Origin of the sequence: Methanosarcina sp. UBA5 (assembly GCF_002505485.1) — an archaeon.
Taxonomy (GTDB): domain Archaea; phylum Halobacteriota; class Methanosarcinia; order Methanosarcinales; family Methanosarcinaceae; genus Methanosarcina.
Map to the genome: position 1 here is coordinate 535 of NZ_DAVG01000076.1, position 57,671 is coordinate 58,205.

55 protein-coding genes and 1 pseudogene are annotated in these 57,671 nt (G+C 38.4%); 33 read left to right on the top strand and 23 right to left on the bottom strand.

Annotated elements, in window-relative coordinates; all coding sequences use genetic code 11:
• The first annotated feature begins 586 nt into the window (after positions 1-586).
• From BP621_RS07280 to BP621_RS07300, 5 genes are all read left to right on the top strand, one after another.
• Positions 587-1,390 (top strand): hypothetical protein, encoded by an 804-nt coding sequence (locus BP621_RS07280; RefSeq protein WP_292388826.1) that lies wholly within the window; start codon positions 587-589, stop codon positions 1,388-1,390.
• A gap of 1,060 nt (positions 1,391-2,450) precedes the next feature.
• A complete protein-coding gene (locus BP621_RS07285; protein WP_292388960.1) occupies positions 2,451-4,496 on the top strand; it encodes a glycosyltransferase in 2,046 nt (681 codons plus the stop codon).
• Positions 4,496-5,329, top strand: coding sequence for a hypothetical protein (locus BP621_RS07290; protein WP_292388827.1), 834 nt, complete (start codon positions 4,496-4,498; stop codon positions 5,327-5,329). Before BP621_RS07285 ends, BP621_RS07290 begins: the two co-directional genes overlap by 1 nt.
• 893 nt (positions 5,330-6,222) lie before the next feature.
• On the top strand, positions 6,223-6,444 hold the full coding sequence (locus tag BP621_RS17305) for a hypothetical protein (RefSeq protein WP_292388829.1): 222 nt from the start codon (positions 6,223-6,225) through the stop codon (positions 6,442-6,444).
• Positions 6,445-6,593: 149 nt separating this feature from the next.
• Positions 6,594-7,172 (top strand): HPP family protein, encoded by a 579-nt coding sequence (locus tag BP621_RS07300; RefSeq protein ID WP_422656671.1) that lies wholly within the window; start codon positions 6,594-6,596, stop codon positions 7,170-7,172.
• 1,329 nt (positions 7,173-8,501) lie between these two features.
• On the opposite strand, the gene BP621_RS07305 is transcribed toward BP621_RS07300, so the two are convergent.
• Entirely contained in the window at positions 8,502-8,759 is a 258-nt protein-coding gene (locus BP621_RS07305; RefSeq protein WP_292388832.1) for a hypothetical protein, read from the bottom strand.
• Between the two features lie 279 nt (positions 8,760-9,038).
• Between BP621_RS07305 and BP621_RS07310 the strand changes: the two genes are divergently transcribed.
• Together BP621_RS07310 and BP621_RS07315 are read left to right on the top strand one after the other, a co-directional pair.
• Positions 9,039-9,203, top strand: coding sequence for a hypothetical protein (locus tag BP621_RS07310; protein ID WP_292388833.1), 165 nt, complete (start codon positions 9,039-9,041; stop codon positions 9,201-9,203).
• A gap of 153 nt (positions 9,204-9,356) precedes the next feature.
• A complete protein-coding gene (locus tag BP621_RS07315) occupies positions 9,357-9,494 on the top strand; it encodes a hypothetical protein (RefSeq protein WP_292388834.1) in 138 nt (45 codons plus the stop codon).
• Between the two features lie 1,301 nt (positions 9,495-10,795).
• On the opposite strand, the gene BP621_RS07320 is transcribed toward BP621_RS07315, so the two are convergent.
• The 6 genes from BP621_RS07320 to BP621_RS07345 form a co-directional block, all read right to left on the bottom strand.
• On the bottom strand, positions 10,796-10,945 hold the full coding sequence (locus BP621_RS07320; RefSeq protein ID WP_292388835.1) for a hypothetical protein: 150 nt from the start codon (positions 10,943-10,945) through the stop codon (positions 10,796-10,798).
• A 799-nt stretch (positions 10,946-11,744) separates the two neighbouring features.
• Positions 11,745-12,620, bottom strand: a complete 876-nt coding sequence (gene frhB, locus BP621_RS07325) for a coenzyme F420 hydrogenase subunit beta (RefSeq protein WP_292388836.1) — start codon at positions 12,618-12,620, stop codon at positions 11,745-11,747.
• Positions 12,613-13,494, bottom strand: coding sequence for a coenzyme F420 hydrogenase subunit gamma (gene frhG, locus BP621_RS07330; protein ID WP_292388837.1), 882 nt, complete (start codon positions 13,492-13,494; stop codon positions 12,613-12,615). The genes frhB and frhG overlap by 8 nt, the downstream gene beginning before the upstream one ends.
• Positions 13,481-13,960 (bottom strand): coenzyme F420-reducing hydrogenase, FrhD protein, encoded by a 480-nt coding sequence (frhD, locus tag BP621_RS07335; protein WP_292388839.1) that lies wholly within the window; start codon positions 13,958-13,960, stop codon positions 13,481-13,483. The genes frhG and frhD overlap by 14 nt, the downstream gene beginning before the upstream one ends.
• Before the next feature lie 5 nt (positions 13,961-13,965).
• Positions 13,966-15,336, bottom strand: a complete 1,371-nt coding sequence (gene frhA / locus BP621_RS07340; protein ID WP_292388840.1) for a coenzyme F420 hydrogenase subunit alpha — start codon at positions 15,334-15,336, stop codon at positions 13,966-13,968.
• A gap of 846 nt (positions 15,337-16,182) precedes the next feature.
• Positions 16,183-16,602, bottom strand: a complete 420-nt coding sequence (locus BP621_RS07345) for a PKD domain-containing protein (protein ID WP_292388841.1) — start codon at positions 16,600-16,602, stop codon at positions 16,183-16,185.
• Positions 16,603-16,683: 81 nt separating this feature from the next.
• Between BP621_RS07345 and BP621_RS07350 the strand changes: the two genes are divergently transcribed.
• Positions 16,684-17,604, top strand: a complete 921-nt coding sequence (locus tag BP621_RS07350) for a hypothetical protein (protein WP_292388842.1) — start codon at positions 16,684-16,686, stop codon at positions 17,602-17,604.
• A gap of 123 nt (positions 17,605-17,727) precedes the next feature.
• Here the strand turns inward: BP621_RS07350 and BP621_RS07355 are convergent, their stop codons facing one another.
• Positions 17,728-18,258, bottom strand: coding sequence for a RimK/LysX family protein (locus tag BP621_RS07355; RefSeq protein WP_292388844.1), 531 nt, complete (start codon positions 18,256-18,258; stop codon positions 17,728-17,730).
• 295 nt (positions 18,259-18,553) lie between these two features.
• On the opposite strand from BP621_RS07355, the gene BP621_RS07360 reads away from it, so the two are divergent.
• Positions 18,554-19,273 carry an alpha/beta hydrolase gene (locus BP621_RS07360; protein WP_292388845.1) on the top strand — a complete coding sequence of 240 codons (720 nt, stop codon included), beginning with the start codon at positions 18,554-18,556 and terminating at the stop codon, positions 19,271-19,273.
• A 145-nt stretch (positions 19,274-19,418) separates the two neighbouring features.
• Entirely contained in the window at positions 19,419-20,240 is an 822-nt protein-coding gene (locus BP621_RS07365) for a nitroreductase family protein (protein ID WP_292388847.1), read from the top strand.
• Positions 20,241-20,461: 221 nt separating this feature from the next.
• On the opposite strand, the gene BP621_RS07370 is transcribed toward BP621_RS07365, so the two are convergent.
• Together BP621_RS07370 and BP621_RS07375 are read right to left on the bottom strand one after the other, a co-directional pair.
• Positions 20,462-20,911: a GNAT family N-acetyltransferase gene (locus BP621_RS07370; protein ID WP_292388848.1), complete on the bottom strand. Its 450-nt coding sequence runs from the start codon at positions 20,909-20,911 to the stop codon at positions 20,462-20,464.
• Between the two features lie 2 nt (positions 20,912-20,913).
• Entirely contained in the window at positions 20,914-21,528 is a 615-nt protein-coding gene (locus tag BP621_RS07375) for a DJ-1/PfpI family protein (RefSeq protein ID WP_292388849.1), read from the bottom strand.
• Between the two features lie 53 nt (positions 21,529-21,581).
• On the opposite strand from BP621_RS07375, the gene BP621_RS07380 reads away from it, so the two are divergent.
• Together BP621_RS07380 and BP621_RS07385 are read left to right on the top strand one after the other, a co-directional pair.
• Positions 21,582-21,749, top strand: a complete 168-nt coding sequence (locus BP621_RS07380; protein WP_292388850.1) for a hypothetical protein — start codon at positions 21,582-21,584, stop codon at positions 21,747-21,749.
• A gap of 295 nt (positions 21,750-22,044) precedes the next feature.
• Entirely contained in the window at positions 22,045-22,473 is a 429-nt protein-coding gene (locus tag BP621_RS07385; RefSeq protein ID WP_292388851.1) for a PKD domain-containing protein, read from the top strand.
• A 1,840-nt stretch (positions 22,474-24,313) separates the two neighbouring features.
• Here the strand turns inward: BP621_RS07385 and BP621_RS07390 are convergent.
• The 3 genes from BP621_RS07390 to BP621_RS07400 all read right to left on the bottom strand — a co-directional run bounded on the left by BP621_RS07390 (position 24,314) and on the right by BP621_RS07400 (position 26,691).
• Positions 24,314-24,832, bottom strand: coding sequence for an NUDIX domain-containing protein (locus BP621_RS07390; protein ID WP_292388852.1), 519 nt, complete (start codon positions 24,830-24,832; stop codon positions 24,314-24,316).
• 62 nt (positions 24,833-24,894) lie between these two features.
• On the bottom strand, positions 24,895-25,719 hold the full coding sequence (locus BP621_RS07395) for a hypothetical protein (protein WP_292388854.1): 825 nt from the start codon (positions 25,717-25,719) through the stop codon (positions 24,895-24,897).
• A 174-nt stretch (positions 25,720-25,893) separates the two neighbouring features.
• Positions 25,894-26,691, bottom strand: coding sequence for a class I SAM-dependent methyltransferase (locus BP621_RS07400; protein WP_292388855.1), 798 nt, complete (start codon positions 26,689-26,691; stop codon positions 25,894-25,896).
• 319 nt (positions 26,692-27,010) lie between these two features.
• On the opposite strand from BP621_RS07400, the gene BP621_RS07405 reads away from it, so the two are divergent.
• On the top strand, positions 27,011-27,511 hold the full coding sequence (locus tag BP621_RS07405; protein ID WP_349682055.1) for a class I SAM-dependent methyltransferase: 501 nt from the start codon (positions 27,011-27,013) through the stop codon (positions 27,509-27,511).
• Between the two features lie 618 nt (positions 27,512-28,129).
• Positions 28,130-29,314, top strand: coding sequence for a hypothetical protein (locus BP621_RS07410; RefSeq protein WP_292388857.1), 1,185 nt, complete (start codon positions 28,130-28,132; stop codon positions 29,312-29,314).
• A 28-nt stretch (positions 29,315-29,342) separates the two neighbouring features.
• On the opposite strand, the gene BP621_RS07415 is transcribed toward BP621_RS07410, so the two are convergent.
• On the bottom strand, positions 29,343-29,504 hold the full coding sequence (locus BP621_RS07415; RefSeq protein ID WP_292388858.1) for a hypothetical protein: 162 nt from the start codon (positions 29,502-29,504) through the stop codon (positions 29,343-29,345).
• Between the two features lie 284 nt (positions 29,505-29,788).
• Here BP621_RS07415 and nikR point away from each other — a divergent pair, with 284 nt between their 5' ends.
• On the top strand, positions 29,789-30,205 hold the full coding sequence (nikR, locus tag BP621_RS07420) for a nickel-responsive transcriptional regulator NikR (RefSeq protein WP_292388963.1): 417 nt from the start codon (positions 29,789-29,791) through the stop codon (positions 30,203-30,205).
• Between the two features lie 1,068 nt (positions 30,206-31,273).
• A complete protein-coding gene (locus tag BP621_RS07425; protein ID WP_292388861.1) occupies positions 31,274-31,561 on the top strand; it encodes a DUF1330 domain-containing protein in 288 nt (95 codons plus the stop codon).
• A 475-nt stretch (positions 31,562-32,036) separates the two neighbouring features.
• On the opposite strand, the gene BP621_RS07430 is transcribed toward BP621_RS07425, so the two are convergent.
• A complete protein-coding gene (locus tag BP621_RS07430) occupies positions 32,037-32,186 on the bottom strand; it encodes a hypothetical protein (protein WP_292388863.1) in 150 nt (49 codons plus the stop codon).
• 278 nt (positions 32,187-32,464) lie between these two features.
• Here BP621_RS07430 and galU point away from each other — a divergent pair, with 278 nt between their 5' ends.
• Positions 32,465-33,397, top strand: coding sequence for a UTP--glucose-1-phosphate uridylyltransferase GalU (galU, locus tag BP621_RS07435; protein ID WP_292388864.1), 933 nt, complete (start codon positions 32,465-32,467; stop codon positions 33,395-33,397).
• A gap of 377 nt (positions 33,398-33,774) precedes the next feature.
• Here the strand turns inward: galU and mch are convergent, their stop codons facing one another.
• On the bottom strand, positions 33,775-34,740 hold the full coding sequence (mch, locus tag BP621_RS07440; RefSeq protein WP_292388866.1) for a methenyltetrahydromethanopterin cyclohydrolase: 966 nt from the start codon (positions 34,738-34,740) through the stop codon (positions 33,775-33,777).
• Between the two features lie 672 nt (positions 34,741-35,412).
• On the bottom strand, positions 35,413-36,618 hold the full coding sequence (locus BP621_RS07445) for a U32 family peptidase (RefSeq protein WP_292388867.1): 1,206 nt from the start codon (positions 36,616-36,618) through the stop codon (positions 35,413-35,415).
• A gap of 649 nt (positions 36,619-37,267) precedes the next feature.
• Between BP621_RS07445 and BP621_RS07450 the strand changes: the two are divergent.
• The 4 genes and pseudogenes from BP621_RS07450 to hisE form a co-directional block, all read left to right on the top strand.
• Positions 37,268-37,642: pseudogene (locus BP621_RS07450) on the top strand (transposase); the annotation flags it as partial.
• A gap of 331 nt (positions 37,643-37,973) precedes the next feature.
• A complete protein-coding gene (locus BP621_RS07455; protein ID WP_292388868.1) occupies positions 37,974-38,780 on the top strand; it encodes a YkgJ family cysteine cluster protein in 807 nt (268 codons plus the stop codon).
• 160 nt (positions 38,781-38,940) lie between these two features.
• Complete coding sequence (locus tag BP621_RS07460; RefSeq protein WP_292388965.1) at positions 38,941-40,227, top strand: 3-isopropylmalate dehydratase large subunit; 1,287 nt, start codon at positions 38,941-38,943, stop codon at positions 40,225-40,227.
• Positions 40,228-40,313: 86 nt separating this feature from the next.
• Positions 40,314-40,628, top strand: a complete 315-nt coding sequence (gene hisE, locus BP621_RS07465; RefSeq protein ID WP_292388870.1) for a phosphoribosyl-ATP diphosphatase — start codon at positions 40,314-40,316, stop codon at positions 40,626-40,628.
• Positions 40,629-40,758: 130 nt separating this feature from the next.
• On the opposite strand, the gene BP621_RS07470 is transcribed toward hisE, so the two are convergent.
• Positions 40,759-41,634: a CBS domain-containing protein gene (locus BP621_RS07470; protein WP_292388872.1), complete on the bottom strand. Its 876-nt coding sequence runs from the start codon at positions 41,632-41,634 to the stop codon at positions 40,759-40,761.
• A 359-nt stretch (positions 41,635-41,993) separates the two neighbouring features.
• On the opposite strand from BP621_RS07470, the gene BP621_RS07475 reads away from it, so the two are divergent.
• Positions 41,994-42,992 (top strand): NOG1 family protein, encoded by a 999-nt coding sequence (locus tag BP621_RS07475; protein ID WP_292388873.1) that lies wholly within the window; start codon positions 41,994-41,996, stop codon positions 42,990-42,992.
• A gap of 1,027 nt (positions 42,993-44,019) precedes the next feature.
• Here BP621_RS07475 and BP621_RS07480 read toward each other — a convergent pair.
• Both BP621_RS07480 and BP621_RS07485 read right to left on the bottom strand, forming a co-directional pair.
• The gene (locus BP621_RS07480) at positions 44,020-45,129 is read right to left on the bottom strand and encodes a hypothetical protein (protein ID WP_292388875.1); all 1,110 of its coding nucleotides are present in this window, start codon (positions 45,127-45,129) and stop codon (positions 44,020-44,022) included.
• 184 nt (positions 45,130-45,313) lie between these two features.
• A complete protein-coding gene (locus BP621_RS07485) occupies positions 45,314-45,538 on the bottom strand; it encodes a hypothetical protein (protein WP_292388876.1) in 225 nt (74 codons plus the stop codon).
• A gap of 254 nt (positions 45,539-45,792) precedes the next feature.
• Between BP621_RS07485 and BP621_RS07490 the strand changes: the two genes are divergently transcribed.
• Both BP621_RS07490 and BP621_RS07495 read left to right on the top strand, forming a co-directional pair.
• Positions 45,793-46,152, top strand: a complete 360-nt coding sequence (locus BP621_RS07490; RefSeq protein ID WP_292388877.1) for a P-II family nitrogen regulator — start codon at positions 45,793-45,795, stop codon at positions 46,150-46,152.
• Positions 46,153-46,620: 468 nt separating this feature from the next.
• Entirely contained in the window at positions 46,621-47,115 is a 495-nt protein-coding gene (locus BP621_RS07495) for a hypothetical protein (protein ID WP_292388878.1), read from the top strand.
• A 468-nt stretch (positions 47,116-47,583) separates the two neighbouring features.
• On the opposite strand, the gene BP621_RS07500 is transcribed toward BP621_RS07495, so the two are convergent.
• Both BP621_RS07500 and BP621_RS07505 read right to left on the bottom strand, forming a co-directional pair.
• Entirely contained in the window at positions 47,584-48,168 is a 585-nt protein-coding gene (locus tag BP621_RS07500; protein ID WP_292388879.1) for a class I SAM-dependent methyltransferase, read from the bottom strand.
• Positions 48,169-49,190: 1,022 nt separating this feature from the next.
• A complete protein-coding gene (locus BP621_RS07505; RefSeq protein ID WP_292388880.1) occupies positions 49,191-50,252 on the bottom strand; it encodes an NAD(P)-dependent alcohol dehydrogenase in 1,062 nt (353 codons plus the stop codon).
• Between the two features lie 509 nt (positions 50,253-50,761).
• Here BP621_RS07505 and BP621_RS07510 point away from each other — a divergent pair.
• From BP621_RS07510 to BP621_RS07550, 9 genes are all read left to right on the top strand, one after another.
• Positions 50,762-50,944, top strand: coding sequence for a CxxC-x17-CxxC domain-containing protein (locus BP621_RS07510; protein WP_048134822.1), 183 nt, complete (start codon positions 50,762-50,764; stop codon positions 50,942-50,944).
• Positions 50,945-51,227: 283 nt separating this feature from the next.
• Positions 51,228-51,560, top strand: coding sequence for a translation initiation factor eIF-1A (gene eif1A / locus BP621_RS07515; RefSeq protein ID WP_292388966.1), 333 nt, complete (start codon positions 51,228-51,230; stop codon positions 51,558-51,560).
• 328 nt (positions 51,561-51,888) lie between these two features.
• Positions 51,889-52,080 carry a CxxC-x17-CxxC domain-containing protein gene (locus tag BP621_RS07520; protein ID WP_292388885.1) on the top strand — a complete coding sequence of 64 codons (192 nt, stop codon included), beginning with the start codon at positions 51,889-51,891 and terminating at the stop codon, positions 52,078-52,080.
• A gap of 471 nt (positions 52,081-52,551) precedes the next feature.
• Positions 52,552-52,734, top strand: a complete 183-nt coding sequence (locus BP621_RS07525; RefSeq protein ID WP_048134822.1) for a CxxC-x17-CxxC domain-containing protein — start codon at positions 52,552-52,554, stop codon at positions 52,732-52,734.
• Between the two features lie 246 nt (positions 52,735-52,980).
• Positions 52,981-53,313 carry a translation initiation factor eIF-1A gene (gene eif1A, locus BP621_RS07530; protein WP_292388967.1) on the top strand — a complete coding sequence of 111 codons (333 nt, stop codon included), beginning with the start codon at positions 52,981-52,983 and terminating at the stop codon, positions 53,311-53,313.
• 690 nt (positions 53,314-54,003) lie between these two features.
• Positions 54,004-54,192 (top strand): CxxC-x17-CxxC domain-containing protein, encoded by a 189-nt coding sequence (locus tag BP621_RS07535; protein ID WP_015410801.1) that lies wholly within the window; start codon positions 54,004-54,006, stop codon positions 54,190-54,192.
• Between the two features lie 668 nt (positions 54,193-54,860).
• Positions 54,861-55,064 (top strand): CxxC-x17-CxxC domain-containing protein, encoded by a 204-nt coding sequence (locus tag BP621_RS07540; RefSeq protein ID WP_292388892.1) that lies wholly within the window; start codon positions 54,861-54,863, stop codon positions 55,062-55,064.
• 382 nt (positions 55,065-55,446) lie between these two features.
• Positions 55,447-55,698: a type II toxin-antitoxin system HicB family antitoxin gene (locus BP621_RS07545; RefSeq protein ID WP_292388893.1), complete on the top strand. Its 252-nt coding sequence runs from the start codon at positions 55,447-55,449 to the stop codon at positions 55,696-55,698.
• Positions 55,691-55,918, top strand: coding sequence for a type II toxin-antitoxin system HicA family toxin (locus tag BP621_RS07550; protein WP_048153768.1), 228 nt, complete (start codon positions 55,691-55,693; stop codon positions 55,916-55,918). Before BP621_RS07545 ends, BP621_RS07550 begins: the two co-directional genes overlap by 8 nt.
• Positions 55,919-57,296: 1,378 nt before the next feature.
• On the opposite strand, the gene BP621_RS07555 is transcribed toward BP621_RS07550, so the two are convergent.
• Positions 57,297-57,644: a hypothetical protein gene (locus BP621_RS07555; RefSeq protein WP_292388894.1), complete on the bottom strand. Its 348-nt coding sequence runs from the start codon at positions 57,642-57,644 to the stop codon at positions 57,297-57,299.
• Between the last annotated feature and the right edge of the window lie 27 nt (positions 57,645-57,671).

Genomic DNA, 57,671 nt, shown 5'->3' on the forward strand with positions numbered 1-57,671 from the left:
TGCAACTTCGCAAAAATACTCATAGAAAAATATCAACTATGTACTAATGCACAACCCATTTTTATAATTTTAAAAAATACGCTTTTTTTTGGCACGATTTTTTTCATTTTATGTTTTGGTCTTATCTTCCTTAATTTTTTGTTTAAAACGTACCAGCAGATCTTATGAATTTTTATAATTATATAGCCTAATTATATCACATAATATAAAAATTTATATAGGTAGATATCGTATTTATTAAATGTTTATCAAGGGTAGTTCGTTTGAATAGGGGAAATTGATTTAAAAATAGAAAAATTTGTTTTAAATTTTATGCTCATAACAGCTTCGTATTCGGGAGTTTTTAACACAAAAATTAAATTCAAAACTTCTATAGTATTGAAAGTTAGAGTGTAAATGAAATTTTTCAAAGCATTGCTCAGAGTATTAAAACAGAGTAATAAAATTATGGAAATCTTTAACAAAAAATCCGTATTTTTATAGAGGTATATAATTGTTACTGTACGAATTTTACTCTAAACATCATTCTACTAAATTTTATTCTCATCATAGGGTAAGAACGATAAAAAGAGGACTGGAAATTTTTTTGTTAGTATGTTGCCTTATTCTTGCAAACGTTTCTACTGCTTTGTGCAAGAGTCCTGCACCAACTGTTTACCTTAACAGTAATAATCATACTGATCAAGTAAAGACAAATCTTAATAAATACGAAGGTATCTGGAATAACTGTGAGTTTGACAATCCTGCTAAAAAGTGGTCTAATATGGCCAAGAAATTAGGGGGAAAGTATGCAGTAATTGATCTAGTTGTGGCACAGGCTCAGGAGAAGAAGCTCGCTTATGTTCCGTTCCCAATCAGACAGGATGGGTATATTTACAGTTACAGTAAAATCGATCAGGCAGAGCCTTACCTGAAAAAGTTCGATAAAGATGGGGTAAAAGTTATTCTTTCTCTTCAGCCAAACGGAGCCAATGTATCTGATCTAATTGATATAATCCTAAAGAGATATGGCAACCATAAAAGTGTTATTGGTATAAATGTTGATCTGGAATGGAAATTGACAGGGACTCCATACCATGTTAGTAATAAAGAGCGTGACATCTGGTTAAAGAAAATTCAAAGTTATAATCCAGGATTTAAACTTTTCCTGACATATTATAAAGATCATAGCTACTTCCCCGATGATAAAAAAGACATTGTTATTCTTTACGATGGCCAAAGCAGTACTCAGAAGGAACTCATGGAAGAGTATAAAGAACTTGCTAGCCATTACAAATCTGTAGGGATATACACAGGCTATAATTCAAGCACTCCACCAACGGCTTCTCATGACAGCATTATGACTGCAGCTCCGAACACAAAGTATATCCTGCACGTAATAGACGATTGATAAAATGGATCGAAAACGTACCGATAACGATTCTTATTTATCTCTGAATTTTTCTTTGCAAGGATTCCCAGATTTTTCCCATTACTTCCATGTTTTAATTTTAACGTTTGCCGTGGCATAAACAATACTTTTGAGAAAACTTCGAAATACGCGAATTTTTGGCTGGTTGTTTATATAAGATATATACCAATTTGTTAAAATTAGAAGTTCATCGGCATTCTTTTAAAGCTCTCTTGTTATTAAAGGAACTTCTTACCGTTTCAAGATCTCAAATTTACGATGAGATAACTGATCATAATCCTAAAATCTAACTTTCTAGTGACTATATAAATTCAGTTTAAATTATTAAATACTCACCCAGCAAGCTTATATTTATGTCCGTGAGTTAACGCACATTCGTATTTAGATATAAAACGATTATTTCGATGTTCAAGAAAGTAAAATACAGATATTAATATGAAGAATTTCTATAGATCTCAATATTTGGCTGACTGCTTCAATTAGTATATAAACAGTTTATTGAACTCTAAGGTTTATCGGAATTCTCAATGGTTTATTGGTACAATAATATAAATTTCCCAAATATGTGCATGTACAAAAACTAGATTAATGAATCTCAACAGATGACTAATTTATAGAAAAACAATTAGAACTTAGGGTCTTTAGTGCTTGATTTTGATCTTTAAATGTATAAGAGTTCTAGGAGAAATTCGAAAAGTTCATACTTAATAAATTTGACGCATTTCAATATTGAAAATAAATACAAAGAGGCGTATGATTCCGATTTTGTAATTGGGTTTCTCAAAATCTACCATAACTTTTCGATTGGGGAAACAGAGTTTAGCTACGTTTAGATTTCGTAATTGGTTTTTCTGGAACTATATGAAATCAATTTCTCTTTTCCCTCAAATTTTAGGGACACTACTTTTTCGGTATTTTCCCTGTATTGAATATTAGTTAGTTTCATTAATTTGAGAAGTAAAAAACATTTTATTTGGTTAAGGTGTTGTAGGTGAAAGAAAAACAGACTTCCTCTTTTTTGAAATTTCCAGCAAAGCAAATGATAACTCTAGTAACTTTACCATATACTAAATTAGCTAAAATAAATGTTCATAAGAGCAAAAGAGAATTTCTGAACTTATTCAGTAACCAATCTCAAAATAAACGTATATTTATTATCTCACTAATTTTAGCTATATCAGTTGCTCTTTCCACCGTTTTTCTTTGCGCGGAAGTTAATCAGTTAAATGATGATGCTTTTGGGCATGTCACCATTCTGGATGAGCCGGAACTCCTCAATGCACTGAGAGATGCACAGGCAAAAGGAGTCATTATGGGAATTCATGGATGGGAACATGAAAACTATTCCACTATGGGGCCAATCCAGGCAAAAGAAAATGTTGAGAAAGGGAAATTGGTCTTTGAAAAGGCCGGCCTTTTTCCTAAAGTGTTTATCTCCCCTTTTGAAATCTATGGAGTACCAACAAATCCATCTGTGAAACAGGCAATAGAGAGTACAGGCGTCGCGACAGAATTACCTCCTCTGAAAACTAGTAATAGTCATGTTGATATAAATGAATATACATGGGACTGGCGTACAATGCAAAGCTTTGATGATCCCCGGTTCAAGACATCTTCGGAGATAATCAGAGAAGAAAAGCCGCAGACTATTGTTCTCCATGCAATGGATTGGAACCCATATGTGAATCGATTTCTCATTAATTACTTGGCATCAACAGACGAAACGAATATTACCGTCAGAATGGACGACGTTGAGGTGAACACTCCAAAAGAAGTAGTCAACGGCATGGCCAAGATGACTCAATATAAATCGGTAGGAAGAGTTGTACTTGCAGTTATTCCTTCGGGAATCTGGAAAGGCGGTAATCCTAGCATCAGAGGTATTAAAGTAAACAACATTCTGGGAGTGTACTACTGGTTCTTTATTGTAACTGCATTGCTCCCATTTTCATTCTTTATTATTTGGAAGTGGTTGTCTGGCTGGAACTTGAGAAGAACTCATAATAACTATCTACCTCCAGATAAGCGAGGTTCTGAATCAGGTCTAGTTTCAATCATTGTTCCAGCGTATAATGAAGAAAAAACGATAGGTAAGTGCCTTGAGTCTATCCTTAATCAAGACTATAAAGGCAAAACGGAAATAATCGTTGTCAATGATGGATCCAGTGATCGAACTGCAGAGATTATTTCTAAGTATCCTGTGAAATTTATTGATCTCAAGGTAAACGAAGGAAAGGCAAATGCTCTCAATAGGGCTATTGAAGACGCAAAAGGAGATATCCTAGTCTTTACGGATTCAGATTCTTATATGTCAGCGAATGCGGTGAGTTCATTAGTGGGATGCCTCAATGAGAACAGAGATGCACAGATGGTTGCAGGGGACGTTTTTATCCATGACAATCATGGAAAAAAACGAGTAATGAAATACTTCCAGATGATTGAATACCTTTTAGAACAGGAGATGACTCGATATCTTCAAGGTTTGAATGGTCACGTTCTCGTATGCCCGGGCCCGCTCACTGCTGTCAGGCGCAAAGTATGTGATACTGTTAGATTCAGCGACGAGACAATTGTTGAAGATGCAGATTTTACTATCAAGGTTCTTAAAAATTCTATGAAGGTTATTCGCGAACCAAATGCAAAAGTTTACACGAATGCTCCCGAGACGCTTCGAGCCTGGTACAAACAAAGGAAAAGATGGTGGTATGGCAACTTACAGGTATGGCGGCTACATAAAAAATGGGCAATAAGAAATGCATGGATGGTTTTCAATTACTCAGGTTATATCATTGGAGTTTTTTCTATCATTCTGTTCATATTGCTGCCGTATTTCCTCCTTCAGTATGATGATATACTGCGAATATCAGTACGCGGATTCTTGTTTATGATCGTCTTTCTAATACCCTATACTCTAGCAATTGCTTCGTTTTTTACCAAGAATAAAAAACTATTGCCAATGCTGGTCCCTTATGTGCTTGTTTACTCGACAATTAAAGTTGTAATTCTCAGTTACCTTTACTTGTGTTATATAACAGGCAGGGGATTGAAAGTTCAATTCGGTTCACGGATTCTTAAGGTGAGATGATGAAGAAAAGTAACAAATATTATATTTTATTTGGATCAATGATTCTATTTGTTCTTATAATTCTATTTTATTTAGCCTTCGTTAAATCACCTCCGCAATCAAATTCATCAGAAAGTATCTCTAAAAGTCTTCCAGAATCAAAGTATTCAGAAGGTGTCTGGAATAACTGCGAGTTTGACAAACCTGCTAAAGAGTGGTCTGACCTAGCTAGGAAATTCGGAAGTGAACATGGAGTGATTGACCTAGTTGTCGTTCAGGCACATGAAAATAAGCTCGCATATGTGCCGTTTCCTTTCGAAAATATAGGGTATATTTACAGTTACGATGAGACTGATAAAGTGGAACCCTACCTGGAAAAGTTCGATAAAGATGGATTGAAAGTGATCCTTTCAATTCAACCTAATGGGGCTGATGTATCAGATCTAATTGATATAATCCTAAAAAGATATGGCAACCATAAAAGTGTTATTGGCATAAATGTTGATATGGAATGGAAATTAACAGGGACTCCATACCATGTCAGCAATAAAGAGCGTGATATCTGGTTAAAGAAAATTCAAAGCTATAATCCCGGATTTAAGCTTTTCCTGACATATTTTGAGGATTATACCTACTTTCCCAATGATACAAAGGACTTTGTGATTCTTTACGATGGTGAAGGAGAAACTCAGAATCGACTTATGAGAGAGTACAAAGAACTTGCGAGCCATTATAAATCTGTAGGAATATACACAGGCTATAACTCAAGCACTCCACCAACAGCGTCTTATGACAGCATTATGACTGCAGCTCCGAATACAAAGTATATCCTGCACGTAATAGAGGAACAATGAAGTGGATTGAAAATATACTGATATGGGTTTCGATTTATTCTTAAAATTTCTTTGAGAGAATCCGGCCTAAATTTTTTCCATCAACTCTTCTGTTTGATTTATTACTTTCTTTTCTTTGAGCTTATTTCAAAACCATATTCAATCCCTCTGAACCAATATTTTAAATTGGAAATAAAAATCAATAGAACTAAACGGTATGTCGCCTGTCACAAGTAAAGTTCCAGGGCAGACAGGCTGTATATGACGGTATACATCCCTATTGCAGTGATGACTATATTGCCGCTTGTAATACTGCCCTACAAAAAATTGGGACAGATTCTCTACAGAACACCTTCTCCCTGGCGCTGGTTGACGGTTGGCAGGCATTTAGTTGCTGCGATCATTTGAGGTTGAAATGATCAGCCTCATTAAAAAATTCAACATCAACTGCTATATCTACACGATTGAAATTTAATTCAAGTTAATTATATATCACTTGCTGGTAATGATCACAATTTATAGCATAGCGAACATATTGTGTATGAATTCTCATCAACTGATCACTGTATGAGAATTCGATTTTACTATTTTTTCAATTTTGTATTGGTACTGTGAACCTTATTATAAATTCAGTCCCAGAACCTCTTTTTAGTTCAACTTCGCCCCCAAACTAGTCTACCAGGACTTTCCTTTGCTTGCATGTTCTGCAGAGTCTTCTCTGTGAAGTTTGATTTTAATTTTCCCGTTATCTCTGCCTAAAACGCGTACTTTAGAGAATTTGAAACAAGTTATTTATCAACGATTTTGAAAAGGACAATATAAATATAATGGGAGGAGAAAAGCGCATGAATTATAAATCTCGGGATCATTAAAAATATATGGGGGAAACCGAAAGCCATACCGTGGGAAATGGCTTGTCCGTTAGGACATCAGGGTCGAGGAAGAGTCCGACCACTGGGTACAATCGTGCTGCGTGCTCTGTTCCAGCGATTGTGGAATGGACATCGGTGTTAAGAATGGACGCATATTCGGAGTTCGAGGCCGTGAAGTGGACCGGATCAATCACTTGCGGCTCAGCCCCAAGGGAATGCACTGGAGATTATGAAGCCTACTGCCGCATTTTACGGGATAAGTAACTCCTCGACACATAAGACAAATCGATGAGTATAAAAAACAGATAGGCTGGATAAGGACACAGTTACATCTGAAGTCACTTAATGATCTGGTAGTACTGACATAACACAGCTTTCCAATAGAGTATAGTGGAATAGAGGAATTGTAACATATGAGTCCAACCAGTGACCGACATGAAGCTAAAAGCGCTCCCTCCAGGAAAGGAGTACGTCGAGCTCTCTACATCTTATTGAGATCAGTGTTGGGTGACTTGCTTGTGCTTTTAGCCGGGGGGCTAGGCTATATTACCGGAAACTTGTGGCTCTTCCCTAGCCTGGGCCCATCCATTTTCATGCTGGTTGAATCGCCTCATCTAAAGTCATCCAGTTTATACAATATGACTGTAGGCCACCTGGTTGGCATCATTAGCGGCTACATCCTTGCTATTATAACCGGCGCTGCTTACGTTCAATCTCCATTCGTGATCGGCCATCTACAACTATCGCATGTTGTGGCATCATGCATTGCCATAGCACTTGTAATACTAATTCATATACCTCTTAAGGTATCACACCCGCCGGCTGTTGCCACTACCTTTCTGATTACCCCTGGTAGTTTTAAGGCAACGTGGGCCGATCTGTCTACGATCCTGATAGGCATAGTGATAATAGCCGTCGCCGGTGAAATTGCGAGGAATATAATACTCTCCATGGAACACCGCGGTCTTATAAAAGTAATAGAGAATGGGTAGGAGAGAATGAGTAGGGATGGTGTCAATGGATTCTGTAGAATCTTCGATTGATACCTAAATTCATGACATTACATCAATGACGGAGCATGTGTGGTATTTGTAGCATCTCGCAAAGAGCCCTGATAGGCTCTTAGTTTTCAATTTCTATTTAATCAACTCCTCAACTTTCCTCCACGCCCGCATGCTCACAAAGTGAACAGATATCGGGCAGTCACTGGTAAATAAGAAGAAAAGAAGAATCGGCACCTGCCATAAAAAGCATTTTATTATTAGAAATTAGGCTTGTACAAATTATTAATCAAAGGAAAACTTTCAAAAAAGCTGAGAGAGTTAAACAAAAGAATCATGTACTATTTAAGGCAGTATTCAATAAAGCTGATGAAATTTGCATTAATCCTCAGCATTACAAAAATCTCAACTATCCTTTGAATAAGTACAAGTGAGTATACATTAATTCTAACTTTGTACTATGTTTTTATGTTCATTTTTTATGTTCATGAAAAAGGACAAAATGCAACGTTAGTAAATTGGTTCATCATAAAGATGCTTATTAATCAAAATATAAGTTCGCGTAAATTGTTAAATTTTAGTAGTACTTCAATTTAAAATCAGATACTTTATTCATTTTAATATCTTTTTCCACAACAAAAAAGGATAGCAGCACTTTACTAGAAAACGTTGCCAAGTAATTCCGGAAAATAAAAAATGACAAACGGCCTGTGGCTACACTTCGAGAGACAAAAAAATATCCTGATGTGTAGGTTAACAATGACCTTCTGTGCAACAACTATTTCTATCCCTAGCATCACTACGCGCAATTAAAAGCAAAAGACCGAGAAAAATAAAGATGATAACCACGGCACAGAGAAAGTACAAAAAAGCCATATCCGGAGGAATGTTAGCCCCATAATCCACAGTCACTAGTCCCATAATTATCTATATGGCAAATAAAGATAAAAAGGTTTGTAGAAATCCTCTAAAATAATTAATTTTCACGAATTTTAATCGAATTACCTGATTATTATAGCTCTGATACCTTGAGTCAAGACAGCCTATCGAGTAATTTTGAGGTAAAAGTACTGTATTTGCGAGATATGCCTTCAATGACCCTATAAATAGGTTTTCATAAAAAATATACATTTTAGCATGTTCTACGTCAATTCCAGGGCAAATTGTAGGGAATATCTGGGCATAGCAGAGTTATCTGGGCATAGCAGAGTTTCTACTTCAAAAGTTATACACCACAAATTTGTAAAAATTACGGATACGTTTTTGGAGTATTTGTTTTCCTCTTTTCACAGTTATTGGGTTTCGATGTCCTTTACACATTTAGTACTCGTCAGTTTCTTCGGGGTATATAGTGAAAGGGAACGCTTCAGCCCATCCAAACCCGCCTGGAATAAGAATATGGAAAGTTTCCCTCCTTTCCCCTTTCTCTACTTCCAGCTTTTCAATATGATTCAGATTTATTTCAAAACCCTCTTTAGGTTCCTCGAAATCCTTGAGATCTTCAAGGTCAAATGTTCCATTGGAACAATACAACGTTTGAACATTATCTAAAATCCATCTCTTACTCACTGTTACCATAATCCCACCACTCTACTATTTAACTTTTGAACCGTTAAAACATCCCTTGATTTTTTCCTCAAATACCGAGCATGATGCACTTCGGTAATGATAAATCGTTTCTCCAGCTCTCTATTTAACGTTTAAGGATCTAAAAATATAATGGAATTCAACTCTTGCATATACGCATAGTTACCAGACTTTTCAGATAAAACCCAGCCATTTAATCTGATTTCCTTGCAAAAATAATCCCGCAGTTTTTCCCAATCACAAAAGAAAGTAGGCAAACATCTGATCTGTGTGGCAAACGCCCTAGTAGAGGAAAAATCTACTAGAGACAGACCAGATCCGCCTGATAACTATTACATCTGCACCCAGAATAATCCTGTAGAAAATCAGATCAGGAGTTACCAGAAAGTAGCAAGAAAATGCAATAATTTTCCGAAAACAACTGGATTTATTTGAATATCAAAGCTTTCAGCCATTGATATAAATCATATTAAGGCAAAAATGTAGTAATTTTCAGGAAACTACTGTATTGTGAGCTATTAAACAGATGATCTGAAAGCTCAGACCAGGCCCTTCACGAACAGCTGCACACAAAGGACGAGCAGCTTCGTGCAGGACAATCAAATTAAAGACCAGAATGAGAATATGCACAGGCAGGTGGTCCACATTCAAACACTAATTCAGGAAAACAGTAGGCTAAACATCGAACTGCTTCCGGAAACTACGGAAGGCAAAAAGTCATGGTGAACACTATGGTGACCTTCAGGAATTATGCTCTTTTAATGGCTTTTTTACTGAGTAGATCATAAAGTTTTTTATATTTGTGAAAGTATTTTTCTTTTATCGGTTGGCTATATAAATGATTTGATCAGGGAATATTTTCACTCTGCTTTCCTTACCTTTATGTATAGTGGTTTTCATTATAAGTTAGCTCTGAAAAATGAAAGTATTGTCCGAGGATACATAGTGTGAGTGTATTCCTCGATTAAGTGTCTTGACAGTACTGAAAAACAGTGTGTAATTTTCAGGGAATCTAAAGGCTTAACACATATGATTTTGTATTAAATCAAGCTCATATCAATGTCTCAAAAATAATGAAAAGTAGTTTTAAGGAGAAGATCAAAAAAGAATAATGATAGTATGTGTAGCTATCAAAACTGGCTAGGTGGTAGCTGGCAAGCAATGATAGCTACTTTCAAGAACCGTGACAAAAGAAGCAGATCTTTTGTTACTATGTTCCTATCTAGTAACTTAATAAGCTCTTTTTGTTCGTACAATTGTACGTACAATACTACATACACGTAGTTCTTAAGAGTTTCCTTTCTCATTTGGAACATAGGTATATTAGTTCTGTTCTTTCTTTTTTGAGTTCTTGACGAATAGATATAGTAAAGACTCTTGAAATAGGAGAACTCAAAAATATGATTGATGGAATATTCAATCTCGAAACACTGATTATTCAAATGACTATATTGTTTTTGACAATTTTCCATTGTGTTGAGATTATACTGAAAACCATTTAGGAGAAAGGTAAAATCTTTTGGGTGAAGAGTAAAAGACCGAAGATTAGAAGTAGGAGTAACATTTTTTCCTCTTTTCCCGATCTCGGTATCATTTTTCCCTTTTTCCTTTCCCTTTCGCTCGGCGCGCAGCGAAGGGGAAGCCAGCGTTCCGTTGAAAGGTATCCTTCCATCTTTCCTTGGAAAGGTTGTTTTTCTTTTTCTGGTATATTTTCAATATGCGCCGCATTTACTAATCGGATATTCTTGACTCAGGGTGATATGGAAGATTTTAAACTCTTTTTTACAGGGTACTTGAAAAAATCCGGTGTTGAATATTTATAATTTTAAAGGTTCTTGATGTTGATTTTAAAAGTTATTGCTGGCCGGCTCTTTTCCGCCTTCTTTCTGTTCCCCTGTATGCCCTGGGAAATGTCGTTTGTTAATGTCTTTGCTAAGTTGGCGAATTTTTGAAAAGTTTGATGTGTCTCATACCTTTCTTGTGAATTCTGATGAAAAAAAGAAGAAATACAGTCGAAGCTGTAGACCTTAAGCGATATTTTGCAATGGTTGTCCAAAGATTCCGAGGGGATTCTTCATCTCAATGCCTGTTTCGAATGAAACAGTTGTGCTCTCTTCAACCGGCTTTTCAGCAGGTTTTTTATACTTGTCGTATGTTATTTTAATCTTAAGGAACATGTTTTGTTTTTCTTCGGTCAGACCCTGGCAGGGGTCTTTTCCGATTTTTACTTTATTTTGTTTTTTGATTATACCTTAAACGATTTTTTTGTATTTATGTCTACCGATGCTGGTTTTGGTTGCAACCAACACCAATGACTTTTTCTACATTTAGAACTAATGTAAGCAATTGTATTTAAAATCTTTTGTCGGAGCATTTAGAAGCCTTTTTTTGCTTATTATGGTTATGTCGACATAATTATAACGAAAAAAAGCTCTAAAAATCTCCAGATAAATATATAGGCTTTGGAGATTGTTTTAAAGATGTTTCGCCTATTGAAGCTTCAATGATTTTGCTTGTATGAATCTATAAGCAGGTTAATAATTCGATTTTATTCGATTGGTTCTTATGAAAGCCGTTTCTCCAACTATTCTGGTAACTATAGAAGCATGCAGGTTATGACCGATAACTGCAACATTAAACACAAAAATAGTGTAAAACACATAGGTACTTTTTTTCAGTGCCTATTGATGTTGGCTTTCAGCTTAAAAGAACAAGCTCTTTATTTTTTTGTGTGGATATCCTCATAATATTTTTATAAAAACCAATGCAGTCTTGAATTGAAAATCATCTTATCCATACGGAACGGCAAAGAGCCAAAGAATAATATTAAAAATAAAAAGACTACAGAATCAATCTAAACTTTACAGAAAATTCGCCACACTTTCATTGAAATCATTTTGGGGATGAGAACCAATCCCATCCCCGTATTCAGCATAGCTAACACAATAGTTTTCGCTAACGAAAAAAAGAGGAGTTTTAGGCGTAAGGGTTCCGTAGCCCCTTGTTGACTCCGAAAGTCTTGCGCTCCTCAACTGTCTTCTGGTTCTTGTCGATCTTCTCTTTCGCGAGCTTCCTGAGGAGATCGAGACCGGGTTTGACTTCCTCAATAGGTTTTGTCTCAAACAGACCTGCAGCAACCGCTTTGGACCAAATCTCATTCCCTACCTTGGTGCGGATGAAAACCGTAGACCAGCCGTCTGGGCTTCCGACCGAGCCGGTTGAGATGTCTGCGAGATTAGAGACATAATCGAGGCAGACATGGCAGCCGGGCTGCTCGTATTTGTGGGTTGCCTTGAGCGGCACAGTTGCAACGTTCCCGCGTTCGGTGTAGACCCAGAACTTGCCCTTCGTGATCTCCATCTTCTTCACGGAGCCGAGGCTCTGAGCCGCGTGGTCCTCGACAATGCTCTGCATAGATTTGTAGGGGAAGTTTTCCATGCAGAAAAGCCCTACTGTGAAGGCAACCTTGCCCGGGACGTCCCGCATATTGATAGGATAGAGCTGAGCCTTCCTCACTGCTTGCATCTGGCAGCAGACGCCGGTGATCCCAACCTTATCGAGGCCAAATGACCGGGTTGCTTCCTTGAGCCAGGAGATCTGGGGGCTGATACTGTATCTTGTTCCTCGTGCCTTGAGGATGTCCTCGCGGGTCATCGCGACTTCCGGCTTTGGCTGCCAGGGTTTATCGCCCTCGCCTGCCACAATAGTCCCGTCGATGATTCCCTGCTCGAGGGCATAGACCATGAGGGTGGTAGCAATGCCGCCGTCCTGTGCCTTCTTGAGGATCTCTTTGTCCGTGCTCCGTGCCGAAACGCAAGTCACGTATTTGCCGAGATATGGATCTTCAATCATCACTCTCACCTTCCTTAAGCGCTCCAGCAATTATCTCGTTGATGTTCTCGAATTCAGGAATCACGTCCAAGTTGAAGAACGACCTCGGACAGGCGCCATAGCAGGAGCCGCACTTAATGCAGAGGTCACGCTCACCCTGGGGCTTCCCGAACTCAAGAGTAATCGCACGCACGGGGCAGGATGCAGCGCAGGTACCACAGCCCATACAGAGACCCTGGTTGATTACATCGTTCATCAGGTCGCAGAAACATCCGGTCGTGCCGCGCTTCGCAAGATCCATAAGGGGCTTTAAATACTTGCCCGCAAGGGCCTTCTGATCCTCGTTCCCCTTCAGGAGCAGGTACGCCATGACAGCAACGTTCCTTATGAGCTCCGGGCTTGGGGGACACCCTGGGATGTAGACATCCACATTGATGAGATCCCCGATTGGGAGGAAGGATTCGTGCTGTGGCTGGTTGTGCTGCCCACCGCGGCTAAACCGGGTGATGTTCCCGTAGCTCGCGCAGGAGCCAAGGGCCACCACAATCTTTGACTTCTTTCGCGTCTCCTTGATGTCCTCCACTGATTCATGGTCCTGGATGCAGACCGATCCCTCCACGAGCGCCACGTCCATCTCTGGGATATGCCGAACGTCAGCAAGCGTGAGGCAGTAGACGAGGTCGGCATAGTCGTCCAGGATCTTGATGAGTCCCAAGTTGTTATCGGCCAGGGACACGAGGCAGCCGGTACAGCCGCTCATGTGTACATGCCCGATTTTGATCTTATTTGTCACTGGTTTAATCTCCTTTGTAGCTTCCACCTTCTTCTCCGTCGCAACCTGAGCGTGCTTTACTTCCCCGCCCATGGTTTTCTTGACGAAGTTAAGCAGTCCCATAGTTCATCCCGATTTCCTTCAGTATCTCGGATATAGCTCCGGGAATGGCTCTCTTTACCTCGTCTGTAATCCCGATGACCATTTCAGGGGTAGAAACATATTTCTTCTGGCACGCAAGGACCCGGATTCGGATATCGTCCTTGATATATTGGAGCGGCTCGGTAAGATCCCATGAATGGGCATCCCGGTAGCTTCCCACAGGGAGCTCATCAACGTCGAGCCACCTGAGCTCGCCGGGTTTCCCCCCAAAGTCAGCGATGTCCACGATGATAAGAGTCTTTGTGGACTCGGGATTGAGGAGGGTAAAGACGAAATGGGGTCCTCCGAGCCCCGCGTCAATGACCGTAACGTTCTCAGGGAGTTCAAGCTCCTTGAGACTCTCCACGACTGCGGGTCCGAACCCATCGTCCGCATAGAGCGGATTGCCGCAGCCTGCCACCACGATCTCGGAGTACAGCGTTTCCATTCCCTTCACCACTGCATGAGCTTCTGGGCGACTATCTTGTCCTCCTCATTCAACACGATCATGTGAGTTGCGCACGAGACGCATGGGTCATAACCCCGAACAACCATCTCGGCGATCTGCCAGGGCGCTCCCGTCAGAGCACGGCTGCAGGTAGGGAAATTCCAGGTTGTGGGCACAAGCATCTCATACCACAGCACCCGTCCGTCCTTCACCCGTGCAAGATGGACATTGGTCCCACGCGGGGCCTCGTTCGCGGCCCAGCCCATAGACCCGTCTCCCTGGGGGATATGATCGGCAAGGACCTTGCCCGAGGTATCCAGGTTGTCAAGGCACTTGAGGATGGTGTAACAGCAGTCTGGGTATTCCATCTGCCTGGCGATGTGCTGGGCGAAGGTACCCTTTTCGTCGAAGTTCTTGAAGGTAGTAAGCCTTGCCCTTGGGCCGACCTCAACCGGCTGACCGTCGTAGGTAGGAACACCAGTGCAGGCTTCCATCTGGGGGTTGGCCTTAGTGCCGACCTTCGTTGTACCTCCGAATGGGTAGCTTGGGTCCTCAAGATCGATGGTTACCTCACCCATGTACCAGTCCCATGGCCGAGTCTCTTTCCACCGAGCGAAATCCCACGTAGGCTTCTCGTCCAGACTGGATGAGCCGTACATCGGGGATGTGGCCATGACCCCCTGGTTGTGGTAACCAAGCGTCTTGGGAAGCGGGATCTGCTTGCCTGCGACCTCGACAAACTCCCGGTTCTGCATGTTCCTGATAACATCGAGCATAAACTCCATCTGCTCGTGGGCAAGAACGAGACCTTCCTTCGCTAGGTCGGCCATTTTCTGCTTTGCTCGGGGGCTCACGTTGTGGTACATTCCGCCGATCCTCGGGTTGGAGGGGTGAATTGCCTCGCCACCTGCGATGGCTCCAATGGTCTGTCCGATCTCGCGGATGCGGACGATCCTTGCCATAACGCTCCTGGCAGGCTGCTCGTTAGCGAACAGGTTGAACTTTGTCTCCGTTCCTGGAATGTAAAAGTCCGGGAGGATCAGGATGTTGTGCAGGGCGATGCTGTGAAGGCGGTTCGCGGCATGGAGAATGATCCGCAGGAGCTTTGCGTCCGTGGGAATCTCGCAGCCGATGGAAGCTTCCATGGCTTCGGTGCTTGCCAGGGTGTGGGCGATGGGACAGATACCGCAGACCCGAGAAGCAATCTTCGGGACCTGTTCCATTGTTTTACCTATGGCGAGCTTCTCAATACCCCTGACAGGGGTGATGGAGAGCCAGTCTCCTCGCTCGACAATACCCTGATCATCCACCTTCAGGGTGAGCTTGGAGTGACCTTCAAGTCTCGTGGTTGGAGAGATTTCTATAACTTTCGTCAATGGTATGCCTCGTTTTCGATTCGGTGTTATTTAGGCTGTACCGTGGTTAAGGCACTTTCTGTGTGATTATTCTAAGATAGTTACTCGTACATTGAAGTACGTTAACCTCTTAATTTCTCCAGCGCGTAGTACCTCAGTATATTAAATATTTGATTTATAACGATAAATGGTTGAAAACGCGATATTACATAAATCCTTCTATCAATATAAAGAAAGATAATAAAATAATAAGCATATTTTTTCCAATTTATAAACTAAATTATATATTAATACATATTCTATAATTATAAAGAAAAACTTGAAATTAAAGAAATATAACGCCCATAAATATAGGTAAAGATTACATATTGTAGTTCATAGTGTGATTAACCAGAAAGCCACTAAGACTCCAAAAATAAAAAATTGTATAAATTTTGGGAACTTCGTCTTTATAGATTTAATAAATCACCCACTACCTTTTGGCCCTGAACTTTGCATCATTTTTTCAATTTGAAGGATTATTTGCTTTTAGAGTATAAAATCCAGTCTTGTTCAATCGTCACTTTTATGTAGTTTGTTTTAGTTACAGTACCACTCTCCGCATCATTTAATACAGTAAATTTGACGGTATAACTCCTGTTTTGGAATATTTATGCGTTGGTTCTTGGTTGTTGAAGTGGCTCTTTTTCCAAAAGTCTAGTTCCATGAAGTTGGAGATCCGGTACTTTTGTTATAAATTGTACCTTTAGTGGGAGCATTTTCTGAAGTAGGAGACGCAGAAAATGCAGCACCCGGTTTTTCAATCAATTTTAATAACCTCCACTGCTCTTTAGCCTTGACCTTTTATCATTTTTTCAATTTAAGGAGTTATTTGCTTTTAGAGTATAGGCCCGGTCTTGTATTCGTTGTCACTTTTATGTAATTTGTTTTTGTTTTCGTACTGCTGCCTGCCGCATTTGATACTGTCAGCTTTACCGTATAGTTTCCTTCCTGTAAATACTGATGTTTTGGACTTTGCTCTGTGGAATTTATCCCGTCTCCAAAAGTCCATTTCCATTCAGTAGGAATTCCTGTACTTTTATCAGTAAAGGTAACAGTTAATGGAGCTTTTCCTGAGGTTGGAGATGCTGAAAAAGCAGCAACGTGAGCGTTTAATTCCTTTGCGACAATGTAGTCCTTTATTGTTCTCGTGTTTGTTCCAGCTGCATTCTTCACTGTTAAGCTGAAAGTATATTTTCCTTCTTTATTGTGTGTGTGCAGGGCTCTTTGCTGTTGAAGATTTCCCATCCCAGCAGCAAGCTAACAGGGTATTCGAATGAAATGAAACAAAGAGGGAACTATATAAATATGGAAATTTCATTATAAAGTATGACTTTTTTTCTTGAAAAGCAATGTGAAACAAGAAGTGGACTAGCGCCTGAATACTTAATTCCCTGGTACATAATTGGAATAACTGCAATTATCTGCGCAGCGACTCTGGTTTTGATCGCTTTTCTTGGACCCATTGGTCAGGAAACAATACAGTATAGAACCTCTCAATCTTGCGTATGGCAGATCGCAGGGCAGGATCTTACAAACCTGGTACTGATCGCACCGATACTGCTAATTGGTGGAATTCTATGTCTGGCCAGAAGGGCCAGCTCGAAATACTTGTTAATACTTACACCGATAACATTAATGTACACAGGGCTTTCTATGGGAATCGGCCAGGAATGGAGCAATTTGGCCTACAGCGGCAATGTTGAGGACTACTGGTGGCTTTTCGGAATCCTTGTAATAGGCGGGCTCATCCTGCTTATAGGTAGCCTATCCATGTTTACCGAAGCAGATGTTCCTGACTTCAAACCCAGAGGGCTGCGAATCTACGTATGTCTAATGACCGTATTTTTCCTGCTCTTTGCAGCGATGTGGATATTTGAAATCCAGCAAGTTACAGATACTGGAGATACTCCCAACGGTTCATACAAATCGGCTCCAACTGCATTCTGGGCCATCAGGTATCTTGACCTTGGAATCAGTATTCCTTTAGGTTTTCTAGCGCTATTCCTGATGCTATCAAAGCCAAAAAAGGCATATTCAATACTGCTTCTGTTCTTTGGGTTCTTCATTACCATTGGAACCTCTGTAGACATGATAGGAATAGTCCAAGTCTTGAATGGGGATACGGAGGTGGCAAAAGAGGGACTCTTTATATTCCCAATAATCACATTATTCTCCTATGGAGGCCTCTTCTATCTTGTTAAAGATAAAATTCATAGAGGTATTGTTAAAAGCTCAGATAACCAATAAGGACTCATGAAAAAGTAATAAGTCTCGAATATAGTAACGATAATATTTTTAATATAATTTTAGAAAGAATTCAATGAATAAGTCCTATACTTTTGACATTTACTTAATCTTCTTCTGTTATTTTCACTGGTTTTTAACATATTCAAAGGTCCAGAGCGGAGTTCCTTCTATTTCTCCCTTTTCAAGATGTTCGATCTCATGAGCTGCGCTATATGCCGGCGTACCTTTCAGCTGTATGTGTTTTTTCTTTAACTCCCTGAGTGTTATTTTCCTGATATTTGGATTTACCTCTGCAAATATTATCTTTTTTGCATGCAGGGTTATTATGTAGGGTCTTTCAACCAGTTCTCTTTCTTCTTTTGTCCCGCACTTTTCCAGCCTTCGTATGATTCCTTCTTCAGCTATGACTTTGGGGTCGATAAAGAAGTATATCTTTTCCAGAGTATAGCCTGTTTTGCTTTCTTCGCCGTAATAAGTAATCACATCTTTTACTGCCATACTTTTTGTATCTTCTGAAGCATAACTCCAAGAGCCTCCCGACTTCAATGAAAGCAGAAAAGGAAGAAAGAGATCTTCTTGAATTCCAAAACTGGAAATTATATGCCTTTCCAAGGCTGAAAACTTGAAGATTGCTCGAATTTCTTCAACATCCATACTCGCATCCCCACTATCATTTATATCTAAAATTGGTTAAATTCCTTTTTGCTTTTTACTTCATAATTTATGTTTAACGACTAAAAATCTCTAGAGAGCAGAGGGCTCTAAAAAGTCATTACAAGTAAATTTCTAGTTACCGTTATATGTATCACAAAATTAGTACATATAACTATAAATTTATATAATCTACAAATTTATGTAATGATGTTACACTGACTTTTATCATGGATTTTGGAACTGAATCGAATGAATGCGAATAAAACTTATGCTTTGCTCATAGATAAGTGAGAGAATGAATAAAAGACATATTTATATCTCAAATAATAAAATTCGTATTCCTGCTATCCTGTGGGGAAAGCAGAGTGAAAAGCTCTTGATTGAAGTTCATGGTAATCTTTCTAATAAAGAGGACACTGTAATTTCCATGATGGCACAAAAGGCCGTTGAAAAAGGTTACCAAGCGTTAAGCTTTGACCTGCCTATGCACGGTGAACGTGTAGATGAGGAATATGCTTGTGTTCCCGAAAATTGTGTAAGTGATTTGACCGCTGTTTACGAATATGCAAAGTCGCTTGCGCCTGAAATTCATTTGTTTGCATGTAGTATTGGAGCCTATTTCAGTCTGCTTTCCTATCATGACTTTAACATAAAACAAAGTTTATTTCTCTCGCCCATCGTCAATATGGAGTGCATTATAAGCAACATGATGGAAGGTTTCCAAGTAAGTGAAGAAAGGCTAAAAGCAGAGCATGAAATCCGGTTGCCGATTGGACAGACATTGGAATGGAACTATTATTGCTATGTGAGAGAAAATCCTATCTGTTTTGAATGGAAAGCGCCTATTGCCATTTTGTATGGCTCTGACGATAATCTGTCTGAATGGGACGAGATTTCAGCATTTGCAGCGAGGTATCACTCAAAAGTTAAAATCCTGGAGCATGGAGAGCATTACTTTCATACGGAAGAGCAATTGCAGGTATTTGATAGATGGGCAGATGAAAATCTGCTGTAAAACTTGATAGTATACTGCAAACAGAGAGGTATCTAGCTATTATCCTTTGCTCGTACAGTTATCGAATTAATGAAGTTCCACAGATAGAGAAATAAAGAAAAGTAATAAATGCTGGTAAATATATCTGCTCCTAACAGGATTTGATATGATGGCTCACATTATCGTTGATCAGGATCGCTGCACAGGATGCGGCCTTTGTGTAAAGATGTGCTCTTCAGGTATTATCGGTCTGGCTGATGAGTCAAATCTCCCTCAGGCGCAGGATGAATACGTTTCTCGCTGTTTCTACTGCGGGCATTGTGAGGCTTTCTGCCCGTCTCAGGCGCTCACCCTTAATCTCCTACCGGATGAAAAAATTACCCTACCTTCAGATGCAGGTAACATTTCTCCTGAAGATGTGGCTTTCTACCTCAAAAAACGCAGGTCTGTAAGGCATTTTACCAGGGAACCCGTGCCAAAGGAGAAAATTCTTGAAGTCCTTGATATTTCTCGCTACGCCGCGTCTGGAGGCAACGATCAGCCAGTGCAATGGCTGGTAATCCGTGACCCTGAAGAAGTACGGAAAATTGCCTGCCTCACAATCGAATGGATGAAAACCCTGCTGAACACTGACCACCCTATGAGCGACTTCTTGCCGATATTTATTTCTGCATGGGAGCAGGGAATTGATGTTATCTGCCGGGGCGCCCCGCACTTGCTCTTCGCCCACATACCTGAGAATAACCCGATTGCGCCTACTGATGCTATCATCGCCCTCACACATTTTGATATCGCCGCGCCGGCGTTCGGAATAGGGACCTGCTGGGCAGGCTTTGTTGCTGCAGCTGCTATGTCCTATGAACCTCTCCAGAAGGAACTAAACCTGCCCATAGGAAGGAAAACGGCCTATGCAATGATGTTCGGCTACCCGCAGTACAAAGTGTATGGAATCCCTCGCAGAAAGCCTCTTGAAGTTATGTGGAAGTAAAGTTTTGAGGGACGACAATCACTATGATTAAATTGCCGTTCTCTTGGGAATTCCTTGAAAGAGCGGCAGCGCTACTATTTTGCTGAAGTCACGGCCCAGACCAGAAATAGAAAATTATCACATGGATAATAACCGCTGCCGATTGACTATTACTGCCAGTTTTAAAACTGATCATTGAAAGCATTAAGAGTTCATAAGTCTTTTATTAAATACCTGTTTTATCAACGTCCGTCAAACCTTATAATAAACCCTGTCTTTGATTTTCTTTCAAATCCAGCGTTCTCATAAAACGGTATAGCTTCTTTTCTTCCTGTAAGGAGCATAATTTTGTAACAGCCTTTTTCTCTGGCTATCTCCTGTGCCTTTTTTAAAAGTCTTGTTCCAATTCCCCTTTTTCTATAATCTGGATGTGTCACAACACTCTCAATAATGGCATAAGGACTTGCACTCCTTGTCAGGTTCTTGATAACAATCAATACACAGGATGATACCAGTTTTCCGTCTACTTCAGCCACAAGGTAGTTCTGCCCTGGGTCTTCTAATATTTCCTGCCATAGTTTTTTGAGTTCAGCATTCTCTACAAGATCTGGATCATCCTTGTTCAGGTATTTATAGAGATCCAGCAGTTCTCTCAATTCATGTTTTTGAATATAGCGAATAATTTCACTCATAATCAGTTCCTCTTCCTCAAATACTCCGGAGCTTGCGGAGTTTTATGCATCATGCCGTAAGACCTGCCTGACGGGTAGTACTCAGCACCGAGTTGAATTTTCCCTGCCGTTTTTTCATCTGTCATATATTCAATAAATGCAAGTGCCAAATCAATGCCTGCAGAAATGCCTGCCGAGGTCCAGATATTTCCATCCCTTACAATCCTGTCCTCTACTACCTCTACATCACCCAGGTCTCGCAGCTTCTGAAGGGAAGCCCAGTGTGTAGTAGCTCGTCGGTTTGAGAGCAAGCCTGCTCTGTGGAGAAGAAATGTGCCAGTACAGACCGAAAGCACAGCTTTACAATGTTTTGCCTGCTCGACAATGAATTGAATCATCGAGGGATTCTCCACTTCTCTCTGTGTGCCTTCGCCACCAGGCACAAGGAGGAAGTCCAGTTGAGGACAGTCCGCGAAAGTGACGTGAGGATTTACGGACATTCCCTTGTTACAGATCACGGGCCCGGGATTTTCGGCAACCATAAGGCATTTTTCAGGTCCCTGGGCAAATTTGCTCCAGAGTGATATTATTTCCCACGGGCCGACAAGGTCCAACTCTTCGAGTCCTGGGAAGATCAAAAATCCGAAATTCATGTTAGAAAGTTTATGGATTTTTGGTAAATATTTTTTCCTTGGCAGAGCTTGAATATGATTACACATTTGAGTGTATTGAAAGATGTGATGTATATACAGAACAGATTGTGAGGATTAATGAGGAGACTAGGAGGTGTGTTGAGAAGTATGACCATCAGTACTGTGTAATGGGTCATACCTACATGCCTGAAATAGATAATTTTTAATAAATTATGGAGGTTTTGTTGGTTCTTACTAGAAATAAAGAACTATCTTAAGATTTAGTAATATATAACTTCCTTATAATCCTTGTTTTTAAGTTTGTAAGAATTGAAAATAATTTTAAAGGAACGTACAGTGTTATAATCTTTTAGATAAAAAGATAAAGCTTTATAAAGCTTTAAATTTTCGTCGCGTTTTTTATTAAATTCTTTGAAAATAAGTGTGCTTATAAGTTAATTTCTCCTGTAATTTTTTACTACGTGTACTCCAGGATAAAACTAAAAAAAACAGGAGGAAAGTATGAAAAAGAATGGAAAGCCTATATGGAAAATAGCAATATCTGTTTTCACCGTAATAATGATATTGACTTTATTGTCTGAAGGAGCCTATGCAAAATGTATTGTAATCCCAACTCCTCTCGGTTCAGGAACTCCACCAGCGACAGCCCGGATATCCTGCTGCGGGAATAATCGTATTGATTATACAGCGGTAGCCATTTCAGATGACCCACGAATAGTAAAATATAAGGATCTATCAAAAGGTAAAGAGACATATATCAGATGGGACTTTGGAGATGGAACCTATCTCGAAGGAACAAAAATTACTTCATCACTAAAAAATCCGGTGCATAAATATTCAAAAACTGGTTTTTATATTACATGTGCAACTATCAAGCATAAAGGTTGTACTAAGAAGTTGTGGGTTCATAAGAATGTTGTTATTAAATAATTTGAAAAAATTAAATATTTACTTACCATTTACAGTTTTTATAAGCAGTGCTTTTATATTGAGCTGATCCCAAAACTCAAAATTACTTATCTGAATCCTGTATTCTGAATAATCAATAAAGTTTCAGATCACGAAAAATAACTCATGAAATACGAATTTAAAAATTCCATAAATTGGAAATAAAATTGGTTTTGGGATGAGCTCAGTAATATATTTTTGATTTTGCTCAAAATCGCAATAAACTAACGCTAAATTAATTTAACTGTGTGTCTCTTACTGTTTTTGCACTTACCCTTTTGTCGAAATGGACAAGTGTATTCCTATAATCTCTGCAATAATTATCCCAAACAAATATTCTCAAAAAGTTCCTCATTTTTAGCATCCAACTTTACAAACCATCTTTTGAGGAGTCTAAGACCCGAAGACTCCACAGACCTGAAATGATTCCCAAAATATGTTTCACAACCTATATTATATTATTAATATAGTATAGGCAATATTTTTATTAAGTTTATTATAAAGAATTAGTAATTTGTTCATGCGTTATTAGGTGGTTGATGTTTTGTCTTAAAGTACTTTTACTTAATTGCATCTGCTTTCTAAGCTTGCCTGCATACAGGAAATTGAGCGTACACAAAACAGAAATGAGAGCGGAATGCAAATGTATAAATCCTCTGAGAAATATCAACTGACTATTAGTGAACCACCCACATTAATAATCAAGAGTTTTACAGAATTTGGAATCCCCATAGTGTATACGATAATTTTATTATTTTTATTTCATATTTATCTTTTTAAGAAACATAAAAGATAATATCGTACTGTGAAGTATGTATAGGCTGATTTCCTGATGGACTTCGGAGCATAATGTAAATTTCTCTCAGACCCCATAGACTACACAGAACCTAAAATAGTTAATAATATAGTTATTTCCTGTAAAATACTGTATTTTAACTTTAATATGTTTATTTCAATGATTTAAGTGGTAGTGTGCCGATTTTCTGTAAAATCGCAAATTTCAAGACGTTATTGAATAGAAAATTCCCTATTGGAAGGTCAATTTTTTCCATTGTACTAAGGTCAATTTTCTCCATTGTACTATTTTCTCCATTGTACTTAAAAACTTGACTTCAAATTTACAGCAAATTCGAGATACTGCCGATTTCTCCGTGGAAAGTCACTTTCCTAAAGGTTGTTATGATCAATCTTGCAGGTATCAGGAACACAGAGGTTAGCCTAAAAACTAGAGAAATAGCAAGATTTTCACCTAAAATGTAGTTATTTTCTAGATGAAAATACTTTTTTAGGCTTTAATTTCAAAAAAAGAGGATTGGCAGGCCGACAAATGGAGGGGTATTGTTGGAGGTGTTAATAATTAATTGGGGAAGTTAAAGGAGGAAAATTTTTTCTTCTAACAAGTAGATCGGTCGACCCGCCGGATTTACATAGAATCAAAAGTATAAAAAACTATTGATAATTATTATTCAGTAACTATCTTACTGACAATTTTACATCCAATAGTGTAGTTATCGGCAGCAACCTAGATATTTTATAGTCTACGGGAGCGGACAAAAATAAGAAAAAAAGAAAAGCTTCTTTAGCCCAAAAATTCCTTAAATACATCCCTTTTCTTTGGAGCAACTTTCTTCTTTGCAGGGTTTTCAAAAGTATTATATCCATCAGCCTGTACCTGCGGTTCTTTTTGCTCTCTTTATCTTTCATTAAGTGTTCATTTAAGGTAAATACATTTAAGGTAAATATGCACTCAGGAATTAGTTTAGGAATTAGTTTAGAGAACGAAACCTTATTGGAGGCTTGGATAACTAATTTTGGGTAGTGTTTAAAATAGTGTAGTTTGCCTGTATCTTTTTTCCTTGTCTAAGTGCTTTTCCTTCTGAGAGTAATTTATAATGTCCATGAGTCTATCAATAAAACCGATTTGTTCTTTTCGTATTTTTTTCTTAGCTAGCTCAATATCAAACCAGCCTGCTTTGTCTACCTCGGGATATTCCTGTACTTTCCCGGAGTTTTTTGGCCACTCAAGCTTAAATGTATTACTTACAACATTTATTATATCCAGGTCTTTTTCAAAAGCCCATATATGCACTATCTTCTTGCTAGATTGGTTTAACTCTCCCAGATCAATAAACTCGCCGTCAACTTCAAAACCTGTTTCTTCTTTAAACTCTCTCTTTGCCGTGTCCAGGGGATTTTCATGCCCTTCGGGTAGCCCTTTGGGTATTGACCACACTCCATGGTCTTTTTTTGCCCAAATTGGCCCACCTGGATGAACCAGCATTACTTCAAGCTTCTCATTCTTGAACCTGAATAAAAGAATGCCATTACTATAAACACTCACTCTTCTACTTCCTCTCCAAATCTGAACCAAAAATCAGTAAATCGAAGAAAGAACATGCACAGTTATTGTTTTGTCTTTCTTCTAAATATAACTGCTCCGAGCACTACTGCAAACACCCAGACAGAGCTTATAAAAGGAATTCTTTTTGATTCCGGAGTAGAACTGGAATTTTGTTCTTGCTTGCTCGCCGTTTCTGTATCATTTGATATTCCGGTATCATTTGCCTTATTATCAGTTTGATTAATTGTACTCAGCAACTCCTTCAGAGTAGTATTTTCCACAAATCCTATAGCTTTCCCATCATCAGTTAATGTGAATTTGCCTTCAAAAAAATCTGTAACTATGAAGTGTTCAGGACCGACATCCTTTGTAGCCGGATTATCATCTTTGCTAAGATAAAGCAAAACCTTTTCGCCAGTTTTGAAGCTCGGTTCAGCATCTGAGGTCATGCTAACATTTCCAATTGTCCCAACAGTTGATCTAACAATAACCTCTTTGGACGATAATGGGTTTTTGAGATACTCATCCACACCTATAACAATGTCAGTATAAATGGTGTCGTTAAGACGGTCGATTTCAGTAAGTGGTTTATTCGGTTGTTTTCCGTCCATGGTATTCCATTTAGGTGGAAGTATTTCTTTGACGGTACCTATTACAATTGTATCTGAGTAATTACTTAACTCTTCATGGGTATAGTGTATGAAGTTTACATCCATGCCGAAAGTTATAGGTTCGTCACTTTTGTTTGTAGGTGTTATATTATCCTGTAAGGAATTGTTTTCGAGTTTCATATTATCGTTTGAAGGATCGGACAGTGCTAAAGCATTTAATGTCAGCAAAGAAAAAGCTCCAAGCAAAAAAAGTCCATATTTTAGAATAATTCTCATGGTTTCGCCTCGGCGTTTGGAGTTAAAATAGGGTTTACTAATACATTATAAATACATTAACAACTTTTAGATAAATAATTATATGTTTGCCTAATTAAAAACCTTGCACATTCCCTCAAGAGATCAACTTCAGACCGGCCTGTAAAGCCAAGAAAAAATAAATCTCCTGAGAGATTATTTAATGGCTGTGCCTTTAAAAAAAGTGTAACAAAACGTGCCTTCTTTCCCGGCCGTCCGGTAAAGGTCACTAATGCCTTTATTCCACGCTTTTTCATCGATCATCTTTAATTCCAGCGCCTGCTTCTTGACACCCTCGACCATCGCAGTGAAAGTATTTTTCGTAAATCCCTCTACAAGGTCAGGCTTACTTGAATCAACATATACCATTCTGGGGGAGACACTCACGTTTTTGAAACCAGCTCGATTCAATAGCGGGTAGATTTCTCTACCTATGAGGGAATTACCTCCCAAAAGTTCCTGGATATCGATCAGGCACTTTATTGCTTGCATAGCTTCATCGCTCCTGGGGTAGAAATAGCTTGAACCATGATCTCCCTCTATGACAGTTATCGTGCCCTCTTTTTTGAGTACCCTTTTCACCGACAATAAGGCGTCAAGAGGATTTTCGAGGTGTTCAAGTACAAAGCATATAAAAATATGATCAAAAGTCTCGTCTTCATAGGGTAGATCGAAGATATTTGCCACCTGAAAATCAATATTCTCCAACCCCTCTTTTTCAGCCAATTGTCTTGCTTTTTCAACTGATTCACCTGAAATATCAATTGATGTGATGCTGGCATCAGGGCTGTTTCTGCCCAGTATGACCGTCTGTGCGCCCACACCGCAGCCGGCCTCAAGCACTTTGCTTTCCGGAGGATATATAGTATCGTGATGCAATAGCTCAGTGAGTGTGTTTGCCTGATCATGGAGTCGAGAATTTTCTCTATTAGAATATCCGTGTACGTAATCCATCTTATCAACCGAATTCCATAATTGCTTTTCCGATGCTAATCTGTCCTTTGATGTATTTATGTGTACAGGAATTTAGTGCTAAACAAGCATTTTTTATAACTGTTCTATTTTTCTAAATATTTGGGAGTTTGACCAAACGTGAAAAAATATTAGAATGATATACTCAAATTTAAAAATATATAACATTCTCTTGCATTCTTTCTCTTCGAAATGAAGATGCAACCCAAAATTAAAAGGAGGAAGAAATATAGCTAACAAATCTACGGATGTATGCCCTTATCAGATAGCCTGGACCCTTGACAACCGGGTTCGCAGACTTTTGCAAAACCCTTATAAAATCGTTGGCAAATATATCAAAGAAGGCCAGGTTGTTATGGATCTGGGCTGCGGGCCGGGTTTCTTTTCTCTGGCAATGGCAAAGCTGGTGGGTGAAAAAGGAAAGGTCATTTCAGTGGATATTCAGGATGAGATGCTTCAGATGGTAAAGCGCAAAAGTGAGCGTGAAGGACTTAGTTCTCGTATCGTTCTTCATAAAGCCCAACCTGAAAAATTGGGCATCACCGAGATGGTGGATTTTACCCTGGCTTTTTATATGGTCCATGAAGTACAGGATAAAAAGAGTTTTTTGAGCGAGGTTTCTTCCCATCTTAAACCTGATGGCAGGTTTTTGATTGTTGAGCCTAAATTCCATGTCTCAAAATCCAACTTTGACAGCACTCTGGAAATTGCCCGATCCGCAGGTCTGGAACAGATCTCTGAACCTAAGTTTTCCTTCGATAGAGCAGTACTTTTGAAGCTTGTTTCCGGAAAAAAGGCCTGATGCTTCAATATGCAGATGGCTGATCTCAGATCTTTTTCAGGTATACGTTGAGAGTTTGTTGTTTTTAAGGGACGAGCTCTTGGCCTATTTCAAAAAATGGCTAGCCGATATTTATAATGTCTACTCTCTTTATGCTGAAGCACTATGTCTTCTTAAAGTTCAGTTAGGAGTAAAACTTAGGTCTAAAATTTAGATTTCATTAGTAATTGCATTTTTCATTATATGTTTTAACAGAATGAGGAGTTTCGAGAATTAGTCTTCTAGCTTTTAGATTGATAACCATAAAACCGGCATAAATGACTGTAAAATCATAAATCTTTTTTTCGTATCGTGGAAGATACTTACAGTGTGTTATCGTATAAATTATCTGTGCAATGCTTCGAAAAATCAACAATCAGAGAACAATTATAGGCTTGAAAAAGACGATAATATTTTTCTGTGCACCTTTAATTAATAATCCGCAACATTCATATTTTGAGAAGACTTTCTAAATATTCAATGTAAGATTAGGGCTTATTTGTTACAGTCGGTTCTTGGGGTGATAAAATAGTTAAACATACTGAATATAATTTCTTTCAAATTTTTCTTATTTTAATTCTATTTTTACAGGTATCAAATGTGGCAAAAGCAGCATCACCTGCAGAACAATGGAACAGGTCTTTTGGTGGAGATAAAGAAGATAGCTCCTGGTGTATTCAACAGACTTCAGACGGTGGGTATATAGTGGCAGGTATAACAGCTTCATACGGCAAAGGTACAGAAGGTTATCCGGACGCCTGGCTTATCAAAATTAATAATAATGGGAATCTGCAGTGGAATAAAACTTATGGGGGAACGTATTTTGATGAGGGTTACTTTACCCGACAAACCTCAGATGGAAGTTATGTGTTATCAGGTTACACATTTCCTTCGGGTTATGCTGAGCCTTGGCTGATCAAGACAGACAAAAAAGGAAAAGAGATGTGGAATAAAGTATCTGATAATATTACTCAAGGGGATTATCTTCAGTATAAGGCTGAACGTACTTCTGATGGCGGATACATAATTGCAGATATAGTTGAGTATGAAATCGGAGAGGATGATGGTTTGCTTCTAGTTGATTATGATATTATAATAACTAAATATGATATGAGTGGCAATCAGCAGTGGAGCAATACCTTTGGCAAAAATAATAGTCTTGAGACATTAAACTCTCTGTTAGATCCTGTTAAGCAGACTTCTGATAATGGATACGTAATTGCCAGCACAACCAAATCAAATGACTCAACTAGTTATGATATATGGCTTATAAAAACCGATGAACATGGTCGTGAGCAGTGGAACAAGACCTTTGGCGGACCTATGGATGATTCTGCGTTCTCTATTTCATTGACTTCAGACAATGGTTATGTGTTAGCCGGAATGTATAATGATTCCTGGGCTTTTGAGACTGACGGTGATGCTTTTATACTTAAAACGGACGTTGACGGTAATCAAGAATGGATGAAAATATTCTCAAATTGCACGCTATATTCAGTTCAACAGACTTCAGATGGTGGATATGTAGCTGCAGGCGTTAAAAATAGGAATGCATGGTTAGTTAAGTTGGCGGGCGATGGAGAAGACGCTATGTATGAAGCTGGAAAAGATACTGAATCTAAGGATGGCAAGGATATCGAATCTGAGGATGGCAAGGATACTGAACCTGAAAATGGAGAAAGTATTGGATCTGGGAATATGTCAGACAGCCTCTCTGCCCAAATAAGATATTATATTTGCGATATCTTCAAGGGAGTTTTCCAGTGGGACTACTATAATACTTAAACGGGAACTTTTCTTGAGAAGATTACATTCATGCTTCTAGTGCAGTGTTGCAGGCTCCAAATCTTTTACAATCCCTGAGGCGCTCTGCGTATTCTCCTTTTTCTGTTATTCCAAACAAATTTTGGAGTATTTCGATCCATCGAGAGCGGACTTCTTTGCAATCAATGCTAGGAAGAATAAGAACCCGCATTCAATTAATAACAATACTAAAAATTCATGCATTTTGTTTAAATGTTTTAGTCAAACCTTATTTTAACTCCATATGCCGAGAAAAGATCACTTTGCTATACAAAAATAGCTATGCTACTTTATTTCTTGCTTGTTTTCTATTATTAAAGTGTCCTTAATAAGAATTGCTTAGCTATAACGTAACTTTTTTAAATTAATAATTAAGTAAAAAAGCATATATAGTAATACATACGATAAATAATGTAATATTTATGAACGAAGTTAAACTATCTGGTGGGTGATATGATAGAAATAGAACTTATGAGGATAGGGGTCTCTCTTCCCGACACTCTTCTGAGTAAATTTGATGAAATCGTTGAGAAAAGAGGTTATTCTTCCCGCTCGGAAGGCGTGAGAGATGCTATCAGGAATTATATTTCTCATTACGAATGGATAAATGACGTTAAAGGCGATCGTACAGGAACAATTGCGGTTATCTATGATAACACGAGAAAAGGCCTTTCAAATGTTTTAATAAATATCCAGCACAATTATTCTCACCTGATAAGATCTTCAATGCATGTTTACCTTGATCGTGAAAATTGTTTTGAACTAATTTTTCTCAATGGAAAAGGTGAAGATATAACGGAACTTGCTGAATCCATAATAGCCTTGAAAGGAGTTAAATTCTCAAAACTTACAACCATATCTTTAAATAAATAATTATATAAATAAACATAGCCTTCCTTTTTAAGAGGCTCCTGCCTGGATGAATTTATAAATTATTGACATACTGAATAAAATAGGGAATTTTTAATTTTAATTTGAACGCGAAAACACCTGAAATTCCCCACCTGCTGCACATACAGGTGAAGAATTCAGGAGTTGTGCTTTCAATTCACAGATTTAGGAGGCTTTTCTATTTTTGTCTGTTTGTCTGTTCGCTTAGACATAGATGAATATGATGAACTTATATTTAATACTTTTCGTTATTTTTATCATATTTAATGTTATTATATCAACCATATGTATTACCAATATAAGGTCAACATCAAGAAAAAAGTATCTTAACTTTTATAGTAGCTGAAAAGTATGAAGTCAATAAGAAAGAAACTTTCATAACCCCTTTAAGCAACACTATAACCTGATTAAAAACGACCTTCCTCTTTATAGTTTGAAACCTGACCAAGTATCAAGGTTTTTAAATGAAGCGGGTTTTGAGATGATTAATATTGAGCGTATGGATGCCCTATGTCGTTCTGCTAGGAAAAAAGGGAACTTGCTGGATAAGCTCGACTATGCCCATCCTATATACCCTATAAATGCTGTTAAAAAGTGATTTTTATATTCTTGGACTTGTGAAGTAAGAGGTCCTACTCTATCTTTCAGATTTTACTCTACCATAGATCATTAAGGTCCTTAAAAAATGGTCCAATTTTTAGGATTAGTGAGCTTTATTACTATGGGAGCGCAGAGGGTCACGAATACCCTGACCTTTACAGGTTGCCCGATAATTACTAATGGTAACAATTTAATTTCTTCTTTTTCGATTTAAAGGCTTTGTACACCTTATTTTTTGTATGTTTTTGCTCTGAAATTGAATTGTCGGACAGCCTGTTTAGGGTGGGGTGGCCGCATGCAATTTAATTTTTACAGAAAAGTTATTTTTATCCTGGAGCCTATCCGAAAAGTCAATAATGAATGTTGTAAAGATACATTAGGTCATAACAAATTCAGCTGGATAGCTCATTCAATTGTCTGCTAAAAGGAAGGAAAAAAATGTCCGTTTATATGATAATCGAAATCAAAGTCATGAATCATGAAATGTATACTAAATATGTAGAAAAAGTTCCAGAAATTGTAAAAAATTACGGAGGCAGGTATCTGGTTAGGGGAAATGAGGTTATTCCAATGTTTGGAAATTGGAATCCCGAGAGAATAGTCATAATTGAGTTTGAAACCGAAGAACAGTTAAAAAATTGCTTTAATTCTGCGGAATACCTGAAGATTGCACCCTTCAGAGAGAATTCTACGATTACAAAATCAGTAATAGTCAAAGGATATTTGCCATCAGAATAATTTCAATTTCAGCTAGAATCTAAAATATGCTGTTTTTAAACTGACTTATCATTTTTAACCAATTTGTAGTATTTGGGAGACAACTCACGGACGAGATCGATTAAGAGCCTACACGAAAAGCCAATCGTGGTATGTTGTAAATTTCACAACATGCCTAGAATATTGAGTATTTGTTCCGGTTCTATATATTGCCTATTGATATTAGTAGGTCCATAACACTTTTCGGATAGGCTCCTGAATTAAATCATACCGTGAAGGCATATATCTACATATGGACTCAAAAAGCCATTGAAGGTGACTAAATTGGAAAATGTGAAAGTTGCGGAAAAGAAGTTGAGAATTCAATAAAAATCAAAGGGCAAAAGCTTTGCATTGAATGTCCCGTTAAAGCCTAAAAAGACATTGACCCCGACAGTCTTAATTTCAGTTCATGCATATAATTATTATCAGAACAGACTTTTCAGCTCTCCTTTTTTTAAAGTCTGCCGTGTCTTTTCTTTAAAATCTGGCTTTTTGGATTTTTTTGGATTTTTTGTCCAGCAATTTGAACATTAGTAGCTTTGAGCCTGCCAAAAATAATTCTTTGCACAATTTTTCCTTTTCCTTCTGGATCGATTTCCCCCAATATTTACCCCCTGGAGGTTTCACAGGCATTGGATTGCTCGGTCATTATTTTCAGACAGAAGCAATATAAGAGCCAGATAAAGCCAGATATATACTAGCTTAATTTCCTGAAAAGCTGAAATGGTTACGTTAAAATAAATCGCTTATGTTATACTGTTCATTACTTTAGTTCTTTGACATTACGGTAGAGAAAAATTAATCATAGGGCAAGTATAATTTAAGCCAGATATAATTAAAAATGTGATATTCTTATTCCAAATTATTTTTGGAGTGTCCTTCTTGACCGTTAAAAAAGCGCTTATTCCGGCGGCTGGCCTTGGAACCCGTTTCCTGCCTGCCACCAAGTCGATGCCTAAAGAAATGCTTCCTATTATTGACACACCTGTGATCCACTACGTTGTAGAAGAAGCCATTGCCTCGGGAATTGAGGATATTATCATTATCACAGGCAGAGGTAAAAGGGCAATTGAAGACTATTTCGACGATTCTCCTGAACTCGAGATGCACCTTGCTAAAAAGCATAATACTGAACTTCTTAAGCTTGTCAGGGACGTTTCTTCCCTTGTGGATATTCACTATATCCGCCAGAAAGAGCCAAACGGGCTCGGGGATGCAGTCCTCAGGGCAGAAAACCATATTGGAGACGAACCTTTTGCCGTGCTCTTAGGGGATGACATCATTGTGAATGACAAGCCCTGCACTGCTCAGCTCATTGAAAATTTTGAAAAATACGGGAGATCTACACTCGCAGTAGAAGAAGTTCCTTATGACAAACTAAGCAGCTACGGAATTATAAAGGGAAAGCCACTCTGCGAGTCACTCTATATGCTTGAGGACATTGTCGAAAAACCGTCTCCTGAAAATGCTCCTTCCAATCTGGGCGCAATAGGCCGCTACGTTTTTACCCCTGAAATATTTGACTGTATAAAAGAAGTCGGGACCGGGGTAGGAAACGAAATCCAGCTTACTGACGGGATCCGGGCCCTTAACAGGTCGCAGATAATCTATGCCTGCAGGTTCAAAGGGAAAAGGTTCGATACAGGTGACAGGCTAGGGTACGTAAAATCAATAGTGGATTTCGCTCTTGCAAACGAAAACCTCAGGGAAGACGTACTCGAATACCTGAGGAAAATCCTTGAAGCCGAAGATGGCACAGAACAGGGGAAAGTCGATATGATAAAAGAGCCGTCGGTTGACAAGATCACAACTTGAGAGTGTGGGAATTTCGGCGAAGAATGAGAAATTGAGCGAAAAGTCAGAACTTAAAAAATGAGATCGAGGTTATATGGTATTGCCTTGAAGTTTCTCCTGCCTTGGAGTTTCTCATATTTCACTCCGCACACACGTGAAAGATATTTCCCAAAGTTATAAAGTTCGCTTATTAATAAAGGAAAAACTCCTAGTCTTTATCACTGGACATTCTCTTTGTCAAGATTTCAAGTGCTGTGAAGCATAAGACTGTTGATTATATCTTGAGAGTAAGAGAGAGGTAAAAGAGGGGAAAAAAGAAGAGAAGTAAAGACAAGTAATTATAATGTTAGAAAAGTTGAAAAGATAATAAAAAAATAATTAAAAGGACGAAGGCCCTTTTAAACCTGCCTGATTCCGAAGGACTGAAGCAGGATTTCAGGATAGAGCCCGCCGCTGGAGATAGTTTTAGTGCTCTTAAGGTCATTTACCGTAAGCCTTGCAGGGGCAAACATTCCCGCGTCAACCTTAAAGAAGTCAAAGTCTGCTTCTTTAAAGGTCTGGTAGAAAGGCTTTCCAAAGTTTCGGGAGGTTGTGGAAGGCACCTTCTTTACGAATTCCTCAAGTTCTGTCAATTCTCCGTCGAAGCGGACCGTATAGTTGGTTTCCCCACAGTAGATCACACAATCATTGGTCGAGCCCATGCACTGTACATCATTTCCGACAACAGGAGCAATTGGAGCAACCCCATATCCACTTTTAATGCAGTTGATGTCAAAACCGACGGATTCAAACTTATGGATTCCAGTCTCTACAACGCGGGCCGAGATCTGGACAGAACCAGCAATAGAGGCAGTAGGAGCAACAGCAATCATTACATTCTCAGGGTCTACGCTGCAGTGTTTTGCAATATACTCAGCAACTCTCTCATCAGGAAGCTTATCGGATTCCATGACAAGGACTGCGGCTTCAAAGTCATCTTCATACCCGATTTCCTCATAGAGCTCTTTAGGTTTTAAGCCAAGGGCACGTGCAGGGCCCGAACCCATTCCAAAGTAATTGCCTACGGAGATTCTCCAGCCTGCATACTGCGAAGCCATACAGGCAATTACAGGATTGTCAGTAGCTACTTGGATAGCAGGCCATTTGAGACCGTTCAGGTCAAAAGTAGTGTATTTAAGATCGGCCAGATCTGCTAGGCAGAGCCTCGCGAGGTACATTCCAACTTCATATCCGCCCTCTGCTTTAACTCCACAATCAATAACCGTAGCCCCATTATTGAGCTTGAATACTTCAGTTTTCAGGTCTTCGCTCCAGTCGAGCATCTCTTCGATGACGTATGATCCCATTTCGTTGACGCTTATCAAATTATCACCTTTACTACTGTCTCCGGGATAAACAGGAATATAATTCTCACTCAGTAAGGAAGTAAATTCTTATCTGCCTTTATTGCGGAGGAGGACACTGTTTATCGGTCAGAGAATTGTTTATAAAGAACATTGCTTGTAAAGAAAAATCTCAATCAGAGTTACTTATCGTTCAGAGAATCGGAAATTAATCGGGGACAGTTTACCCGGATGAAGGTCCAGCCCATTGATCAGGGTTAACAGACAAGATTATTTACCGATAAAAGGTATCCAGCCGATCGAGAGTATTACCGGAATAAGATAGAGTAATTCTTTCCTGTAATTACCTTTTTCCTGTAATTTTTTCTTTCTTGTGATTTTTTTTCTTTCCTGTGATTTGCTATCCGTATAGGAAAAATCCAATATATAGATACTGTTTTATTATCTTAATTATATTATTTTAATCTTAGATATAATAAATATTACTATCTTAACAACATCATTCCGTTATTTGATCACATATCTTATGTAGGACTTACGCAGTTGAACTGAAAAATCAACAGCATCAGACAGGTAACTGTTTAAACCGTGACTTTAATCAACAGTCTTTGCCGTAATTGATTTTATTCCTCAAGTGCGTAAGTCCTATTATGATCTACTCATAAGATTTTACTTATACTCATAACATTTTGCTTATTTCAACTGTATTATGAAAATTCTGTCATTTTTTCGAACGGGCACTCCAACAGCAAGGCCAACGGTATCTCCTTTTTCAGCCCTTTCAACGGTCTCGCCTTTTTTCTTCAGGGAACGGACTTGCTGCCTCAAATAAGTCGTATTTCCTTCAATTACGATCTCGTCTCCAACCGAAATTCCGTCTTCTAGAAGACTGACGGCTGCAGCTTGCTGTTTTGGATAATAATTTTCAATAATTCCCACAGCCCTGCGTTGCTTTTCCGAGGCATTCATATCTTTTTCAGGAGAAAAGCCTTCAAGACCCGGAACCCCAAAGTAAAAGCCAGTTGAAAAGCCCCTGTTATAGACCGAAGCAAGTTCACGCTTCCAAGCTTCTATTTTCTCAGGAGTATAGTTTTCTTCTATGCAGGCGTCGATAGCTTCCCTGTAACAGCGGGAAACCGTTTCAATGTATCCAGGGTCTCGCAGCCGCCCTTCCACTTTAAAGGCAGCTATGCCCGCTTCAAGGAGCTCGGGAATATGCCCTATCATACAGAGATCTTTTGCACTTAGAAGATATTTTCCAAGGCTTGCAGCAACAAGCCCGTTTTCTCCATGAAGTTCCCACTCCCAGCGGCAAGGCTGAGTGCATTCTCCGCAATTTCCGGATTTTCCAAGAACGTAAGCTGACAGATGGCATCGGCCTGAGACTGCCATGCACATTGCGCCGTGGACGAAAGTTTCAATTTCTACTTCAGTCTGCTGGCTTATCTTCCGTATTTCTTCAAGGGAAAGCTCTCTTGAAAGCACAATCCTTTCGGCCCCGAGATTTCTGTAGAAATTTGCAGTTTCATGGTTGGTAATATTTGCCTGCGTGGAGATGTGAATTCGAAGCCCCGCTTTCCGTGCTCTGAGAATTACAGTCGGGTCCCAGGCAATAACTGCGTCTACTCCAGCATTCGCAGCTGCAGTTATCACATCCGATGCATCTCCGAGCTTTTCCTCATTTACTGTCGAGTTTACAGCCAGATAGGCCTTGAGCCCTCTAGTTTTTACCTCCGAGACAAAATTGTCAAGAGTCTCCAGAGTAATTTCTTTTGCTTTTGCCCTCAGGCTGAGCCTGTCGGTTGAAAAGTAGACAGCATCTGCATATCCTGAGCAGGCCTTAAGCCCTGAAAGGTTCCTGACCCCTACAAGGAGTTCAGGTTTTGAACTTTTATGCATGAAGACAGAAAACACCTATATTTCATTTAAAATATCTTGTTGCTCTACACAGTTTAACAAAATTAGTAGAAAACGTCAACTTATAGCAGTTAGTAGTAAGACTCGCGGGTTTACGGAAAACTTATATAAATGGAGAGCATTTTCCAAAATGGGGATTAAGGTAAATTTGGAGAAATAGCTTTTGTTAATAAACAAAGGCAAGAATAAATTACTGTTACTATAATCGAAGATAGGGGGATATAATGGAATACGAACTCGAAGAAGTCGAGAGAGATTACATAGAATTTAGAAAAGAAATGGGAGAAGAATTCATAATCATCGCTAAAATTATCAAAAAGGTCTAAGCGGAAAGGGAGCTCCTAAAAGTTATTAAGGGTAAGATTTATAGTTACGTTGTTGTGCATAACATCATTATAGAATTATAAAATTATAAATCTATGTAGTGATGTTACACTTATTTTTTGATGTTAAGCTTATTTTTACCACTAGATTTTGGAACTGAGTCCTTTTCTTCGACATTTTTAACTGATTTTTGCATATTTTTTCATTCCCAACTATATATAATTTTTTATTCTTAACCGTTAATAGTTTTTTATCGCTTAGAGGCTGTCTTAAAATTAAATACTGCATGTAATCATATCGTTCGCTAGTGTCAGAACAAATTAAAAGAATTCCTTATCCTAGTGATTTATCTTATCGAGAATGGGAACTAATCAAGCCTTATTTCCCTAATTTCAAGACGAATAAAGGTCGAAAACGTGTTCATCCTTATCGCGAAATCTTGAATGCCATCTTCTATTTGTTACGTTCTGGTTGTGCCTGTCGAATGTTACCCCACGAATTTCCACCTTGGAAAACTGTCTACCACTATTTCCGTCTTTGGCGACTTACTGGATTTTGGGAACGTATAAATGCTGCACTGAGAACTGAACTGAGAATGGCATATGGCAGAGAATCAGAACCTAGTGCAGCTATTTTAGATAGTCAATCCGTTAAAACTACAGAAACTCCGGGAATGCATGGTTTGAGACAAAATTAAGTATTACAAGAAATGCTGTAAGTCAATATCCCAGAAATCCAATCTATAAATTAGATTAAAAAGTAAAAAACTAGAAAGTCGCCTGCAAAGCAGGCAAATGCGTAAGTCCTAAGAATAGATGGGATGAAGACTTTTCTTGTGAACCATTGAATAAAAATCAAAATTGGTATGAGTAGTTATTCGGAACTAAAGTAAATCGGAACTACTGCACGATCCATTGTCAGCCAGGTAAAGGTTCTGAAATGAGATTTCCGAATATTCCTGGCGTCAATCCGCTTGCGTTAATTTGATGTACCAGTAGGGCACGAGTCTTTGTATGGAAGCTTCCAGCACAGAAAATAAGCCGGAGTCCGAAAAAACAAGCTATCAGCGCCTTCTTATTGCCGGTCTCAAGAAAGAAATAGAAATGGCTCGCAAACTTGACCCCGAAAAGCTTGCAGATGAAATCCGGAAAATCGGGTTCTTCTGCCAGCACTGTGGAAAATGCTGCAGGCGAGCTTTCGGGGATAACAGGGTAGCGGTGATTCCTTCCGAAATTGAAAGAATCCGGGAATATACAGGCCTCTCAAAACTGGAGATTGCAGGAGCGTTTGTGACTGAGGGCTCTATCCAGGATGGGACAGGGGAGTTTGAAGAAAAAGGTTTAGAAATGCCATTCAGGCCATCGGGGGAAAATGAAGAGTCGTTTTCTCCGGAACTTCTTGAATCTCTTATAGATTGTATCGATTATGAAGGCAAGATTCACGCCTTTGGATGGATACTAAGACGAAAGAGAAACGGAGACTGCATTTTCCTTGAAAGAGATATACACAAATGCCGGATCTATCCAGTGCGCCCTATGCTCTGCAGCACTTATCCGTTTTATATCGAAGGGCTGAGATTACAGACCTGCGAATGTGAAGGTCTTGGGTCCCCGATCTCTGTAGAAGAGAGCCGAAAAATGGCAGAGGATCTCCTCTTCAGGTATATTTCGGAACTTGAGGATATGCTTGGCATGTATGAAAACTTCGTAGACTTCAGGAGAGGGGAAAAGGGCCTCGAACTTGCAAAAACGAGCCTGGAGAAAGGCACATGTACCTGTATAGTTCACGATAGTCGGGGAAGTATTGAAATTAGCGATTAAGAGCAAGGAGTTACAAAGCTTCAAACTTTTCAGGCTAAACTGCTCTTATTTTCACTTACCCAGTTTTTCCATAACCCTGAGAGATTTTTAAATCCTTGCCGACCTGCATCATCAATTAAGTTTATTTATTAGAAAGAGCCAGTTATTTCCCATGACCGGGATGTCTGGTAATGAAATTCGTCCGATGACCGTTTCGGAAAAGATCTTTTCGAAGGCCTCCGGAAGATCCGTAAAAGCTGGGGATTTCGTACTGGCAAATATAGACCTGGCAATGACTCACGACATTACAGGTCCGCTAGCAGTCAAAGGCTTTTACGAGATAATGAAGGATAGAGAAGAGAAAAAAGTCTGGGATCCGGCGAAAATAGTAATCATATTCGATCACCAGGTTCCTGCAGATTCTATTAACGCCACAGCAAATCATATTATGCTTCGAGAGTTTGCTGAAGAACAGGGCATTTTAAATTATGATGTATATGAAGGAGTTTGCCATCAGGTCCTTCCCGAAAAAGGGCACGTGCTACCAGGAAACCTTATAGTTGGCTCCGACTCGCATACTTGTGCTTATGGTGCTCTGGGGGCATTCTCTACAGGTATAGGGTCTACTGATATGGCAGCGGTTTTTGCCACTGGCAAACTCTGGTTCAGGGTACCTGAAACTTTCCGCTTTGAAGTGGAAGGTAAGCTGCCAGAGCGTGTTTATTCCAAAGACCTTATCCTCCACTTGATAGGTGACGTAGGAGTAGAAGGGGCCAGATATATGGCAGCGGAGTTTGGAGGCTCAACAATTCATTCTCTCTCGATCCCCGAACGTATGACTATGTCCAATATGGCAATCGAGATGGGTGGAAAGGCAGGAATTATCGAAGCCGATGAAGTGACTGCAGAATACCTCAAAGAGCGGATTATGTATTACGAATTCGACCCATATTGGAAATCTGATGAAGATGCAAAATATGTGGGAATTCGGCACTACGATATATCCGACCTTGAGCCCCAGGTAGCCTGTCCTCACCATGTGGATAATGTAAAACCCGTAACTGAGGTAGAGGGTACCAAACTTGACCAGATCTTTGTGGGTTCCTGCACGAACGGCAGGTTCGAAGATATTAAAATCATGGCTGATATTATGGGCGACGAACCAGTAGCTAAGGGCATTCGCCTGCTTGTAGTTCCTGCTTCAAGGACCGAGTACCTGAAACTCTTAAAGGCCGGGTATATAGAAAAGCTCATGAATGCAGGTGCAATTGTAGAATCCCCGTGCTGTGGACCCTGTATGGGTGGCTCTTTCGGCTTGCTTGGTGCAGGAGAAGTGGGCCTTGCAACCTCGAATCGTAACTTCAAGGGCAGAGAAGGAAGTCCCGAATCTTTTGTATATTTGTCTTCCCCTGCGACTGCAGGAGCATCAGCCCTTACCGGAGAAATCACTGATCCAAGGAAAGTTTGAAAAATCTCCTGTTTCTACTTTTTTGGATATTTCTCTCAATTTGAATTTTTTAAATATATGTCCGTGTTAATTAAACAGGTGTTAAAATGCCGGATGCTGACCTATCAATCTTGAACAGGGTATATGAGATCATACTGGACCGAAAACAGAACTATGACGAACGCTCATATGTCTGCAAGCTTTTGAACCACCGTAAAGGTATGAATAAGATTCTTGAAAAAGTAGGCGAGGAATCAATTGAAACAATCCTCGCGGTCAGGAACGAAAACCATGCAGAGATCGTTTCTGAAAGTTCAGACCTTATTTTCCATCTTCTTGTAATGCTTGCGGCAAATAACGTTACCCTTGATGAAATCGCAGCCGAGCTCAGTGCCCGACATGAAAACATGAAAAGGGATTGAAGACCTGGAGGTTTTTACCTCCTGGTTTGAGAATCCGGACAATCCGAGATTTTATAAACATCGAATTTTTCCGGCTATTTCTACTGACTTCTTTTCGTTTTTTCAAAGAGCCACGAAAAGCCTTAATTTTTCAGTACACTGCCAATTCGTTCAGGACATCGGTTTTTGACAGTGTGCCTTTGGGTACGCCATTAATAGTTACGATAAGCCTTCCTACATTGTACTTGTGGAAAAGTTTTACCACATCGTAGAGTTGCATATCCCCATCAACCGTGATAAGTTCTTTTGTCATGATATCTTTGACTTTTACGTTTGGTTTCCCCTGGGCAATTGCATGGGCAATATCGGTGTAGGTAATGATTCCTACGATTTTTCCTTTATCATCTACAGGAGCTCCGTGAACGTTGTTCCGGATAAAAAGTCTCGTTGCTTCCTGGATACTTGCATTTAGGTTCACAAGCAAAGGAGGATACTTCATATAATGTTTTACGTGTTTTTTAGGGAGAGAAATCATTTCCGTAATATTGAACAGAATTGAATTGTTAGTGTCATCCCTTCCTGTGACTTCTCCACGGATTATCAGGCGGTTTACAGGCGTGGGGCCTACCTGAAGCTTATCGTCCATTACGAAGTCTTTTGTGTTTCCTATTACGCGGACGACTCCGCTGCAGGCATCAGGACTCCTTACCGTGGTAAAACTAATATCGGCAGCTGTAGCTCCAGTAACTAACGCATTGTTCCTGTAAAGGGGAACCACGGACTCATTTTTCAGTTGTTGAATTTTTAATGCGTCATATGCTGCTCCTGTGGGTTTATAGCCTCCTTTTGGTCCGGGCACTCCCTCTACAAGCCCAAGGGCCTTTAGTAACTGCATCTGATTGCGGATAGTTCCAGGATTGCGCTTGATTACCTCAGCTATCTCTTCTCCTTTGATTGCCCGGTCCTTTTGCCGCTGAAGGTTGATTAATGCAATAATAATGTCTTTTTGAATAGGAGTAAGTTCCATACTACCACCATTAATTTCATATACCTTTATAAGAATGATGTATAAAATTGATATCTAGATAATGTAAGTAGACGCATATATTTACCATAATTAATGATTATAAATCTTATTACAAATTATCATTACAAATATAAATACAGTCCGGTTCTGCTTTAAATATCTATCTGGTTTTTCACTTTATATTAGAGTTTATCACAGGATTTATAATTATAAATTCAAAACCGAGCAATGAATCTTCTCTCAGGGAATCGCCTTCAGAATCTCTGCGAGACTCTCGCTTGCGAATTTATTTTGTTGAAATTCTTCACCTATAATAACGTTTATATAACTTAGCAGAGTCCCCAGAGGGTTAGAACATAATGATCTTCGAGAAAATTCACACCGTTCCCACTTCCGATGAATTAATCAATAAGGCCTTTAAGCGGTCAGCGCGAGCTATGTCCGGGAAAACCATAGATAGCAGGGAAAGCCGACTAAGGGCCAATGAGTCCATGTTGTTGACAGCCGCAAACATTCTGACGGATAATCTTGCAAACATCGTCAGGCGGTTCCCAAGTTTCGAACAATTACCCAGATTTTATTATGAACTCACGGATATCCTTGTAGGCATAGAAAAACTGAAGATGTCTCTTGCATCTGTGGACTGGGCCAGCAGGAAGATCCATGAGATTTCAAGAAGCTATGTTGGGAAAATTAGGAACTCGGATCTCCCGGAACCTGTCCGGAAAGAGGCCTTTGGAAGACTTGCCTCTATTATCAAGTCAATTAACAAGGATCTTCTCTTCCTGAACGAAGCCCGAAATATCTTGCGAAAACTTCCTGATGTGCAGGATGAGCCCACAATTGTGATTGCTGGCTATCCGAATGTTGGAAAGTCAAGTTTCGTCTCAAAAATTACAGGAGCAAGCCCTGAAATCGCTCCATATCCATTTACAACAAAAGGCGTAACAATCGGGCATTTCACGCGGGACGGAGTGCGTTACCAGGTTATGGATACCCCAGGGCTTCTTGATCGCCCGATGTCCGAGAGAAACTATATAGAAAGGCAGGCAATCACAGCAATTCATTACCTTGACGCGGTTGTGATGTTTATGATTGACCCCAGTGAAAGCTGCGGATACGAAATCGAAGCCCAGAAACATCTGCTTGCAGAAATCCGGGAGAACTTCAAACTTCCCATGCTTGTTGTTGCAAACAAAGCTGACAGGTCAGAGTTTAAGAAAATTGATGAAGTTGGGTTTAATATTTCCACAGTTACCGGGGAAGGAATTGAAGGTGTTATGGACAAGCTTATGCAGATGATTGAAGAAAAACGCTTTTCTTCTTCCGAAGAGCCGGACACCGAGCCTGCAATCTGATCCGGCCTAGTCACCACTCGATTCCCGCTGTCTGGGTTCCATCACCCGACTCTCGGAGGACAGAGCCCTTTTCGCTGCCCGAGTCCCGTCTCGGGAGGACAGAGCCCTTTTCACTGCCCGAGTTCCGTCTTGGGAGGACGGAGCCCTTTTCGCTTCGCTCAAGACGGCTGAATTATAGCGAAGTTATTTAGCTGAGCCAAGAGGGCTAAATCATGATAACGAGAAACTGATTTTCAACTCATTCGGGGGTTTATTTACTCAAATTTCGTTTTGGGTCACCTATTCGGCGTGATCACAATCCTTTTAAAAAAGCTTGTCCGCAAACCTTTTCAAAAAAGATTTTATCGAAAACCCGAGCAGCGGCGTGATCAACCGGCGCAACGGTTGCGCTCAAGAGGGCTGAATTATGGATAAGAGTAATTGTTTTATTTTTTCCAAGCGGACTGATTTACCCTGGTTTTATCTCAGGAGATGGAATTCGTTGTTAAAATAAGATAAAATTGGGGAACTTAAAACCCCAAAAATGAGGAACTTCTTCGTTGTTAACTTATTATATCCCTCAAAAGATGATTAGTTATTTAAGGACTATTAAGCTTTATTTGCCCAATTAAATGTAATGTTAATCCTCCCCAATTAAGGTACATGCATTAAGCAATTTATTTGATATTTAGAGGACTTAGGCGCTTCAATTAATTGATTAATCATCTTTTTTTCCTCGCTTTTATCATTTAATTTCGTATGGATGAAAATGACATCAGATACCTTAGTTATAAATAATCGTAAATTGTGAGCAAATAAAGTTTTTATCGCGTTTATTTATAAATTTTAAAGATCATTATGGATTATTTTTCAAGAAAATTGGTTTTTAGTGTGTACCTTAATTGGGGAAATCTAAATACATATTTATTGTCCAAAATAAGCATCCTGCATCCTTAGTTTTAATACTGATTTGGAAGGATCTCTATAACTTATGAATTGAACTTATTTAAGTTACATTATGGATTTTTTGAGCTAAGATTTTTAGGGATTAATGAGATGATTGTGGCGCTATATTTCCACAAAGTGTAAAAAATGGAGATAATACCAACCCATGTCTTCCTAAGTTTTTAATTAACAAGTTTAAAGATCGAGCTGCTAGACACTTTAATAAGGTATTTGAGTCGCCATAATATCCACGCCAGATATCAGCTTGGAAGTTCTCACTCTGCAAAACATTTCTTAACTGGTATATGTCCATCAAATGTTCTGCCCAGTTACCGGTGTAAGGGTCACAGGTATTTGAGGAATATTGGGGATACTTTTGCTTTAAAGTAATGGTTCCACTGATTGAAAATTCATTTACTGCTTTTTTAATATCATATTCAATCAGCCCCCTAGTAGCAGCGACTAAGTAAGCAACTTGATCTTCGGAAAGGTCTGGATTTAAATTTTTTACCAATTTTTTTCTAATTTTAGAATATGCTTCTAGGGGATCTCTTTTTTTACTACCAAATACCTGTTCTCGATCTATGAGTTCGCACCTATGATGGTTTTTTACGAGTTTCCTCTTGATAAAAGGATTATAAGGATTTGCACCAGAGGAAAAAAACACTCTTAAATTATTATTTGAAATCAAAGGCATTTTCTTCAAAAATTCTTCTATATCATAGATATGTTCTATAACATCATAGTTGGCTATTGCGTTGCAGTTAATTGATTTCTTCTTTAAAAAGTCGATTATTTCATCAATATCCCCTGGAATGTAATAGTCAGCTTGATCTCCAATAGCTTTTCCTATTAATTCTGCATCTCTAGCAGATACATCATAAATATCATTATAAATGACCGTTCCAATATTGCATTCTTTTGCGAGGAGGGATAACATACCGGAACCTCCCCCGTAATCTAAAAAAACAAGCTTTTTTAAGGGTATTTCTATTTTTGTGATTGACCATACCAGTATATACGCATACTTCTGTAAATTAGAGTGCAAGTTTTCTAATAAGGAACCAAAGTATCTTTTGTTATAATCTGAGATATCTAAAGCCTCTAGATCGATTCCTTTAAGCTTATAGTGCAAACGACTTGCAGCTTCATTGACCATTTTTATTGTTGATTTGTCATCAGGCAAATTGCAAAATTTAAACATGTACTCCATAAATTATGACTTCCCCTCTATTCCAGACAAAGTTATGCTTAAATCTCCTCGACCTAATTTATATATAAATCTCTGTAACATGATTTCATCTGGCATATTACATTTTTGATTTAGTATTAAAAAAATTGTCTAGAACTTTAATTTCTTATCTAAAATTTCTGTTCCAATTTACGTATTCCAAGATTTAAATTATTTTCCCTTTTATTCCGTCAAGAATAACTAAATTCAGATATATTTCTGGCATTTTTCTACTCAATCTCCCAGAATATATATGTAAAAATCTTAGAACTCGAAAACCTGTATCTTTATTGTTTGAAAAGAAACCCTTTGAATGATCTTTTTTATCAAAGTGATCTTTTTCACTGGAAAGACTTTTTCTGATTGAAGTGAACTTTTCTTCTATAACCAAATCAATTAAAATATGAGTTCATCCAAAAACTCAGAATTATGTCCTTAAATCTCTAATTTTGAATAGTCAATGACCTTACGATTATGGAAGTGATTCTGAAAATCTTGATAATGTGTAACTAAGATTAGTTTTTGGATGAACTTGTGCTCAAATACTTTTAAATTGTTAACATTATTATTAATTTTTATAGAAATCATTTAATTTTTAATATGAAGACTATAAATAGAATAAAACAGGAAATCGGATGCTGAGTGATGATAACAATGAAATATATAATCGCAATGATAAGACCAGAAAAGCTTGACAGTGTTAAAAAAGAGCTTCAGAAAATTGGAGCACACGGACTGACAGTGTCATCTGTTTCTGGATATGGTGCCCAAGGAGGACATCTAAATGTTGATAGAACTAAAACTGAAAAATACGAAGCAAACCTGCTTGATAAAGTCAAGATTGAAATTGCGGTGAAAGATGATTTTCTGCAAACGACAATTGAAGCAATAGAAAGAGGATCAAAAGATATAGACGGTTATATCGGAAGTGGCAAGATATTCGTGCTACCACTAGAGAACGTTATAAGAATCCGCACAAAAGAAGTCGGAAACGACGCTCTTTGATAAATAGATCGGGGTATTATAATACGATACTATGTGGACATTATTACACTCACGGATTAATTAGATCTTTAAAATAACACTTAAAAAATGACTATCTACGGAGCTTATACCAAAACCAATCTTATCCTCAAAATCAATAAGAGTTTCAGAATTATTTTTTGTGATTAGAAACTCATTGATTCCGAATTCGAGATTTGTAGAAGAAGTTTTGAATTATGGGATAAGCTCATATTTTTTCCTGCCGGCGGTCTGCTAAAATCTTCCCCGAATACGTTTGTTGAAAAAAATTGAAAATCCGTGATTTGCAGATTTAGAAGGAGCCCTTTGCGGGGTCTTTTTTGCTCGACGTGATCTTTCCTGTTGGGAGGACTGTTTTATGATTATTCACATTTTGCCCAATAACTGATTAAGAAGCGTTTTATATAATCATACTATTAAATATATGCATAAAATCACAGGCGAAAACACATGACTCAAGATGATTATATGCTAATTCTGGGATCGAACGTATACGCAGACCAGGCATATACAGTGTCATATCAGACAGATAAAAACACTGGAGACAAGACGCACTTATTTACTCTGGAAAACTGCGATGGCAATCTGATTCTGACAACGGAGATCCGGGATAAAAATTCCGAACTTATAGCAAAAATAGACAGAAATGAGTTTACTCAAATCAACGAAAAATTTGAAGTACAGGGAGAAATTGAGAAAGGAAATGGTCTCATATTAACAGAAAAAGAAAACGGTGATGTTGTTTTCAATGTCAAAATCACAGAAGACGGCTACATAGCAGTAAGCGGAATTTATTATATCGGTGGCAAGAAAATTCATATAACTGATCGTAAAGTGGAAATAAACGATACACCCAGGCAAACTGTAAACGGTGTAAACGTGCATGATACTTTTTTTGTTGGAAATTATGATATTACATTGACCGATGATGGTTTGAAGTTTTAAGGTTAGTATATAGTGTTTGTAATTTAAAGTTGATAAAGTGAATAGTGTTTGTAATTTAAAGTTGATAAAGTGAACAGTTAAAATTTTACATGAAATTTAATTCAATTAAAGTATATTTTTTTCTGCTAGCGATTTATTGAAATCTTCCCCGAGTACATTTGTTAGGAAAAGAGAAATTGAAAACTCCAGATTTTTGTAGGTTTATAAGAAGCCTTTTGCAGGGTCTCTTTGCTCGAAGTGATCTTTTCCTTTAGGGAGGAATTTTTCTGATTGAAAGTGAACTTCTCTTCACGTTCAATTCAGTTTTAATATATTTCTCCCGCCTGCTGGCTGCTGAGATCTTCCCAGAATACATTTGGTAAGAAAAGAGAAATTGAAAAACCTCGATTTTTGTAGGTTTAAAGAGCACTTTGAAGGACATCTCAATTTCGCACATTACGAGACCTTAAAAACACTTTCATGCTATAATTAATTCCTGACAGCAGATAAAAGGTGGGCTTTTCTGCTACCTGGACCAAAACGTGAATCGAAAGTTGCATCCATTATATAGACAATGCTAAAAAGAGGAATGAAAGTATTCTCGATTTCAGCTTTTGAGACCCTTCTGGGCCCGTATCCGTCTGGCTCCTTATCGGAGAAACACAGCATAAAATATTTGCCGCCTTTCTTGAGCACCCTATGCACCTGCTGCGCAAAACCCGGCCTCTCCTCGTCTGTCATCGTATGAAACAGGCCAGAATCAATGACTACGTCAAATTCGGCCTCCCTGAAAAGAGAGTCCATCTGCAGTGCGTCCCCTACAACAAAATTTACCTTAACATGCCTTTCCACGGCCTTTTTCTTTGCGTCGGAAATGGCACTTTTTACAATATCTATACCCGTAACATTGCAACCATTAATTGCCAGCATTATCGCATTCTCGCCCCGACCGCATCCTATATCGAGAGCCCGACCAGGCTTTATCTCTCCACTTTTTAGAAGGTCCTCAAACGCGGACTGTGGATGATCTACGTCCCACGGCGGTGTGCCCTTGTATGCTTCATCCCAGAACAAATTAATTCCCCACAGCTAAAGTGTTAAATTGCCATTCGATGCTAGATCGATGACTTAGTTCCAAAGTCCAGTAATGAGAATAAATGTGATAGCATTATATGAAATTGTAATTCTATGTTTATATACTAATGTTACTAAAAAAGTGTGGTTAGCGATAAGTCTGAGCTTCAATTACTTTTCTAGGTTCTTATTTCTAAAGTTTTTGGCGGTTTTGACAACAAGTATAAAAATCTTCATTTTTTGTGTTGAAAAAAGGGCTTCTGAATGCGGAACAGATGTTTTTAATACCTTTCTCCATAACCAGTACAATTTAAGTATATTTTATCTGCCAACGATCTGCTAGAATTTAGCTTAAAACCAGTTGTTAAAAAATAACTTGAAAATTGTAATTTTTGCAGATTTATAAGATATACTTTGCAGGGATTCTTTAGATTCCGCAATTTCTTTCTCTTTTTGGAAGGATTTTCGGATTTAGTGAAGTTTTTTAGGTGAATTATGGATTAATAATAGCTATCAGAAATCTCTGTTTTCAGTATGATTCACAATCCTCGAACTTTTATCATTGAGGATTGGGGAATTCTAAACCACCAAGAATAAGGAATTCTCAATAGCCGTTACAATTGCAAAGAGCAAAATATTGGGGACTTCTTAAAATGAGCATACAAGCAATAATAAGTGCAATTGTGATCAATGTGAAAGATTAGGTGCAGTGAGTGGCTGGGGTTATCGATAAACTTCTAAAAATCAGTATGAAGAATGAAAAGTTGAAAGAAAAGGATTGAAAGGAATGAGTCATTTTAGTGAAAAATCCTCTAAAAATGATAGTATATTAATGAAGTTCAAAATTTAGCGCTGAAAATTTTACGATGTCTAACCATTAGCTACTTTTTAAACTCTATCCTATCTGATCAATCTTTTAAACTCTATCCTATCTGATCAATCCTTTATCCTATAATGCGAAAATACCCCTTCCTCAAAACTCTGAGCATTGCGAAGAGTTTAGGGAGGGGTAGTTGACTCGCTTATTCATCCAGAAGAACAACAGGTTTGATCAGATCTCTTGGTTTTTCTTTCATGAGCATGAGAGCCTCTTCTATTTTGTCGAATCCTTCAAATACATGGGTGGCCATTTTTTCTGGTTTTATTCTTCCGTAGGTACATAGGTCTGCCATTCTTTCCATTCTCAGACGACCCCCGGTTGTCAGGCCACCACGTATATCTTTTTGAGACATACCCGACCCCCATTCAATACGTGGAATGGGAAGTATGTTTCCGGTTCCGTAGTAGTTGACGTTTGACACCGTTCCTCCAGGTTTTACAATTTTTACTGCATCTGAAATTGTGTTTTCATTTCCTCCTGCTATGATTACAGAGTCCACGCCTTTTCCATTCGTTTTTTCAAGAATCTGTTCAACAAGTCCACCGCTTCTGTAGTCAATAATTTCAGATGCTCCGTATTCCAGAGCAAGATCAACAGAGACTTTCCGACTTCCTACTGCAATGAGCCTACCTGCACCAAGAATAGATGCACCTGCCACTGCCATCAGACCAACAGGACCAATTCCTATGACTGCAACTGTAGAGCCCGTTTTAATATTTGCCATTTCTGCACCCTGTATTCCAGTAGTTGCCATATCTGATAGCATGACAGCTTGTTCGAGGGGCATTCCTTTTGGAAGTAGAGCTAAATTCATGTCTGCATCATTTACATGGAAAAATTCTGCAAAGATTCCACTTTTGAAGTTTGAAAACTTCCATCCAGAAAGCATTCCATTTGAGTGCATAGGTACTCCATCCTGTGCCTCCATGGATCGCCAGTCAGGTGTAATTGCAGGAACAATTACTTTATCACCTGGTTTGAAGTCTTTAACCTCTGATCCGATTTCTTCTATAACACCTACAGCTTCATGTCCTAAAATCAAGTTTTTGCGGTCTCCAAGCGCACCTTCCCAGACAGTGTGAACATCTGATGTACACGGTGCGACCGCAATAGGCCTCACGATTGCATCATATGGTCCTGCTGAAGGTCTTTCAGCATCAATCCAGCCTACTTTTCCAATTTCAAGCATTGCAAATCCTTTCATATTATTACACCAACCTTTTCAAAAAAATTATTTTTCAATGCTTTTTATAATAACCCGCATATTAATCTGCTGTAGTGGTATTTATAATTACTAAGGATGGAAACTCGAATTTGATTTTCATTCAGCTCAATTCAATTAAAATATATTTTTCTCACCATCCACCCGCCCGAATCTAAAGAGAAATTAAAAACCCGCGATTTTTGCAGATTAAAAAAGAGCATTTTGTAGGGCCGATCAATTTCGCCTTACCTGTGATCAGCCGGAATCAGAGTCTCAGGCATCTATGCACACTTTACAAGCCTGGGCTGTAAAGTTTTCTCTCATTTGAAAGAGAGTGTATCTACTTTTCTATAGGTGCATTTATATAACTTGACTAGCTAGTGTATGCATTGAAAATAAAGAGACGTATAATCTGTTATTAAAAACCAATTTTTGTTTTTTAATGTAAGGGTCTATACAATCTTGTTTTTAAACTAACAACTATCTGCTAAAGCGGAGGTGAAACGAAAATGGCTTTTAATGACAGAAATTTCAGGGGAAATTCCGGAGGTTTCCGCGGTAACAGCGGACCAAGGGAAATGACAAAAGTGACCTGTTCTGACTGCGGTGTTGAGACCGAAGTACCGTTCAAACCGACTGAAGGCAGGCCAGTATACTGCAGAGAATGTCTTCCTAACCACAGGAAATTCTAAAGATAATCTGCATCAGGTGTTAGTAATTTATAATTAAATTTAACATTAACGCCTGATTCATCTTCTCTTTCCGTTTTTTGGTTCATTCTCTTTGTTTCTTTACTTATTTCCACTAGCGAAACAGGAGAGAAATAAGAACAAAACAGCACCGGGAATATTAACTGGTGCGAATTATTCAATTTTCAACTTATAAGTTTTTGACTCAACTTATCAATTTTCAACTTATAAAGAACCAATCAAAGGTCATCAAGGAGGAATTAACCTGGCTAATTACCGAAGTACTATTAGAAAAAGGAGATCCGGATCCACAAAACCAGCAAACTCAGGAGATACCCCTGAAGTATCTAGAGTAAGAATCCCTCGCAAGGACAGGAATGAAGTCCTGGCAACAGTATCAAGTTTACTTGGCTCGAAAAGGGTAACGCTTCAGTGTATGGATGGAGTTGTGCGCATGGGCCGGATTCCGGGCTCTAAAAAGAAGAGAATGTGGATTCATGAAGGCGATATTGTCATAGCCAATCCCTGGGAAGTACAGGACTCTAAAGCTGAAATAACTTGGAAATACACAAGGCCCCAGGTAGAATGGCTTGAACGGAAAGGCTACATTAAGTACTGATTTAAAATTATAAAGATACCTAGTACAAGATAAATTACTGAAATAAAGGTGTCTGAAAAGATGCCTGAAATCCATATTTTACTTTTCTGCAGGATCGCACCTGCCATCTCCACTGCAAATCATGTTTATAAATTATTATATCAAAAGAAGTTTGCTTTTTTATTTATGCAGAAATATTTATATATTTTAGGCGCAATGTACGTGTGTTGAAAATAAAGAAATGTATAACACCCTGTTGTTAAAAACCAATTTTTGATTTTAAACAAAGAGTTATATACAATCTTATTTCTAAACAATTAATTAACAACTAAAACAAAGGTGAAACAAAATGGCTTTTAACGACAGAAATATGTTCAGAGGAAATTCTAATTTTGGCGCTCCCAGAGAAATGTACAAGACAACCTGTTCTGATTGCGGTGTTGAAACCGAAGTACCTTTCAAACCTGATCCAGAAAGACCGGTTTACTGTAGAGAGTGTCTTCCTAACCACAGGAAGCCCAGAGAAAACCGCAGATACTAAGCCCGAATTTCGCGTCGGGAGCACGAGGTCCGTTTCGCTTCGCTCAAGCGGACTTATGCTTATACTTTTTTATATTTTATTATTAAAATCTGCTTTTTTCTTAATCCAGAGCTTTTGCAGATTTAAAAGGAGCCCTTAGCAGGGCCTTTTTTACTCAAAGTGACCTTTTCCTTTGGGAGGGATTTTTCTGATTACAGTGAAAACCTGTTAACCGAATTCTGTTTTCAGGAGCTACCAGAAAATAGGCTATTATCTCCTTCGTAAACTATTTTTAAAAAGAGTTCTCTCATTTGAGATATTCTGTGCCAATTTGTATAGGCACATTTATATAATTTGGCTGTATAGTGCATGCATTGAAAATAAAGAGACGTATAATCTGTTATTAAAAACCAATTTTTGTTTTTAATCTAGGGTCTATACAATCTTGTTTTTAAACTATTGATTATCCGCTAGAGCGGAGGTGAAACGAAAATGGCTTTTAATGACAGAAATTTCAGGGGAAATTCCGGAGGTTTCCGCGGTAACAGCGGACCAAGGGAAATGACAAAAGTGACCTGTTCTGACTGCGGTGTTGAGACCGAAGTACCGTTCAAACCGACTGAAGGCAGACCAGTATACTGCAGGGAATGTCTTCCCAACCACAGGAAATTCTAAAGATAATCTGCATCAGGTGTTAGTTCTGTAATTATTTTACATTAACACACCTGATTCATCTTTTCTTTTTGTTTTTTGGTTTATTCTCTTTGTTTCTTTACTTCTTTCCACCTCGTGCAGCAGGAAAAGTAGGAACAAAACGACATCGAGAATGAGAACCTGTACGAATTATTCAATATGAAACTTTTATAAAAATTGATTAAAGAATATTAAGGAGGAATTAACCTGGCTAATTACAGAAGCACTATTAGAAAAAGAAGATTAGGATCCTCAAAACCGGTAAACTCAGGAAATACCCCTGAAGTATCCAGGGTACGAATCCCCCGCAAGGACAGAAATGAAGTCCTGGCAACGGTTGCGTGTTTACTTGGCTCGAAAAGGGTAACACTTCAGTGTATGGATGGAGTTGTCCGAATGGGCAGGATTCCTGGCTCTAAAAAGAAGAGAATGTGGATTCACGAAGGCGATGTTGTTATAGCCAATCCCTGGGAAGTACAGGACTGCAAAGCTGAAGTAACCTGGAAATACACAAGACCCCAGGTCGAATGGCTTGAGCGGAAAGGCTACATTACGTACTGATCTTACTGATCTAAAAGTATCAGAATAAAGATGCCTTATATGAGTATCTGAAATAAAGGTATCTGAAAAAGATGCCTGAATCCAGATTTCACTTTTCCGCAGGAACGCGTCTGTTTTTGATGTGGACAAGCTTCTATAGATGCTGACTTAGTTATATATTTAATGATAACTTATTTATATTTCGTACTTTACTAGTTATAATTACTAACGAAGGGCGCTGAATTTTTTACTATTTTTAGTTATATTTAAATATATTTTTCCTGTCGGCGGTCTGCTGGACTCTTCCCCAAATACGTTTGTAAAATCAAAGTGAAATATAAAGCCCGCGATATTTGCCGATATATAAGGAGCTCTTCGCAGGGCCGCTCTTTTAGATCAAACAGATTCTTTTCTGTTATAGGATTGTTTCAAAAGTGAAAACCTGTTAACCAAATTCTGTTTTCAGGAGCTATCAGAAAATAGGCTGTTGCCTCTTCTGCAAACTATATCTGGAAATAGTTCTCATTTGAGAGATTGTGCTTTTATTTCATAGATAGATTTATATATTTTAAATGCTATGTATGTGTGTTGATAAATAAAGAGACGTATAATAATCTGTTATTAAAAACCAATTTTTGTTTTTAATCAAAGAGTTCTATACAATCTTATTTTCAAACAATTAACAAAAACTAAAACAAAGGTGAAACAAAAATGGCTTTTAATGACAGAAACTTCAGAGGAAATTCTAATTTCGGCGCTCCAAGAGAAATGCACAAAGCAACCTGTTCAGACTGCAATGTTGAGACAGAGGTGCCTTTCAAACCTGACCCAGAAAGACCGGTTTATTGCAGGGATTGTCTTCCTAACCACAGGACGCCCAGAGAAAACCGCAGATATTAAGCCCGAATTTCGCGTCGGGAGCACGAGGTCCGTTTCGCTCAAGAGGACTTATGCATATACTTTTTTATATTTTATTATTAAAATCTGCTTTTTTCTTAATCCATAGCTTTTGCAGATTTAAAAGGAGCCCTTCACAGGGCCTTTTCGATAAAAGTGATCTTTTCCTTTGGATGGCAGTTTTCGGATTGAAAGTGAACTTCTCTTCACTTTCAATTCAGTTTTAATATATTTTCCTGCGTGCCGTCTGCTGAAATCTTTCTCGAATCTTTTTGAAAAATCAGAGAACTGAGAATCTTTTAGGCTCTCTTCAGCCTGAGAAGTAAATACTTTGCAGAGCTTGTTAGTTTTTTATCGGTGTCCTTCTGCGACTGTTTTAGAGTCATCAATAGATTTCTTCCTGGAGTGATCATTCTCGAATTATAGTAGTAGGTTTTTCAGGCGATGTATATTTTTATAAGCTTCAGAGAGTGGTTGTCATCTCATCTAATAGGAACGTACCTATATTTATATAGGTAAATTTATATATATAAAATGCAATATTATATATTGAAAATAAAGAGACGTATAATCATCTGTTGTTAAAAACCAATTTGTGTTTTTAACCAAAGAGTCTTATACAATCTTATTTTTTCAGCAATAACTAACAACCAAAATCAGGGTGAAACAAAATGGCTTTTAATGACAGAGGAAGGTCCTTCAGGGGAAGAGACAGCAACCGTGGAGGCTTTGGCGCTCCCAGGGAAATGCACAAGACAAAATGTTCAGATTGCGGTGTTGAAACCGAAGTACCTTTCAAACCTGATCCGGACAGACCTGTTTACTGCAGAGAATGTCTTCCTAAGCACAGAAAACCCAGAGAAGACAGATACTAAGTGTTATTTGTTTAACTGAGTTACATCGACACTTATTTTTTTCACTTTTTAAAAATCAATCTGATTAAGGGTACATCTTTTTATTAACCCGTTACCTTTTACATTTAAAAGGAGCCCTCCGCAGGGCCTTTTTGCTCAAAGTGATCTTTTCTTTTTTGGGAGAGCTTTCCAATATAAGTGGATTTTTCTTCATGTTAAATTCAGTTTTAATATATTTTTTCGGGATTGGGAAACTGAAATATTCTCAGAGTACGTTCATTAAGGTTCGTCAAAAAAGAGAAATTAAAGACTGTAATTCTTACAGATCTAACCGATCCGCATAACCTATATAAGATTTAAACAGCATAAAACTAGATATATCAGTTCGGAAAAAGGTGTAATTATGCTCATCCAGTACATCCACGCAGCTCTTGAAAGAGCAAAATACGAAATAATCGATGACGAAGAACCTTATTATGGAGAAGTTCCCGAACTTGAGGGTGTATGGGCTACAGGCAAGACACTTGAAGAATGTCGAAGAAACCTAGAAGAAGTCATTGATGAATGGATCGTTATCAGATTGAGAAACGGACTGCCTCTGCCCCGGGTCGGGGACTATGTAATCAAAGAACCGGGAGATATTGCGGTTGTCTAAACTGGTCCCTGTTGATTGGCGGACCTTTGTTAAAAGATTGCAGGAACTGGGATTTGAAGGACCTTATTCTGGCGGAAAGCATCCTTTTATGAGAAAAGGAGATCTTGTTTTAACAATTCCCAACCCTCATAAAGGTGCAATTGGGATTGATCTTCTGACAAGAATTCTTAAACAAGCTCGTATTTCAAGAGAAGAGTGGCTTGGAGAAGAGGACTTGTGAAGAATTTAAGTCCATTGATATTGAATTCAGTTATTAATATATTCTTCCTGCCATCGGTTTGCTTAAATCTTCCTCGAATACAGTTATCGAGACAAGGTTCCGAAAAAGAAAATTGAAAGGCTCGTGATTTTTTGCAGATTTTAAAGGAGCCCTTCGCAGGGCCTTTTTGATAAAAGTGATCTTTTCCTTTTGGGGAGAACTTTCCAATTTAAGTAATCTTCTTTTCACGTTCAACTCAGTTTAAATATATTTTTCTGGCAGGCTGTCTGCTTAAACCTTCATCGAGTACGTTTGTAAAATCAAAGTGAAATTGAAAAACCCGTGATTTTTGTAGATTTATAAGAGGCATTTTGCAGGGCTTCTTTAGATTAAGCGATCCTTTACCTCTAGGGGAGATTTTTCTGATTTAAGGATTTTTCAAGTTAATTATAAACTAAAGAAAGTAGCCAGAAAATGGATCGCTTAATAGGAGGTGAAAATTTCTCCTTATCCTTTCCAGGTAACTCAAAATTGATTCGAAAAAGGTAAGTTGGAGTCATTTATCTATACGTCTTTTTATATGATTCTGAAATATCTATTATTATGGTTGACACACCCGAAAACTTACCCGGCTGGGTAATCTGGCTTATTATTATATTTGCTATTCTCACAATTTTGGTAAAATGGGTATTACCTGTTATAAAACCCTAATTCTGAGATAGATACGTGGCAATTTAAAGTTTCAGATAAATAAACATGAACTCATTAGAAACTAAAATTGAGTGTCTTAAACATTCAATTTGATTTAATAGATATGGTTTTACTTTAGATAAGATCATACTCAAAAAGTCAAATAATGTCTACACTTTTTTCCTTTATACTTCTGGATCTTTAATTACCAGTTGGCAAGTTTATTGAAAATAATTAAAGAAAGTATTAACTGAAAACCTGTGAATTTTCTAGATTTAAAGGAGTTTAGAAGGAGCCCTCTGTAGGGCCTTTTTGATAAAAGTAATCTTTTCCTTTGGGGGAGAACTTTCCAATTTAAGCAATCTTCTCTTCACGTTAAACTCAGTTATAATATATTTTTCCGGCCAACGGACACTGGAGTCTTCCCCGAAAACGTTTGTCAAGGAAAGAGGATTGAAAACCCGCGAGTTTTCTAAATTTAAAGAAGTTTAGAAGGATCCCTTCGCAGGGCCTTTTTGATCAAAGTGATCTTTTCCTTTGGAGAGGGATTTTTCTGATTGAAAGTGAACTTTTCTTCAGGTTAATTCAGTTTTAATATATTTATCCTGCCGAGGATCTGTTTGAATATTCCCCTAATACCTCTATTAAGAAAATAAGTAACAACTCAGATAACTTGGAAGGGTTCACACTTATTCAGCAACAAGTAAAATTATTTTATATTTTCCAATATGTCCAACAGTAATAACCTTGCGTCTTTATTAATATTTACAATATAAATATCGTAGTTTTTAGATATACTTAGTATAGATTTCATTAATTCTTGACAAATTGGACTTTTCAGTTCATTATAATAGTTCGTATAAAATTGACAGAGATCTATTAAACCTAGTCTATAATTATTTGCCAGCTTATTACTGGGCGAGAGTACAGGGCATTCCGTGATCTGTTCATTCTTTACATACGCAGGAATATTCCGCATACAAATGAAGAATTTTGCAGATGGATTATCAACCAGTTTTTCATTTAATCGACTGAAATCAGTTTCTTTAATTGCCATTTTTATCCACTCCTAATTTGATTTATT

Excerpts from the sequence above, each read along its gene's own strand:
- BP621_RS07285 (WP_292388960.1), top strand. The coding sequence starts at position 2,451 with ATGATAACTCTAGTAACTTTACCATATACTAAATTAGCTAAAATAAAT.
- BP621_RS07290 (WP_292388827.1), top strand. The coding sequence starts at position 4,496 with ATGAAGAAAAGTAACAAATATTATATTTTATTTGGATCAATGATTCTA.
- BP621_RS07300 (WP_422656671.1), top strand. The coding sequence starts at position 6,594 with ATGAGTCCAACCAGTGACCGACATGAAGCTAAAAGCGCTCCCTCCAGG.
- BP621_RS07305 (WP_292388832.1), bottom strand. The coding sequence starts at position 8,759 with ATGGTAACAGTGAGTAAGAGATGGATTTTAGATAATGTTCAAACGTTG.
- BP621_RS07320 (WP_292388835.1), bottom strand. The coding sequence starts at position 10,945 with ATGTTCCTTAAGATTAAAATAACATACGACAAGTATAAAAAACCTGCT.
- frhB (WP_292388836.1), bottom strand. The coding sequence starts at position 12,620 with ATGATTGAAGATCCATATCTCGGCAAATACGTGACTTGCGTTTCGGCA.
- frhG (WP_292388837.1), bottom strand. The coding sequence starts at position 13,494 with ATGGGACTGCTTAACTTCGTCAAGAAAACCATGGGCGGGGAAGTAAAG.
- frhD (WP_292388839.1), bottom strand. The coding sequence starts at position 13,960 with ATGGAAACGCTGTACTCCGAGATCGTGGTGGCAGGCTGCGGCAATCCG.
- BP621_RS07345 (WP_292388841.1), bottom strand. The coding sequence starts at position 16,602 with ATGGGAAATCTTCAACAGCAAAGAGCCCTGCACACACACAATAAAGAA.
- BP621_RS07350 (WP_292388842.1), top strand. The coding sequence starts at position 16,684 with ATGACTTTTTTTCTTGAAAAGCAATGTGAAACAAGAAGTGGACTAGCG.
- BP621_RS07355 (WP_292388844.1), bottom strand. The coding sequence starts at position 18,258 with ATGGATGTTGAAGAAATTCGAGCAATCTTCAAGTTTTCAGCCTTGGAA.
- BP621_RS07360 (WP_292388845.1), top strand. The coding sequence starts at position 18,554 with ATGAATAAAAGACATATTTATATCTCAAATAATAAAATTCGTATTCCT.
- BP621_RS07365 (WP_292388847.1), top strand. The coding sequence starts at position 19,419 with ATGATGGCTCACATTATCGTTGATCAGGATCGCTGCACAGGATGCGGC.
- BP621_RS07370 (WP_292388848.1), bottom strand. The coding sequence starts at position 20,911 with ATGAGTGAAATTATTCGCTATATTCAAAAACATGAATTGAGAGAACTG.
- BP621_RS07385 (WP_292388851.1), top strand. The coding sequence starts at position 22,045 with ATGAAAAAGAATGGAAAGCCTATATGGAAAATAGCAATATCTGTTTTC.
- BP621_RS07395 (WP_292388854.1), bottom strand. The coding sequence starts at position 25,719 with ATGAGAATTATTCTAAAATATGGACTTTTTTTGCTTGGAGCTTTTTCT.
- BP621_RS07400 (WP_292388855.1), bottom strand. The coding sequence starts at position 26,691 with ATGGATTACGTACACGGATATTCTAATAGAGAAAATTCTCGACTCCAT.
- BP621_RS07415 (WP_292388858.1), bottom strand. The coding sequence starts at position 29,504 with ATGCGGGTTCTTATTCTTCCTAGCATTGATTGCAAAGAAGTCCGCTCT.
- BP621_RS07425 (WP_292388861.1), top strand. The coding sequence starts at position 31,274 with ATGATAATCGAAATCAAAGTCATGAATCATGAAATGTATACTAAATAT.
- BP621_RS07445 (WP_292388867.1), bottom strand. The coding sequence starts at position 36,618 with ATGCATAAAAGTTCAAAACCTGAACTCCTTGTAGGGGTCAGGAACCTT.
- BP621_RS07455 (WP_292388868.1), top strand. The coding sequence starts at position 37,974 with ATGGAAGCTTCCAGCACAGAAAATAAGCCGGAGTCCGAAAAAACAAGC.
- BP621_RS07460 (WP_292388965.1), top strand. The coding sequence starts at position 38,941 with ATGTCTGGTAATGAAATTCGTCCGATGACCGTTTCGGAAAAGATCTTT.
- hisE (WP_292388870.1), top strand. The coding sequence starts at position 40,314 with ATGCCGGATGCTGACCTATCAATCTTGAACAGGGTATATGAGATCATA.
- BP621_RS07470 (WP_292388872.1), bottom strand. The coding sequence starts at position 41,634 with ATGGAACTTACTCCTATTCAAAAAGACATTATTATTGCATTAATCAAC.
- BP621_RS07475 (WP_292388873.1), top strand. The coding sequence starts at position 41,994 with ATGATCTTCGAGAAAATTCACACCGTTCCCACTTCCGATGAATTAATC.
- BP621_RS07480 (WP_292388875.1), bottom strand. The coding sequence starts at position 45,129 with ATGGAGTACATGTTTAAATTTTGCAATTTGCCTGATGACAAATCAACA.
- BP621_RS07490 (WP_292388877.1), top strand. The coding sequence starts at position 45,793 with ATGATAACAATGAAATATATAATCGCAATGATAAGACCAGAAAAGCTT.
- BP621_RS07495 (WP_292388878.1), top strand. The coding sequence starts at position 46,621 with ATGACTCAAGATGATTATATGCTAATTCTGGGATCGAACGTATACGCA.
- BP621_RS07505 (WP_292388880.1), bottom strand. The coding sequence starts at position 50,252 with ATGAAAGGATTTGCAATGCTTGAAATTGGAAAAGTAGGCTGGATTGAT.
- BP621_RS07510 (WP_048134822.1), top strand. The coding sequence starts at position 50,762 with ATGGCTTTTAATGACAGAAATTTCAGGGGAAATTCCGGAGGTTTCCGC.
- BP621_RS07520 (WP_292388885.1), top strand. The coding sequence starts at position 51,889 with ATGGCTTTTAACGACAGAAATATGTTCAGAGGAAATTCTAATTTTGGC.
- BP621_RS07525 (WP_048134822.1), top strand. The coding sequence starts at position 52,552 with ATGGCTTTTAATGACAGAAATTTCAGGGGAAATTCCGGAGGTTTCCGC.
- BP621_RS07535 (WP_015410801.1), top strand. The coding sequence starts at position 54,004 with ATGGCTTTTAATGACAGAAACTTCAGAGGAAATTCTAATTTCGGCGCT.
- BP621_RS07540 (WP_292388892.1), top strand. The coding sequence starts at position 54,861 with ATGGCTTTTAATGACAGAGGAAGGTCCTTCAGGGGAAGAGACAGCAAC.
- BP621_RS07545 (WP_292388893.1), top strand. The coding sequence starts at position 55,447 with ATGCTCATCCAGTACATCCACGCAGCTCTTGAAAGAGCAAAATACGAA.
- BP621_RS07555 (WP_292388894.1), bottom strand. The coding sequence starts at position 57,644 with ATGGCAATTAAAGAAACTGATTTCAGTCGATTAAATGAAAAACTGGTT.